52 protein-coding genes (1 of these 52 only partly in view) are annotated in these 57,436 nt (G+C 67.6%); 18 read left to right on the top strand and 34 right to left on the bottom strand.

Annotated features, from left to right (window positions below; genetic code table 11):
• Positions 1–157, top strand: partial view of a glycosyltransferase gene (locus ACWICD_RS01940; RefSeq protein ID WP_454139120.1) — the end only. Its footprint begins 1,754 nt before the window's first position; the window shows 157 of its 1,911 coding nt (coding positions 1,755–1,911); its start codon lies beyond the left edge, outside the window; it ends in the stop codon at positions 155–157.
• Entirely contained in the window at positions 154–1,146 is a 993-nt protein-coding gene (locus ACWICD_RS01935) for a glycosyltransferase family 2 protein (RefSeq protein ID WP_454139119.1), read from the top strand. The genes ACWICD_RS01940 and ACWICD_RS01935 overlap by 4 nt, the downstream gene beginning before the upstream one ends.
• Positions 1,147–1,154: 8 nt before the next feature.
• Here ACWICD_RS01935 and galE read toward each other — a convergent pair whose 3' ends face one another.
• From galE to glf, 4 genes are read right to left on the bottom strand one after another with little or no spacing between them, the layout of a single operon-like run.
• Positions 1,155–2,138, bottom strand: a complete 984-nt coding sequence (gene galE, locus ACWICD_RS01930; RefSeq protein WP_454139118.1) for a UDP-glucose 4-epimerase GalE — start codon at positions 2,136–2,138, stop codon at positions 1,155–1,157.
• Between the two features lie 47 nt (positions 2,139–2,185).
• Positions 2,186–2,929, bottom strand: a complete 744-nt coding sequence (locus ACWICD_RS01925; protein ID WP_454139117.1) for an ABC transporter ATP-binding protein — start codon at positions 2,927–2,929, stop codon at positions 2,186–2,188.
• The gene (locus ACWICD_RS01920; protein WP_454139116.1) at positions 2,929–3,738 is read right to left on the bottom strand and encodes an ABC transporter permease; all 810 of its coding nucleotides are present in this window, start codon (positions 3,736–3,738) and stop codon (positions 2,929–2,931) included. The genes ACWICD_RS01925 and ACWICD_RS01920 overlap by 1 nt, the downstream gene beginning before the upstream one ends.
• 24 nt (positions 3,739–3,762) lie before the next feature.
• Positions 3,763–4,899 carry a UDP-galactopyranose mutase gene (gene glf, locus ACWICD_RS01915; protein ID WP_454139115.1) on the bottom strand — a complete coding sequence of 379 codons (1,137 nt, stop codon included), beginning with the start codon at positions 4,897–4,899 and terminating at the stop codon, positions 3,763–3,765.
• A 181-nt stretch (positions 4,900–5,080) separates the two neighbouring features.
• Here glf and ACWICD_RS01910 point away from each other — a divergent pair, with 181 nt between their 5' ends.
• Together ACWICD_RS01910 and ACWICD_RS01905 are read left to right on the top strand one after the other, a co-directional pair.
• Positions 5,081–5,470: a GtrA family protein gene (locus tag ACWICD_RS01910; protein WP_454139114.1), complete on the top strand. Its 390-nt coding sequence runs from the start codon at positions 5,081–5,083 to the stop codon at positions 5,468–5,470.
• Positions 5,463–6,446 (top strand): glycosyltransferase family 2 protein, encoded by a 984-nt coding sequence (locus ACWICD_RS01905; RefSeq protein WP_454139113.1) that lies wholly within the window; start codon positions 5,463–5,465, stop codon positions 6,444–6,446. Before ACWICD_RS01910 ends, ACWICD_RS01905 begins: the two co-directional genes overlap by 8 nt.
• Here ACWICD_RS01905 and ACWICD_RS01900 read toward each other — a convergent pair.
• Positions 6,421–8,355 carry a DUF6541 family protein gene (locus ACWICD_RS01900; RefSeq protein WP_454139112.1) on the bottom strand — a complete coding sequence of 645 codons (1,935 nt, stop codon included), beginning with the start codon at positions 8,353–8,355 and terminating at the stop codon, positions 6,421–6,423. The two genes, ACWICD_RS01905 and ACWICD_RS01900, sit on opposite strands and share 26 nt — an antisense overlap.
• A gap of 121 nt (positions 8,356–8,476) precedes the next feature.
• On the opposite strand from ACWICD_RS01900, the gene rfbA reads away from it, so the two are divergent.
• Genes rfbA through ACWICD_RS01885 form a run of 3 tightly spaced genes read left to right on the top strand, consistent with a single transcriptional unit; the run spans position 8,477 to position 11,765 of the window.
• Positions 8,477–9,346, top strand: coding sequence for a glucose-1-phosphate thymidylyltransferase RfbA (gene rfbA, locus ACWICD_RS01895; protein WP_454139111.1), 870 nt, complete (start codon positions 8,477–8,479; stop codon positions 9,344–9,346).
• The gene (gene rfbB, locus ACWICD_RS01890) at positions 9,346–10,344 is read left to right on the top strand and encodes a dTDP-glucose 4,6-dehydratase (RefSeq protein WP_454139110.1); all 999 of its coding nucleotides are present in this window, start codon (positions 9,346–9,348) and stop codon (positions 10,342–10,344) included. The genes rfbA and rfbB overlap by 1 nt, the downstream gene beginning before the upstream one ends.
• A complete protein-coding gene (locus ACWICD_RS01885) occupies positions 10,344–11,765 on the top strand; it encodes a sugar nucleotide-binding protein (protein WP_454139109.1) in 1,422 nt (473 codons plus the stop codon). The genes rfbB and ACWICD_RS01885 overlap by 1 nt, the downstream gene beginning before the upstream one ends.
• A gap of 6 nt (positions 11,766–11,771) precedes the next feature.
• Here ACWICD_RS01885 and ACWICD_RS01880 read toward each other — a convergent pair whose 3' ends face one another.
• Positions 11,772–13,064 carry a nucleotide sugar dehydrogenase gene (locus ACWICD_RS01880; RefSeq protein WP_454139107.1) on the bottom strand — a complete coding sequence of 431 codons (1,293 nt, stop codon included), beginning with the start codon at positions 13,062–13,064 and terminating at the stop codon, positions 11,772–11,774.
• 103 nt (positions 13,065–13,167) lie between these two features.
• Here ACWICD_RS01880 and ACWICD_RS01875 point away from each other — a divergent pair, with 103 nt between their 5' ends.
• Positions 13,168–14,115, top strand: a complete 948-nt coding sequence (locus ACWICD_RS01875; RefSeq protein ID WP_454139106.1) for a glycosyltransferase family 2 protein — start codon at positions 13,168–13,170, stop codon at positions 14,113–14,115.
• A 46-nt stretch (positions 14,116–14,161) separates the two neighbouring features.
• Here ACWICD_RS01875 and ACWICD_RS01870 read toward each other — a convergent pair whose 3' ends face one another.
• Together ACWICD_RS01870 and ACWICD_RS01865 are read right to left on the bottom strand one after the other, a co-directional pair.
• On the bottom strand, positions 14,162–14,869 hold the full coding sequence (locus ACWICD_RS01870) for a cytidylyltransferase domain-containing protein (RefSeq protein ID WP_454139105.1): 708 nt from the start codon (positions 14,867–14,869) through the stop codon (positions 14,162–14,164).
• Between the two features lie 55 nt (positions 14,870–14,924).
• Positions 14,925–15,845: a hypothetical protein gene (locus ACWICD_RS01865; RefSeq protein WP_454139104.1), complete on the bottom strand. Its 921-nt coding sequence runs from the start codon at positions 15,843–15,845 to the stop codon at positions 14,925–14,927.
• A gap of 208 nt (positions 15,846–16,053) precedes the next feature.
• Between ACWICD_RS01865 and pseB the strand changes: the two genes are divergently transcribed.
• Genes pseB through pseI form a run of 3 tightly spaced genes read left to right on the top strand, consistent with a single transcriptional unit; the run spans position 16,054 to position 19,202 of the window.
• Positions 16,054–17,034 (top strand): UDP-N-acetylglucosamine 4,6-dehydratase (inverting), encoded by a 981-nt coding sequence (pseB, locus tag ACWICD_RS01860; RefSeq protein WP_454139103.1) that lies wholly within the window; start codon positions 16,054–16,056, stop codon positions 17,032–17,034.
• Positions 17,035–18,159, top strand: coding sequence for a UDP-4-amino-4,6-dideoxy-N-acetyl-beta-L-altrosamine transaminase (pseC, locus tag ACWICD_RS01855; protein WP_454139102.1), 1,125 nt, complete (start codon positions 17,035–17,037; stop codon positions 18,157–18,159). It abuts the gene before it with no gap.
• Complete coding sequence (gene pseI, locus ACWICD_RS01850) at positions 18,156–19,202, top strand: pseudaminic acid synthase (protein ID WP_454139101.1); 1,047 nt, start codon at positions 18,156–18,158, stop codon at positions 19,200–19,202. The genes pseC and pseI overlap by 4 nt, the downstream gene beginning before the upstream one ends.
• Here the strand turns inward: pseI and ACWICD_RS01845 are convergent.
• Positions 19,176–19,715 (bottom strand): GNAT family N-acetyltransferase, encoded by a 540-nt coding sequence (locus ACWICD_RS01845; protein ID WP_454139100.1) that lies wholly within the window; start codon positions 19,713–19,715, stop codon positions 19,176–19,178. The genes pseI and ACWICD_RS01845 overlap by 27 nt on opposite strands.
• A 64-nt stretch (positions 19,716–19,779) precedes the next feature.
• On the opposite strand from ACWICD_RS01845, the gene ACWICD_RS01840 reads away from it, so the two are divergent.
• Positions 19,780–21,195 (top strand): hypothetical protein, encoded by a 1,416-nt coding sequence (locus tag ACWICD_RS01840; RefSeq protein WP_454139099.1) that lies wholly within the window; start codon positions 19,780–19,782, stop codon positions 21,193–21,195.
• 6 nt (positions 21,196–21,201) lie between these two features.
• On the opposite strand, the gene ACWICD_RS01835 is transcribed toward ACWICD_RS01840, so the two are convergent.
• The 10 genes from ACWICD_RS01835 to ACWICD_RS01790 form a co-directional block, all read right to left on the bottom strand.
• The gene (locus tag ACWICD_RS01835) at positions 21,202–22,278 is read right to left on the bottom strand and encodes a glycosyltransferase (protein ID WP_454139098.1); all 1,077 of its coding nucleotides are present in this window, start codon (positions 22,276–22,278) and stop codon (positions 21,202–21,204) included.
• Between the two features lie 21 nt (positions 22,279–22,299).
• On the bottom strand, positions 22,300–23,265 hold the full coding sequence (locus ACWICD_RS01830; protein ID WP_454139097.1) for a glycosyltransferase: 966 nt from the start codon (positions 23,263–23,265) through the stop codon (positions 22,300–22,302).
• Positions 23,266–23,508: 243 nt separating this feature from the next.
• Positions 23,509–24,636 carry a glycosyltransferase family 1 protein gene (locus ACWICD_RS01825; RefSeq protein ID WP_454139096.1) on the bottom strand — a complete coding sequence of 376 codons (1,128 nt, stop codon included), beginning with the start codon at positions 24,634–24,636 and terminating at the stop codon, positions 23,509–23,511.
• Positions 24,633–25,784 carry a glycosyltransferase family 1 protein gene (locus ACWICD_RS01820; protein ID WP_454139095.1) on the bottom strand — a complete coding sequence of 384 codons (1,152 nt, stop codon included), beginning with the start codon at positions 25,782–25,784 and terminating at the stop codon, positions 24,633–24,635. Before ACWICD_RS01820 ends, ACWICD_RS01825 begins: the two co-directional genes overlap by 4 nt.
• The gene (locus tag ACWICD_RS01815) at positions 25,781–26,854 is read right to left on the bottom strand and encodes a glycosyltransferase (protein ID WP_454139094.1); all 1,074 of its coding nucleotides are present in this window, start codon (positions 26,852–26,854) and stop codon (positions 25,781–25,783) included. Before ACWICD_RS01815 ends, ACWICD_RS01820 begins: the two co-directional genes overlap by 4 nt.
• A complete protein-coding gene (locus ACWICD_RS01810) occupies positions 26,851–28,566 on the bottom strand; it encodes an ABC transporter ATP-binding protein (protein WP_454139093.1) in 1,716 nt (571 codons plus the stop codon). Before ACWICD_RS01810 ends, ACWICD_RS01815 begins: the two co-directional genes overlap by 4 nt.
• Before the next feature lie 112 nt (positions 28,567–28,678).
• A complete protein-coding gene (locus tag ACWICD_RS01805; RefSeq protein ID WP_454139092.1) occupies positions 28,679–29,665 on the bottom strand; it encodes a Gfo/Idh/MocA family oxidoreductase in 987 nt (328 codons plus the stop codon).
• Positions 29,665–30,762 carry a DegT/DnrJ/EryC1/StrS family aminotransferase gene (locus tag ACWICD_RS01800; protein WP_454139091.1) on the bottom strand — a complete coding sequence of 366 codons (1,098 nt, stop codon included), beginning with the start codon at positions 30,760–30,762 and terminating at the stop codon, positions 29,665–29,667. Before ACWICD_RS01800 ends, ACWICD_RS01805 begins: the two co-directional genes overlap by 1 nt.
• A complete protein-coding gene (locus ACWICD_RS01795; protein WP_454139090.1) occupies positions 30,759–31,373 on the bottom strand; it encodes an acyltransferase in 615 nt (204 codons plus the stop codon). The genes ACWICD_RS01800 and ACWICD_RS01795 overlap by 4 nt, the downstream gene beginning before the upstream one ends.
• A gap of 46 nt (positions 31,374–31,419) precedes the next feature.
• Positions 31,420–32,598: a glycosyltransferase family 4 protein gene (locus tag ACWICD_RS01790; RefSeq protein ID WP_454139089.1), complete on the bottom strand. Its 1,179-nt coding sequence runs from the start codon at positions 32,596–32,598 to the stop codon at positions 31,420–31,422.
• Positions 32,599–32,669: 71 nt separating this feature from the next.
• Between ACWICD_RS01790 and ACWICD_RS01785 the strand changes: the two genes are divergently transcribed.
• Entirely contained in the window at positions 32,670–33,374 is a 705-nt protein-coding gene (locus ACWICD_RS01785; RefSeq protein ID WP_454139088.1) for a glycosyltransferase family 2 protein, read from the top strand.
• Between the two features lie 7 nt (positions 33,375–33,381).
• Entirely contained in the window at positions 33,382–33,741 is a 360-nt protein-coding gene (locus ACWICD_RS01780; protein ID WP_454139087.1) for a DUF2304 family protein, read from the top strand.
• Here the strand turns inward: ACWICD_RS01780 and ACWICD_RS01775 are convergent.
• The 11 genes from ACWICD_RS01775 to ACWICD_RS01725 form a co-directional block, all read right to left on the bottom strand.
• On the bottom strand, positions 33,738–35,675 hold the full coding sequence (locus ACWICD_RS01775; protein WP_454139086.1) for a DUF6541 family protein: 1,938 nt from the start codon (positions 35,673–35,675) through the stop codon (positions 33,738–33,740). The genes ACWICD_RS01780 and ACWICD_RS01775 overlap by 4 nt on opposite strands.
• Positions 35,672–36,415 (bottom strand): ABC transporter ATP-binding protein, encoded by a 744-nt coding sequence (locus tag ACWICD_RS01770; protein WP_454139085.1) that lies wholly within the window; start codon positions 36,413–36,415, stop codon positions 35,672–35,674. The genes ACWICD_RS01775 and ACWICD_RS01770 overlap by 4 nt, the downstream gene beginning before the upstream one ends.
• Positions 36,412–37,320 carry an ABC transporter permease gene (locus tag ACWICD_RS01765; protein ID WP_454139084.1) on the bottom strand — a complete coding sequence of 303 codons (909 nt, stop codon included), beginning with the start codon at positions 37,318–37,320 and terminating at the stop codon, positions 36,412–36,414. The genes ACWICD_RS01770 and ACWICD_RS01765 overlap by 4 nt, the downstream gene beginning before the upstream one ends.
• 98 nt (positions 37,321–37,418) lie before the next feature.
• Positions 37,419–39,755 (bottom strand): FG-GAP repeat domain-containing protein, encoded by a 2,337-nt coding sequence (locus ACWICD_RS01760; protein ID WP_454139083.1) that lies wholly within the window; start codon positions 39,753–39,755, stop codon positions 37,419–37,421.
• A gap of 214 nt (positions 39,756–39,969) precedes the next feature.
• Positions 39,970–41,091, bottom strand: coding sequence for a glycosyltransferase (locus tag ACWICD_RS01755; protein ID WP_454139081.1), 1,122 nt, complete (start codon positions 41,089–41,091; stop codon positions 39,970–39,972).
• Between the two features lie 62 nt (positions 41,092–41,153).
• Positions 41,154–42,596, bottom strand: coding sequence for an LCP family protein (locus ACWICD_RS01750; RefSeq protein ID WP_454139080.1), 1,443 nt, complete (start codon positions 42,594–42,596; stop codon positions 41,154–41,156).
• Positions 42,593–43,060 carry a 5-(carboxyamino)imidazole ribonucleotide mutase gene (purE, locus tag ACWICD_RS01745; RefSeq protein WP_454139233.1) on the bottom strand — a complete coding sequence of 156 codons (468 nt, stop codon included), beginning with the start codon at positions 43,058–43,060 and terminating at the stop codon, positions 42,593–42,595. The genes ACWICD_RS01750 and purE overlap by 4 nt, the downstream gene beginning before the upstream one ends.
• A gap of 239 nt (positions 43,061–43,299) precedes the next feature.
• On the bottom strand, positions 43,300–44,436 hold the full coding sequence (locus ACWICD_RS01740; RefSeq protein WP_454139079.1) for a 5-(carboxyamino)imidazole ribonucleotide synthase: 1,137 nt from the start codon (positions 44,434–44,436) through the stop codon (positions 43,300–43,302).
• Positions 44,437–44,898: 462 nt separating this feature from the next.
• Positions 44,899–45,465 (bottom strand): PH domain-containing protein, encoded by a 567-nt coding sequence (locus tag ACWICD_RS01735; RefSeq protein ID WP_376126656.1) that lies wholly within the window; start codon positions 45,463–45,465, stop codon positions 44,899–44,901.
• A gap of 155 nt (positions 45,466–45,620) precedes the next feature.
• Positions 45,621–46,418 carry a biotin--[acetyl-CoA-carboxylase] ligase gene (locus tag ACWICD_RS01730; protein WP_376126654.1) on the bottom strand — a complete coding sequence of 266 codons (798 nt, stop codon included), beginning with the start codon at positions 46,416–46,418 and terminating at the stop codon, positions 45,621–45,623.
• 76 nt (positions 46,419–46,494) lie between these two features.
• Positions 46,495–47,619: a DUF1963 domain-containing protein gene (locus ACWICD_RS01725; protein WP_454139078.1), complete on the bottom strand. Its 1,125-nt coding sequence runs from the start codon at positions 47,617–47,619 to the stop codon at positions 46,495–46,497.
• 222 nt (positions 47,620–47,841) lie between these two features.
• On the opposite strand from ACWICD_RS01725, the gene ACWICD_RS01720 reads away from it, so the two are divergent.
• The gene (locus ACWICD_RS01720; protein ID WP_454139077.1) at positions 47,842–49,449 is read left to right on the top strand and encodes an acyl-CoA carboxylase subunit beta; all 1,608 of its coding nucleotides are present in this window, start codon (positions 47,842–47,844) and stop codon (positions 49,447–49,449) included.
• Positions 49,446–49,670 carry an acyl-CoA carboxylase subunit epsilon gene (locus ACWICD_RS01715; protein ID WP_454139076.1) on the top strand — a complete coding sequence of 75 codons (225 nt, stop codon included), beginning with the start codon at positions 49,446–49,448 and terminating at the stop codon, positions 49,668–49,670. Before ACWICD_RS01720 ends, ACWICD_RS01715 begins: the two co-directional genes overlap by 4 nt.
• A 566-nt stretch (positions 49,671–50,236) precedes the next feature.
• On the opposite strand, the gene ACWICD_RS01710 is transcribed toward ACWICD_RS01715, so the two are convergent.
• The 4 genes from ACWICD_RS01710 to ACWICD_RS01695 form a co-directional block, all read right to left on the bottom strand.
• A complete protein-coding gene (locus ACWICD_RS01710) occupies positions 50,237–51,271 on the bottom strand; it encodes a hypothetical protein (protein ID WP_376126642.1) in 1,035 nt (344 codons plus the stop codon).
• On the bottom strand, positions 51,268–52,557 hold the full coding sequence (locus ACWICD_RS01705) for a sensor histidine kinase (RefSeq protein ID WP_454139075.1): 1,290 nt from the start codon (positions 52,555–52,557) through the stop codon (positions 51,268–51,270). Before ACWICD_RS01705 ends, ACWICD_RS01710 begins: the two co-directional genes overlap by 4 nt.
• A complete protein-coding gene (locus tag ACWICD_RS01700) occupies positions 52,554–53,240 on the bottom strand; it encodes a response regulator transcription factor (protein ID WP_376126637.1) in 687 nt (228 codons plus the stop codon). The genes ACWICD_RS01705 and ACWICD_RS01700 overlap by 4 nt, the downstream gene beginning before the upstream one ends.
• 63 nt (positions 53,241–53,303) lie before the next feature.
• Complete coding sequence (locus ACWICD_RS01695; RefSeq protein WP_454139074.1) at positions 53,304–54,614, bottom strand: class I SAM-dependent RNA methyltransferase; 1,311 nt, start codon at positions 54,612–54,614, stop codon at positions 53,304–53,306.
• A 75-nt stretch (positions 54,615–54,689) separates the two neighbouring features.
• Between ACWICD_RS01695 and ACWICD_RS01690 the strand changes: the two genes are divergently transcribed.
• The gene (locus ACWICD_RS01690) at positions 54,690–55,358 is read left to right on the top strand and encodes a Maf family protein (protein ID WP_454139073.1); all 669 of its coding nucleotides are present in this window, start codon (positions 54,690–54,692) and stop codon (positions 55,356–55,358) included.
• A 75-nt stretch (positions 55,359–55,433) separates the two neighbouring features.
• Positions 55,434–57,212, top strand: a complete 1,779-nt coding sequence (locus tag ACWICD_RS01685) for an ATP-binding protein (protein WP_376126629.1) — start codon at positions 55,434–55,436, stop codon at positions 57,210–57,212.
• Positions 57,213–57,436: the final 224 nt, after the last annotated feature.

The following is a 57,436-nucleotide window of genomic DNA, read 5'->3' as shown; positions in this document are numbered from 1 at the left end:
CGATCGGGCCAAGTTCCGCCGGATGCTGCTGGACAGCATCCGTCTGCACCGCCGACTGCGTCGCGAATGGCCGCGGCTCGCGAAGCAGTACCGCGCCGCCGCACCGGAGCTCACCTCGCGCGACGCGTGGGCCCGCACGTTCGGAGTCGACTCATGACGACTCCCCTCCCTGACAGCGCGCGCGCGGCCGCGACCTCGTTCGACCCCGCGTCGGCGACGATCGCCGTCGTCACCTTCAACCGCTCGGGACTGCTCACGCGACTGCTCGAGAGCATCGAGCGCATGGAGCCGAAGCCCGGTCACGTCGTGATCGTCGACAATGCGTCCTCCGATGACACGACCGAGGTCGTCGAGTCGTTCCGCGCGCGGATCGGCACCGACCTCGTCTACCGCAGGCTCGACACGAACACGGGCGGATCAGGCGGCTTCAGCGAGGGCATGCGCGTCGCGTTCGAGCTGGGGTCCGAGTGGATCTGGCTCATGGACGACGACGTCGAGGTCCTCCCCGACGGCCTCGCCAAGATGGGCAGGTGGGCGCCGCGGTTCAAGAGCATCCAGGGCCGCCGCTACGACTACGACGGCAGCGAGTTCTACTGGCAGTACCGCATCGCCGAGCGCTTGGGCATCCCGATCCCCTTCGCGCCGTCGAAGTTCGACGCCTCGGGGTTCAAAGAGATGAACTCCGGATGCTTCGAGGGCATGTTCATCCACCGCGACATCGTCGAGCAGATCGGTCTTCCCGACCCGCGCTTCTTCATCTACTGGGATGACCAGACCTACGGCTGGCTCGCATCGCGCAAGACGACGTCGGTCATCGTCGACGAGTTCGTGCTGCGCCGCACGCGCGAGATCAAGCAGTGGGACATGGGCATCCGCCACATGAACGCCTCGAGCGACAACTACCGCTACTACATCATGCGCAACCGCGCGATCATCAAGCAGTACTACCGGGCGCACGGCGTCTACAACCCCGTGCTGTTCGGATTGGGCACCGCACTGACGTTCGCGAAGGAGCTCATCCGCCTCATCGCCGTCGAGCGCAAGGTGCGCGGCACGTCGAACCTCTTCCGAGGGCTGAAGGACGGTCGCGCGATCGCACGCGACACGGCGTGGCGTCCGATGGAGCCGCTCACCGCAGCGAGCTGACGCCCGGCTCAGGCCGCGCGCTGCGTCTCCCAGGCCACGGCGTCGCGGATCGCATCTTCGACCGTGCGCTCGGCGCGCCACTGCAATGCGTCATGGGCGCGGTCGACAATCGCATAGCCTCCGGCGATGTCGCCCGGACGCCGTGCTCCTTCGCGTACGTCCAACCCGCCTCCGACGACGGATTCGAAGGCGCGTACGAGTTCGCGCACCGTCGTGCCGTCACCCGTACCGACGTTGAGGATCCTCGACGGAGTCTCGGCCGAGGTGACATCGTCGAACCGGCGCACGGCTTCGACATGTGCGCGGGCGAGGTCCCACACGTGCACGAAGTCACGCAGTCCGGACCCGTCGCGGGTAGGCCAATCGGTTCCGGTCACGGTGAAGGGCTCACCCGTGCGCCACGCGCCCAGCAGCAGCCCCAGCGCGTGCGTCGGCCGCTCGGCGGTGGGGCCGGTCCGCAATCGCGGGTCGCATCCGATCGGGTTGAAGTACCGCAGCGACAGCGCTCGGATCGCGCCCCCCGCGGCAGCGTCGGACAGCACCTGTTCGACCTGCAGCTTGGTTCTGGCGTACGGGCTGGCCGGTGCGACCGGTGCTGACTCATCGAGTCCGGTCCCGAACTCACCGGCGTACACCGAAGCTGATGAGCTGAACACGATCCGTCGGATCCCGTGCCGGTGCAGGTGCTGGAAGTGGCGGACGGACCGCGCGACGTTGACGTCGTAGTACCCCAGCGGGTCTGCGACCGAGTCGGGGACGACGGTGCGCGCGGCGCAGTGGATGACGGCGTGGATGTCCGGGTGCTCATCGACGATCTGCTCGATCAGCGCGGCATCGGCGATGTCACCCCGATAGAACGTGCGGCCCTCGACGTAGGCGGCCCGGCCCGTCGAGAGGTCGTCCAGGATCACCGGCACCATCGCGGCGTCCAGGCATGCCGAGGCGATGGTGCTGCCGATGTAGCCGGCACCTCCGGTGATGAGGATCTTCACGTCACGCTCCCGTTCTTGTTCGAAGGAAAATTGTCGGGGATCAGGATCTACGCCGGATGATCCGAGTTGTATCGGTCGAGCACTTCGGCGATGGGTGCATCCATCGCCAAGCCGTGCTTGTCGAGGTACAGGCCGCGGGTGCAGAACCGCCGCAGGTCGCGTTCGTTGTGCGACACGAAGAACAGCGTGCGGCCTTCGGCGAGCAGCTCGTCGATGCGCCGGTAGCACTTCTCGCGGAACGCCTTGTCCCCCACCGCCAGCACCTCGTCGACGAGGAGGATCGGCTCTTCCAACTGCGACACGACCGAGAAGGCGAGGCGCACCTTCATTCCGTTGCTGAGGTGCTTGTACGGAGTGTCGACGAAGTCGGCGAGCTCGGCGAAATCGATGATCCCGTCGAACCGGCGCGAGACTTCGGCTTTCGGCATCCCGTGCAGACCCGCCGTCAGGCGCACGTTCTCGCGCACCGTGAGGTCGCCGACGAATCCGCCCGTGATCTCGATGAGCGGCGCGACACCGCCGTGCACGGTCACACTGCCCTCATCGGGAAGCAGCACCCCCGCGACGAGCTTCAGCAGGGTGGATTTGCCCTGTCCGTTTCGTCCGACGACGCCGATCGATTCCCCCGGATGCACATCGAAGCTGACGTCGCGCAGCGCCCAGAACTCGCCCGGACGGCTACGGCGGGATGAATCGGCGAACAGGTCTTTGAAGCTTCGGCGCCCCCGACGGTTGCGTCGGAACCGCACACCGAGGTCGCGCACCTCGATCGCCAGACCGGAGGCAGCCATCACAGCTCCTTCAGCAGGGGACGCTCGAGCCGCCGAAAGACGAGCAGACCCACGACCAGGAGGATGACGCACACGGCGACGCTGAGAAGGACGCTCAGGGTGTCCCAGAGGTCGGGGAAGAACCCGACGCGGTAGAGCGTGAAAATCCCCGAGAGGGGGTTGAACGCCGCGAGTTGGGGAAAGATCCCGGGCAGGTCCGACACCGAGTAGATGATCGGCGACGCGTAGAAGAGCATCCGCAGGACCAGCTTCGTCGTGCGCTCCAAATCGGAGTACAGCACGCACAGCGGGGCGATGAGAAGACCGAGCCCGACCAGCAGCATCGTCTGCAGCAGGATGGCGACGGGAAAGAGCAGGAGTCCCCAATTGAGTTCGACGGGGTTCGCGCTCGTGAACGCCGCCACAACGACGAACGCGACGAGGACGGGGAGTGCGCAGAGGAACTCAACGCCCTTGCTGAGGACGATGCGGATGACCCAGATCGAACGGGGAATCGCCGTCGAGCGCACCAGCCGGGCGTCTTTGTTGAAGGCGCGTGTGAAGTCCGAGACCGACGCGTTGAACCACACCCACGGCAAGAGCGCGGTGATGAGGAACACGATGTACGGATCCTGGCCGACGGTGCGCTGGAAGACCTGCGTGAAGACGAACCAGTAGATGAGGCTCATCACGAGCGGGTCGAGCACGGACCACAGATAGCCCAGAGCGCTCGTCGCGTAGCGGACGCGCAGGTCTCGAGCAGACAACAGCCACAGCGAGTGCAGGTAGCGCCGCGGGGATCCCGGAGCGCCGACGGTGGCGGACGTCACGTGGTCGAGTCTAGGGGCGTGTGCTCAGGCGAGCTGGTTGTTCCACATCGACAGCGCCGAGCCGATGGCCATGTGCATGTCGAGGTACTGATACGTACCCAGCCTTCCGCCGAAGAGCACGTCCTTCTCGCCCTTCGCCAGCTCGCGGTAGGCGAGCAGGCCCTCACGGTCCTCCGAGGTGTTGACCGGGTAGTACGGCTCGTCATCGCGCGACGCGAAGCGTGAGAACTCCCGCACGATCACGGTCTTGTCGGTCGGGTATCGGTCGGCGCGCTCGGGGTGGAAGTGCTTGAACTCGTGGATGCGGGTGTACGGCACTTCGGCGTCGGCGTAGTTCATGACCGATGTGCCCTGGAAGTCACCGATCGAGAGCACTTCCTGCTCGAAGTCGAGCGTGCGCCACGACAGGGAGCCCTCGGCGTAGTCGAAGTAGCGGTCGACAGGCCCCGTGTAGACGACGGGCACCTGGCCGACGGTGTCGCGCTTGTTGAGCGGCTGGGTCTCGTCGAAGTAATCGGTCGAGAGCTTCACGTCGATGTTCGGGTGGTCGGCCATCCGCTCGAGCCAGGCGGTGTAGCCGTCGAGCGGCAGTCCCTCCCAGGTGTCGCTGAAATAGCGGTTGTCGTAGGTGTAGCGAACAGGGAGTCTGCTGATGACCTCGGCGGGCAGCTCCGTCGGATCGGTCTGCCACTGCTTCTTCGTGTAATCGCGGATGAACGCTTCGTAGAGGGGGCGGCCGATGAGGGCGATGCCCTTCTCTTCGAGGTTGGTCGCGCTCTTCACATCGAACTCGCCGGACTGCTCCTGAACGAGCGCGCGGGCTTCGTCGGGCGTGTAGGCGGCTTGGAAGAACTGGTTGATCGTGCCGAGGTTGATCGGCAGCGGAAAGACGATGTCCTTGTGGGTCGTGTAGACCCGGTGGACGTAGTTCGTGAATTGCGTGAAGCGATTGACGTACTCCCACACCGTCGGGTTCGACGTGTGGAAGAGGTGCGCTCCATAGCGGTGCACCTCGATGCCCGTCTCGGGCTCGTTTTCGCTGTATGCGTTGCCGCCGATGTGGTGACGGCGGTCGATGACGGTGACCTTGCGGCCGGCGGCCGCAGCTCGCTCGGCGATCGTGAGGCCGAAGAAGCCTGAGCCGACGATGAGGAGATCCATGCGGGGTGGCCTTTCGGCTGACAACGGAGGACACGGCCAGTGACAGCCGCACCGCACAAGTCTAGGTGAGTCATGGTGTGCGTCCGGGCCCGGCACAGGCTCGCTCTGGCAAGATTGGCGGGTGCCATCCACCAAGCCCGCGCGTTCGAACCTGCTCGTCCGTCTGTGGGCGAACAGCGCCGTGCGCTACCTGGTCGTCGGCGGGTTCTGCTTCCTCGTCGATATCGGTCTGCTGTGGTTGCTGCACGATGCGTTCCATGTGCCGCTCGCCATCGCCACGCCGATCGCCTTCCTTGCGAGCTTCATCGTCACCTATTCACTCCAGCGGATCGTCGCGTTCAGCTCTGACGCGAAGGTCGCGCCGAGCGTGGGTCGTTACACCCTGCTCGTCGTGTTCAATACGGTGGCGACCACCGGTATCGTTGCGGGGTTCGCCGCGCTGGGCGTTCCGTGGGTGATCGGCAAGGTCGTCGCGGTCGCGGCGACGACGGTGTGGAACTATTTCGCGTACCGTTTCTGGGTCTTCGCCCGGCCAAACACCACGAATCCGAAGGACGATCACGATGTATAAGGGCGCCACGATCGCGGCAGTCGTACCGGCCTACCGGGAAGAGAAGATGATCGCGCAGGTCATCGAGACGATGCCCGACTTCGTCGACCACATCGTCATCGTCGATGACTGCAGCCCCGATGACACTAGCGGCGCCGTCCGACGCGTCGGCGACCCGCGGGTCGCCCTGATCCGCCACGAAGTCAATCAGGGCGTGGGCGGTGCGATCATCACCGGCCACACCGAAGCGATGAGACTGGGCGCCGACATCGACGTCATCATGGCCGGCGACGCCCAGATGGATCCGAACCATCTCCCCTCACTCCTGGACAGGGTCACCGACGACGGCTACGGCTTCGCGAAAGCGAATCGCTTCTACGCGCCGGAGTCATTTGCCGGGATGCCGCGGCACCGTGTGCTCGGCAACATCATGTTGTCGTTCATGACCAAGTTCGCATCCGGCTACTGGAATCTCTTCGACCCCCAGAACGGCTACACGGCCGTACGCACCGAAGTGCTTCGCAGAGTGCCCCTGGAGCGCGTGGCGAAGCGCTACAGCTTCGAGAACGACCTTCTCATCCATCTCAACATCCTGCAGGTCTCCGCGACCGACGTTCCCATCCCCGCCGTCTACGGCGACGAGGTGTCGAGCATCCGGCTGAGCAAGGTCGTGCCAGAACTCATGCACCGACTGACCGTCGGCTTCTGGACCCGGATCTGGTATCGCTACGTGCTCTGGTCGTTCTCGCCGATCGCTCTCCTGCTCTTCGGCGGGCTCTTCCTGATGACGTTCGGCATCGGATTCAGCATCTGGGTCATGTTCCAGATCGCGGCGTCGGTCGTGGCGACGGCGGCAACGGTCATGTTGGCAGCGCTTCCGCTCGTGATCGGCACGCAGATGCTCTTGACAGCGCTGCAGCTGGATATCCAATCGACGCCGTCACGGCCCGATCTGCCGCCCTACCGCGATCTCAGCGTGGAGCCTGACAAGCGGTGATTCGATAGAGTCGCGCCGCGTCGCCTTCACCGTCGACGAGTTCGACCACCCCGGCTGACTCGAGGTCCTCCAGTCCCGGGAAGGGATGCTCGGCGTTGTGGATTTCTCGATCGCCGAAATCAAGCACCCAGCGCGTGTCCGTCCTCTCCAGAGCCGCGCACACCTCGGGATCGTCCTCCGCACGGTTGAGCCCGAGGACGATCGTCGTCATGTCGGCGTCGAGCTCTTGATAGATGTGCGGGATCAGCACGCGGCGATCAGAGATCGCGTACGCAAGCGATGTGCCGGTCCACGGGCTGCCGACGATCACTTCGTCCTCGGGAACGTGGTCGGCGACCCGTTCCAGCAAGGCGAGTTCGTCGAGTGTCAGCAACGGTGAGTCGTCCGAGATCGTGTGCATCCATCGGGCGGCCTCGGTCGAACGCGTCATCGGTGTGCTCAGTTGCGTGGCGACGATCACTCCCACGACGAGGATGCCGGTGACAGCGAGTTCGCTCCGGAGTCGTGCCCCCTCGGTGCGCGAACGCGTATAGCGGCTGATCACTGTGACCAATGCGCCGAAGCCCACCGCCGCGAGGGGGATCACAACGACGGGAAAGAGCGCCATGACGCGGTACATGTCGCTGTACCAGGTTCCGGTGAGTCCGTACCGCAGAAGACTGTCGGGAGCCGCGGCGCCGACGACGTAGATGACGCCGAGCGTCGCCCACCCCGTGACGAGCCACCATTTCGAGCGCATCGCGACGAGCACGACGATGATCCCCACGATCATCAGCAGGGTCGGCACCCACTCGACGGGCAACCCCTTGTGCGAATTCGTGAGCACCTCGACCACCGCGCCGCCGAAGGACGTGAAGGGTCCCCAGAACGCCTGCTCCGACGTGGGGCGAGCAACGATCAGGACCGCAGCGACGACGGCGAGCCCGGCCACCCACAGCAGCCCTGCGGCCCACACGCGAACGCGGGGACGATCGCGTGCACCACGGAAGTAGCGCAGACCGGCGGCAGCGGCCGGCCAGAATCCGATCGCGAAGAACGCCATGAGCGTGCTGGGGTGCGCAAGAGCGAGGGTGGGGATCCAGGCCAGCAGGAGCACCCATGCCACCACGCGACTGCCGCCCAAGTCAGCGCCGACCCGAGCCACGGCGATCAGCGCTGCGAGCACGGAAGGCAGGAGAGCGATCGACAGGACGTTCGGGTACAGCACGCCGAAGTCGAGCATGAGCAGAGGGAAACCGGCCATCCCCGCAGCGAGGACGCCGGCGACGAGCAGTGGCGCGGGCTGTCGTCCCGAGATCTGGCGCACGAGATAGACGCACCCGAGGGGCCACACCAGTCCGGCGACGAGCAGTGCCGTGAGGTTCGTGGCGGCCGCCACCGAGGTGCCCGCAAGCCCCGCGACGAGCGACGTCACCGCGTGCCAGAGGCTCGGGTAGAAGCCCGGAATCAGTTGCTCGGTCGGGGCCGCGGCACCCGTATCGAGCATGTGTCGCACGGCGTTCAGATGATAGATGTTGTCGAACGTCTGCGAGATCGACTCCGGGTCACCGAATACCGTGAGCAGCCGTGGGATCAGCAGTGCTGCACCGAGCGCGACGGCGATCCATGGCGCCCAACGCCGCGACCAGTGAACGGCGGGAGACGTTGCGGGCGACGGCACGAATCGACGCGCGATCGCCCAAGCCACAGCGGCGACGACGACGGTCGTCACCACGACCGGGAGGAGCGACCAGCGGAAGGGGACGACGACCGCCACCATCGTGGTCAGACCGACCACAGCGAGGCTGAGTGGGGGCGCTGCGGCGACGAGCGCGAAGCCGCGCAGTCGCAGGAGCGCTCCGATCAGGAGACCCGGCGCGAGCAGGACGCCGAGCACGACGAGCAGGGACCCCAACTGAGCTACCCACATGTCAGCAGTGAGCCCCTCGATCGACTGGGCAGGTCTCGATCATCTTCACGGGGACTCCTCGGGCCTCTCGGCTCGGCGGGCAAGGCGACGGGCAAGTCTACCGCTGTGTCACGATGGGCAGATGAAAGGCATCATCCTCGCTGGTGGCTCCGGTACTCGACTGCATCCGATCACGCTGGGCGTCTCGAAGCAGCTCGTGCCGGTGTACGACAAGCCGATGATCTACTACCCGTTGTCGACGCTCATGCTCGCCGGCATCCGCGACATCCTCGTCATCACGACGCCGCACGACGCGGCCCACTTCGAGCGGCTGCTCGGCGACGGATCCCAGTTCGGCATCTCGATCACTTTCGCGCAGCAAGCCTCACCTGACGGCCTCGCACAGGCGTTCACCATCGGGGCCGACTTCATCGGCGACGACACCGTCGCTCTCGTTCTCGGCGACAATCTGCTCTACGGTCCCGGACTGGGCACGAGACTGTCCCGGTTCGCCGACATCCAGGGTGGTGCGGTCTTCGCCTACTGGGTCTCGGACCCGCAGGCCTACGGCGTTGTCGAGTTCGACGACGCCGGCGCCGCGGTTTCGCTCGAGGAGAAGCCCGCGGACCCCAAGAGCAACTACGCCGTTCCCGGTCTGTACTTCTACGACAACGACGTCGTCGAGATCGCTCGCTCGTTGACCCCGAGCGCCCGCGGCGAGTATGAGATCACCGATGTCAACCGCGCATACCTCGAACGCGGCACTCTTTCGGTCGAGGTGCTCCCCCGCGGGACGGCGTGGCTGGACACCGGCACATTCGACCAGATGACGGATGCCGCAGACTACGTTCGCACCATGGAGCGGCGCACCGGCATGAAGATCGGAGCACCCGAAGAGGTCGCCTGGCGACAGGGATTCCTCTCGGACGACGAGCTCCGCGAGCGCGCACAGAAGCTCGTCAAGTCGGGGTACGGCAGCTATCTGCTCGAGACGCTGGAAAGAGGGCGCTGATGGCGAGATTGCTCGTGACCGGCGGAGCCGGGTTCATCGGTTCGAACTTCGTGCACCACGTCGTCGCGCACACCGATCACCACGTCACCGTTCTGGACAAGCTGACGTATGCCGGCAACCGCGCATCGCTTGCCGCTCTGCCCGAGGACCGAGTGCGGTTCGTGCTCGGCGACATCACGGACGCCCCCTTGGTGGACGAACTCTTCAGCGGGGTCGACGACGTCGTGCACTACGCCGCAGAGTCGCACAACGACAACTCCCTGCACGACCCTCGACCCTTTCTCGACACGAACATCGTCGGCACATACACACTGCTCGAAGCTGCACGCAAGCATGACCGTCGGCTGCACCACATCTCGACTGACGAGGTCTACGGCGACCTCGAACTGGACGACCCGGAGCGCTTCACCGAGCAGACGCCGTACAACCCGTCGAGCCCGTACTCGTCGACCAAGGCGGGCAGCGACCTGCTCGTCCGCGCCTGGGTGCGCTCCTTCGGCGTGCGGGCGACGATCTCGAACTGCTCGAACAACTACGGGCCGTACCAGCACGTCGAGAAGTTCATCCCGCGCCAGATCACCAACGTCATCCGCGGAATCCGCCCCAAGCTGTACGGCGCGGGCGAGAACGTGCGTGACTGGATCCACGCCGACGACCACTCGTCTGCGGTGCTGACGATCCTCGACAAGGGAGTGATCGGCGAGACCTACCTGATCGGCGCAGACGGCGAGAAGAACAACAAGGACGTCGTCGAGCTCATCCTTCAGCTCATGGGGCAGCCGCAGGACGCATACGACCACGTCACGGACCGCGCCGGGCATGACCTGCGCTACGCGATCGACTACACCAAGCTGCGCACCGAACTCGGGTGGACGCCGGCGTACGGCGATTTCGAGGCGGGTCTCGCCGCGACGATCCAGTGGTACCGCGACAACGAATCGTGGTGGGCGCCGGCGAAGGACGGCGTCGAAGCCTTCTACGCCTCGAAGGGACAGTGATGACGTCGAACGACCTGGAGTTCGGGAAGACACTGCAGGTCACTCAGACCTCGATCCCCGGGCTTGTCGTCTTCGACCTGCCGGTCCACGGCGATGCGCGCGGTTGGTTCAAAGAGAACTGGCAGCGCGAGAAGATGACGGCGCTCGGCCTCGCCGACTTCGGCCCCGTGCAGAACAACATCTCGTTCAACGATGCGGTCGGCACGACGCGCGGAATCCACGCGGAGCCGTGGGACAAATGGGTGTCCGTCGCGACGGGGCGAATCTTCGGCGCCTGGGTCGATCTTCGTGAAGGACCGACGTTCGGCGCGGTCTTCACGACGGAGCTCGACCCTTCGCGCGCCATCTTCGTGCCGCGGGGCGTCGCCAACTCGTACCAGACGCTCGAGCCGGACACCGCGTACACATATCTCGTGAACGACCACTGGTCGCCCGCTGCCGCGTACTCGTTCCTCAATCTCGCGGACGAGACCGCCGCCATCTCGTGGCCGATCCCGCTCGAGCACGCCCAGATCTCGGCGAAGGATGCCGCGCACCCGCGTCTCGACGAGGTGACGCCGATCCCGCCGCGCAAGATCCTCGTGCTCGGCGCCGCGGGACAGCTGGGCCGTGCGCTGCGCGAAGAGTTGGGCGACAGCAGCAACGTCGAGTACGCGAACCGTGACGACCTGAACCTGGCCTCCCCCGGGCTCGACACCGCCCGTCACTGGCGCGAGTACGGCACGATCATCAATGCTGCTGCCTACACCGCCGTCGACCTCGCCGAGACCGCCGAGGGGCGTCGCGCAGCGTGGGCGGCGAACGTGGCCGGCATCGCGGAACTGGCGCGAGTGGCATCCACGCACGGGATCCTGCTCGTGCACATCTCCAGCGACTACGTCTTCGACGGAAGTTCGCCTCGCGCGTACGTCGAGACGGATGCCGTGTGCCCGCTCGGCGTCTACGGGCAGACCAAGGCCGCGGGAGACCTCGTCGTCGCGACGGTGCCGCGCCATTTCATCGTGCGCACATCGTGGGTCATCGGCAACGGCGGCAACTTCGTGCGCACGATGGCACGACTCGCCGCCGACGGTGTGGACCCCCGTGTCGTCGAGGACCAGATCGGGCGTCTTACCTTCACGTCCGATCTCGCTCGCGGCATCCATCACCTGATCGTGGCCGAGGCTCCCTTCGGGACCTACAACCTGACCGGTGGGGGCCCACCGATGTCGTGGGCCGACGTCGCCCGCCTGGTCTTCGAGTTGACGGGGCACGACAAGGCACGGGTGACGGGATGTTCGACCGACGAGTACTTCGCCGCGGCGACGACACCTGTCGCTCCCCGCCCGAAGAACAGCGTGCTCGACCTCGCGAAGATCGAGCAGACGGGTTTCACGCCTGCCGATGCACGGGAGACGCTCGTCGGCTATCTGCGGGGCTGATCTGCCTCAGGCAGCACCGACGACGATGCGCGGTGTACCGGCCCACAGCGCGGAGTCGGTCGCGTTTCGTCCGTCGACGATCAGACGGATGCCCGGAAGCTGCTGCGGCGCAAGCGTGCGGTAGTCGGAATGGTCGGTCTGCAGGACGGCGAGATCGACAGACTCGCCCAGCGTGTACGGCTCGAAGCCGAGCCCGCGCAGCTCATCATCGGAGTAGAGCGGGTCGTGCACCGTCACCGTGGCGCCGCGAGAGCGCAGCGCCTCGACGGTCGGAAAAACGCCCGAAAACGCCGTCTCCTTGACCCCGCCGCGATACGTCGCGCCGAGGACCACCGCTGTGAGCCCCTCCAGAGAACCGAGCACGCCTTCTGCCTGAGCGACGAGACGCTCGGGCATCGAGGCGTTCAGCAAGCGCGCAGTGCGGACGATGTCGGCATCCGGGTCGGTCGACAGGTACAGGCGCGGGTAGACGGGGATGCAGTGACCTCCGACGGCGATACCCGGACGGTGGATGTGGCTGTACGGCTGCGAATTGCAGGCTTCGATCACCTGGTAGACGTCGATGCCGTGAGCTGCGGCGAACAGTCCGAACTGGTTCGCCAGGCCGATGTTGACGTCACGGTATGTCGTCTCGGCGAGTTTGGCCATCTCGGATGCCTCGGCGCTGCCGAGATCCCACACGCCGTTCGGACGCGGAAGATCGTCGCGCTCGTCGAACTGCAGCACGGCGTCGTAGAACTCACGGGCGCGCTGCGCCCCCGCTTCCGAAAGCCCGCCGATGAGCTTCGGGTACTTGCGCAGGTCGGCGAACACGCGGCCGGTCAGCACCCGCTCGGGCGAGAAGACGACGTGGAAGTCCGTGCCCTCGACGAGGCCCGATCCCTCTTCGATCATGGGCTTCCAGCGGCCGCGCGTCGTTCCGACCGGAAGCGTGGTCTCGTACGACACGAGCGTGCCCGGGCTCAAGTGCTCCGCGAACGACCGGGTCGCGGCATCCATCCACGCGAAGTCCGGCTCCCACGTCGCGTCATCGACGAAGAGCGGCACCACGATCACGACAGCGTCGGCCTCGGGAATCGCCTCGGCGTAGTCCGTCGTCGCGCGAAGGCGCCCCGCGGGCACGAGCTCGCTCAGCTTCTCCTGCAGGTGGGCTTCACCGGGGAAGGGCTCGATGCCCGCGTTCACGCTCTCGACGGTCTTCGGATTGACGTCGACTCCGATGACCTCGTGGCCCGAGTCGGCGAACTGTACGGCGAGAGGAAGGCCGATCTTTCCGAGGGCCACGACGGCGATGCGCATGGGTTCCAGTCTATTGCGGCGCGGAATCCTCTCGGGCTGTCCGAATCTGGGCGAGATGTCCGCCGTCTCCAGGGGGTGACTTTCCCTGCTATAGGATTCGGCGATGCTCCTAACGATCGCGGTTCCGACATATAACCGCGCACAGAATGTTGCACGCCTGCTGCATCAGTTCCTGGCTGCACCCGCTTCTGAGCTCGTGGAAATCCTGGTCATAGACGACGGCGGCACCGACGGCACATACGCCGCGCTCTCGAAGGATCCCACCATCGCCGAGCGCGTTCGGGTCCTGAAGAACGATGTGAACCTCGGCTACCCCCGCACCTTCGCCCGGATCTTCGCGGAGTGCACGACTGAGTACGTGATGGTCATCGCCGACGATGACGAGGTCGTCGTCGAGAGCGTGGGGCCGCTGCTGGAGTACCTGGGTCGGGAGCGACCGGCGTTCGTGTCTTCTCAGTTCTTGAAGGGATCGACCGTGTACCGGGGAAGGGACGTCACGGGCCCGATCTCCCCGAAAGAGTTCCTGAGATCATCGGCCCACGCTCCGGGTCTGATCTATCGAGTCGAAGATTGCCATGCTGCTCTCGCTGAGCTCGCGGAGCGCACAGAATCCAAGCAACCCGATGCCCTTCTCTACCCGCAGGTCATCCTTGTGATGCGTCTGCTGGTGGCGGCCGCCAAATGTGAATGGCTGGCGTTGCCGACCGTCAGGGAGGGTTCGGCCGAACCCTCCGGGATTGTCGACGCGGGCGGACGCTCCTACTGGTCGGTGGAGTCGCGTTGGCAGCAGCTCAAGTCCTTCGACGAGCTGCTGACTCAGTACGTCGAGCAAGACACGACGGGAGTCGCGCAGGAGATGCGCGACACGCAACGTGCACGCGTGTTCCGCACGATGGAGCGCGCGATCAGAGAGGAAAGTCCTGCTCTGGGAGCTGCGTTCGACAGCGAGGCTCGAAGGAGCTACAGCACACCGACGATCCGATCCAGGATCATGAGCCTGACGATCGTCAGGTGGCTGGCGCGCGGCACGAGGTGGCTTCGAAAGCGCTGACTGCGAGGGCCGACTTCACTGCCCCCGAGCGTCGAGCCTGGTCTCATCAGGGCTGTTGAGGCTCACGATGGCTGAGTTCAGGTCGACGAGCCAGCAATTCATGGACATCCGCCGAGGTGAACTCCCCGCGGCGGGGACGCAACTGCTCGTACACCTCACGGACGAACGCGAGATCTGCGGGTGTGTCCACGGTCCACCGCAGGTCGGAGCGACTCTCAGGTTGAACGACGGAAGTCAACGTGAACAGCTCCGGGCGGCGGTAGATACCGAGCGTGACGTGCTCGCGCTCCTGATCCGTCGCAACCTCGGCGACACGGCGCAGCGCCGCTGTGGTCACCGACTCGACGTCGAGCCCGCGGGGGTAGGTGCGGACCAGGACATTCGATGCGTAGTCGGTGTCGCTCGCACCGTGAGCGCGTACAACCTCGTCGATGACGTCCGGATCCGTGAGCGGGCAGTCCGCCGTCAGCCGCAGGAGGTGTTCCGCACCGAGCGACTCGGCGGCGGCGAGGTAGCGTCCGAGAACATCGGCAAGCGCGCCCCGGAAGACCTCGACCCCGCGCGAGGAGAGCGCTTCGACGAGCACGTCATCGCTCGGGTCGACCGACGTGACGACGACGACGCGCTCCACGGTTTCGGCCTGATTGATCCGTTCAAGTTGGCGGATGATCATAGGCTCCCCGTCGAGATCCGCGAGAACCTTGCCGGGTAAACGCGACGAGCTCATGCGCGCTTGGACGAGTGCGAGAACCATCAGATTGCTGATCCTGTCACGTGCGCGCGGGGTATGAAATCCACGGACAAGGAGTCTACGCGTCCGCCCCGCGCCGTCCCTGGCGACGACGCTGCTCCAAAGCAGCGACGACGCGCTCTCCGCCGCGGCCGTCGAACAGGCGACGGCACGTCGACACAAGCTGACGACGTAGCACGTCATCGTCGATGAGCGCGGCAACCGCGACCCCGATCTCGTCGGCGCGCAACGCATCGCTCACCGCGTCGAACCCGAGCGCGATGCGCATGGATGCGGCTGCCGCGACAGAGGCCTGTTGATTCGGCACGACTGCGAGCAAGACACTCGGCGTGCCGATTGTCGCGACGTCCCACGCGCTCGTCCCACCCGCTGAGACGGTCACGTCGGCCTGCGCGAGCAGGGCCGGCAGCTCGTGCGTAGGCGGAAGGACCCGCCACTGTCGAGACTCGCCCCCGATCTTCGCGAGAGCTCGATGCTGACGAACGGGAGCGACGAACGTGAATGCGACGCGATCGGCAAGTGATCGACAACCACGTGCGACGTCGACCGTCCGATCGTCGGGGTCCGTCCCTCCGAGAACGACGACCACTTCGGGCGGGTCGTGCCTGACGATCGCAGATTCAGGAGCCGCCGCCTCACGGATGGAGCGTCGCACGAGTGCGTACTCCACACCGAGAAGCTGTGCGTCCCGTGTCACTCCGGGAAGCGGCTGCGCACTGAGGTTCTGGTCGAGATAGAGCGTCGCTCGAGCGCCGCGACTATCCCCGTCTGCCAGAAGGAGCACGGGGATCGCTTCACTCAACATCGTCACGGATTCCGCGGGCACGAGATAGCTGTCGATGACGACCCAATCTGGATCGATCGATTCGAGACCCGCGACGTCGATCGTGTCTCGTTGGTGGCTGACGACGTCGATACCCGACGCGGCGACGGCAGCGGCGAGCCACGGAATATCGATCTCTGCTGTCGCCAAAGTCACGCGGTGGCCTCTCGCCAGTAGCGCCTCCGCCAGTGTCAGAAGCCGCATGACGTGGCCGGTTCCCTGCGTGCGGCCCGCATCCGCGCGTAGCACGACGTGAAGAGGCGCACCGACGCCTTCGTTTCCTTCCTCGTGCGCCGGTGACCGCGGGTACTCTTGGTTAGTCGCGGCCGGAAGTGGTGTCGCGTCAGGAGCGAGAGGTTTCACGATGTCCATCCTCAATGGTTCGTCGATCCTGATCACAGGGGGGACCGGCTCGTTCGGAAAGGCGTTCGTCCGTCGCATCCTCGCAGACTTCGATCCGCGCCGAATCGTCATCTATTCGCGCGATGAACTCAAACAGTACGAGACACGTCTTCAGCTCGGAGACGACTCACGACTGCGGTGGTTCATCGGAGACATCCGCGATGAGCAGCGGCTGCGCCGGGCCATGCACGGTGTCGATCATGTCGTGCATGCGGCAGCGCTCAAGCAGGTCGACACCGCCGAGTACAACCCGTTCGAGTTCGTGCGCACGAACATCATCGGCTCGCAGAACGTCATCGAAGCCTCGATCGACGCGGGGGTCAAAAAGGTCGTCGCGCTCTCGACGGACAAGGCATCGAGCCCCCTGAATCTCTACGGCGCCACCAAGCTCGCCGCCGACAAGCTCTTCCAGTCCGGAAACCACTATGCGGCGGGATATGAGTCGCGCTTCTCCGTCGTCCGCTACGGGAACGTCATGGGTTCGCGGGGCTCAGTCGTTCCGTTCTTCCGCGGGCTCGCCGAACGCGGCGAATCTCTGCCCATCACGGACGAGCGCATGACCCGCTTCTGGATCACGCTTCCTCAAGCGGTGCAGTTCGTGATCGACTCCTTCGACCAGATGAACGGCGGTGAGCTCTACGTGCCGCGCATCCCCAGCACGCGGATCCTCGACATCGCCGAAGCCGTCGCACCGGGCGCACCGCGTCACGATGTCGGAATCCGTCCGGGAGAAAAGCTCCACGAGGAGATGATCTCGGGAGACGACAGCCGTCGCACGATCCTGGCGGGAGATCGTTACATCGTCCTCCCGACGATCGCCGACTGGGGTTTCGTACAGCCGGCCGGTGAGCCCGTGGCCGATGGTTTCGCCTATCGTTCGGACAGCAACGATCAGTGGCTGTCCGTGGAGGAGATCCGCGAACTCGTGGACGGGATGCGCTGAATGGCGGTTCCGTACGGGCGGCAGTGGATCGACGATTCCGACGTCGAAGCCGTCACTGCGGCACTGCGAAGCGACTGGCTCACGACCGGGCCTGCGGTGGCCAGGTTCGAGCAGAGCATTGCGCAGACCGCCGGCGCTCCGTATGCCGTCGCGGTGTCGTCGGGAACGGCCGCATTGCACGCCGCCTACGCGGCTGCCGGAGTGAAGCACGGCGACGTCGTCCTGACGACGCCGCTGACGTTCGTCGCGACGGCCGCTACCGCGGTGCAACGGGGTGCCCGGATCGAATTCGCCGACGTCGAACCGGATACAGGGAACATCGACCCCGCGGCCGTGTCTGCCGCGATCACCCCGGCGACCCGAGTCGTCGCGGGTGTCGACTACGCCGGCCATCCGATCGATGTCGACGCGCTCCGGCGCGTCACCCACGAGGCCGGCGCACTCCTCCTCGAGGACGCCGCGCATTCAATCGGGTCCACGTTCGACGGCCGGCCCGTCGGCTCGTTCGCCGACCTCACGACGTTCTCCTTCTTCCCCACCAAGAATCTGACCACAGCCGAAGGCGGTGCCGTCGTCACGGCCGATCCCGAACTCGCGGATCGTGCTCGACGGTTCCGTACGCACGGACTCGTCCGCGATCGCGAGGCGCAGCGCCACCCGGATGAAGGACCGTGGCATCAGGAGGTTCACGAGTTCGGCCTGAACTACCGGCTGCCCGACGTCCTCGCCGCGCTCGGCACGAGCCAGTTGACCCGCTTGGCCATGTTCAAGGCGCGCCGCTCCGCGATCTTCGACCGCTACTCGACCGAGCTCGCCGACCTCGGGCTGACGCTTCCGACACGACGGACGGGTGCCGATCCGATGTGGCACCTCTATCCGATACGGGTACCCGCCGCTGATCGTCGCCGCATCTTCGACGAGCTGCACGCCCGCGGGATCCTGGTGCAGGTGAACTACATTCCCGCCTATTGGCATCCCGTCTTCGAGGATCTCGGCTATCGACGCGGTCTGTGCCCAGTCGCCGAGCAGTACTACCGCGAGGAGATCTCGCTTCCCATGTACGCAGCGCTGTCGGACGACGATCAGAGCCGCGTGATCGACGCGGTTCGTGAGGTGCTCGCATGACCCCCCTCATCCCCGACAGCGGTGACACGCTTCCACTGATCGTCGCGGAGATCTCCGGGAACCACAACGGTTCCCTCGATCGGGCACTGGATATCGTCCGCGCCGTGGCGACAACAGGCGCGCAGGCCGTAAAGATCCAGACCTATACGGCGGACACGATCACCCTCAACGTCGATAGCCCTGCCTTCCGGGTGTCGGAGGATCACGCATTGTGGGGATCTCGGACGCTGTACGACCTCTACACCGAAGCGCACACGCCGTACGCGTGGCATGAACCGATCTTCACCCTTGCCCGCGAGCTGGGGCTCGTGCCGTTCAGCACGCCCTTCGACGAGTCTGCGGTCGACTTCCTCGAGGAGCTCGACGCGCCTCTCTACAAGGTCGCCTCGCTCGAAATCGTCGATCTACCGCTCATCGCGCGGATCGCGACGACGGGCAAACCCGTCATCATGTCGGTCGGCACGGCGACGATCGAAGAGGTAGCCGCTGCCGTGGATGCTGCGCGGTCCGCCGGTGGCGAAGACCTCACTCTCCTCGCGTGCACGAGTTCGTATCCCGCGCGCGCCGAGGATGCTCATCTGCGGCGCATGGCCGCCATGCGAGACATGTTCGGGGTGAAGGTCGGGCTCTCGGACCACACGCTCGGCATCGGCGTCTCCGTCGCCGCGGCGACCCTCGGCGCGGCTGTGATCGAGAAGCACGTGACGCTCTCACGCGCAGCGGGAGGCGTCGACAGCGCCTTCTCGCTCGAGCCGAGCGAACTCGGTCTCCTGGTAGCGGAGTCCCGGTCCGCCGTGGCCGCGCTCGGCTCGGCCAGCGCCTGGTCGACGGCGGCGGAGGGGGAGTCACTGCGTCTGCGACCCTCGCTCTGGGTGAGCGCCGCAGTGCGAGCGGGTGACATCGTGACGGAGGCCAACGTCCGTTCGGTGCGCCCCGCGGGCGGCCTCGCTCCTGTTCATCTGCCGGCGGTTCTCGGACGCCGATTCAGAGTGGATGCAGCACCCGGCACCCCGCTGTCATGGGATCTGCTCTCCGGCGCCTGACGACCGCGAATACGTAGCCGCCTCGATGCATTCACCTGCCCGAATGAATCCGGCCGCTTCGAAGAGCTGAATCGACGCGGTGTTCTCGGGGCGGATGACCGCCGTGAGGGTTTCGATGTCGGGATGAACGCCGGAAAACTCATCGATCGCGGCTCGCAGAAGCGCTCCCGCATATCCGCGGCCCCGCGCGTCCGGGGCCACCGTGATGCTGACCTCCGCGGTGCCGGGCGCGCTCGCGTCGATATCGAACCGACAGGTCCCGACCAGCTTCCCGGTCACGGCATCCTCGCCGAGGACGATCTCCCGCAGCGGTGACAGCAGACTCGCTTCGAGCCATGCGACGTGCTGGGCAGAGGACACCGACTCGGTCTGCAGCGACATTCGGCGTGTCAGTGGATCGTTGCGCCACTCGAGCAGGATCCCCGCATCGGCGAGCACGGCAGCACGAATGCGGACCCGGGGTGCGGATCGACTCATCAGGCAAGCGTAGCGAACCGATTCGAACGCCTGCACGGCTAGACTGGGCCGCTGTCCTCTCCCTTGCCTGAAGGAGTCCGTCGTGTCCGAGACCGCCGGGATGCGCGCGCTCCTGGACCTCGAGGATGCCGCCCCGGACGCGCTGTTCGAGCGGATCTCGGGCATCGATGTGCCTCTGTGGCCACTCGCGCGCTGGCCTGTCTCGCGTGCCCTCGCCGAGACCGACATCGGCACTCGACTGCCCCCTCCTCGACAGACATCGCTGCGCCAGCGACTCATGACAACAGCGCGGCGGACAGTCCCCAACCCCTCGTCCGCTCACCGAGCACCGCGCGCAGAGCACCTTTTCATCGTGTCAGGCTGGACAAGGAATCCGGGGCCGGGCGGGTTCTGCAACTGGCTCAGTGACGACTTCGCCGGCGCCCTCGGCGCGAACGCAATCGTCGTGCAGGACGCTTACGTCGACCGGCTCAGTCGGGAGGACGCCCGCCCGCGGAATCCTCGCACGTACACCTACGCGCGCGCCAGCGAACGCGCGACCCGTGCAACACACTCCCGGCCTCTGCCCGCGCAAGAGCGCAGACGGCTTGAGGCCGCCTTACGCGCGACCTTCGCAGTGCTCGATCACCCCGTGACCGACGCCGGGCGCGAGCGCGCCATCGCCGACGCGCTCGGCCGGGCGGACCGCGCCCCTCACGCGCAACGGGAGTTCGGCAGATTGCTCGACCGCGTCCAGCCGCGACGAATCTACATGCAGACTGCCGCGTATGGCACCCGCGCCAGCGAGATCATGCTCTCGCGTGAACGAGGCATCGAGGTCGCTGAACTGCAACACGGCTGGGTCGGCAGCAGTCATGCCGCCTACAACGTCGGTGCTGCGATGCGCACACCGGACCTCGAGAAATGCCTGCCTGACACGATCCTCGGCTACGGCGAGATCTGGGGACGCGAGCTCCGCTTCCCCGCGCGTTTCGTCCCCCTCGGCAAGCCCTCACTCGACCCCGCGACCCTCGCCTCAACACCGTGGAACGGGCGACCGAAGCGCGCCCTCTTCGTGTCGAGCAATTTCGAGCATGACCTCGTCGACCGCACCCTCATCGCACTCCACGAGTCGTTGCCTGACGATTGGACCGTGGCACTGCGGCCGCACCCTGTGGAACGTGCAACGGCCGCGCAACGACACGCCGCAGCGCTGCGACTCCCCCGAGTCGAGCTCGATGTGACCGCCGATGCGGGTGCAGCGCTCGCGTCCAGCCGCGCGATCGTCGGCTTCTCCAGCACAATGCTGTTCGAAGCTCTTGCCTACGGCTGTCACGTCGCGGTCGTAGATTCCGTATTGGCGGAGCACTACGCGAATGAAAGCGTGTTTCCGTTGCGCATCGCGTCCGACCTGTCGAACGTCGCGGATGCCGCGGTTCGAATCCAGACGGAGCCGGATGCAGTGGAGGCTGCGATCACGGAGTCCGTCTGGAAATCGGGCGCAGTCGAGTCCTTCCGCGAGTTCGCCGCGAGCTGAACGGCGTCAGGCCCCCCGAGCAAGCACTCGCGAAGCAACACCGAAGCGGGCCGGCGCTTCGCGCGCGAGGACGAACCGAAGATCACGCGTCGCGAGATTGCGTGGCCTGATCGCCGTGCGATGCGGCAGCAGCGAGAGCCCGTGCGCGAGACGGGGCGGCGCGCTCGTGAAGGCATCGAGGATCTCGCGATCCGTGCGAGACAGCGGGCGGAGTGCTCGCGGAGCGACCGCCGCGCAACGCTGCACGGTCTCGCCGATGACGCGTACATCGTCGTCGCTCCACAGATCTGGCTCGGGGCGAATCAGAATCCACTGGATCACGTTGTTGCGCAAGATCTTCGTCATCAGAGCGTCGCGCTGCGGAGCTGACAACGCCGCGAACGCGTCGCTCGAGAGCAGTCCCTCCAGAAACGACGCGTCGGCGGAGACGGGCTTGCTCACTGTCGTCACGCGTGTGGGCGCGTCTTCGTGGACCAGATAGGCGGGGCCTCGTCGGTCGAAGGAGATGCGCGCGCTCGAGAACCACAGGCGCGTGCTGTACTCGACGTCCTCGCCTGATGCGAGAGCGGGCGGAAAACGCAGATCGCCGAAACGTCGACGCGAGACCAGACCGAGCGGCGCCGACCGATACGCAAGCCGGTCTGCCACGCCTTGCAACGCACGTCGGCGACCGATTCGGACAGGTGGCGTCACTACCGGTCCGCGCCCCACGACCGACAGGCGAGGGATGACGACATCGGCCGATGTTCGATCGGCGCAGGCGAGCCAGGAGTCGATAGCGCCCGGTTCGAGCTCGTCGTCGGATCCCATGATCGACGTGTACCGCGCTGTCGACTGCTCAAGGCCCAGATTGAACGGACCGGACGGACTCGGGATGTCATCGGCGAGGGCGAGAAGTCGCAGCCGTTCGTCGTCGGCGTGCCGCCCGAGCGCGACCGAGACATCTTCTGCCGGCACATTGTGGCAGACGACGGTCACGCGCACGGCGCTGCGTGTTCCGCCGAGCACGGACGACACGGCTCGTGCGATGGGACGACGCAGATCGTGGACCGCAATGATGTGGTCGACATCCGGTTCCGGCACTCGATGAGCCTACCAATCGGCCTATCGCGGCGAGGTCGCCGAATCCGAGCCGAGGAACTCCGAGAGCACCTCCGCGGACATCCGGCCGTCGTGAACAGCCGAGACGAAGTCGACACCCGCGACCGCGGCCGCTCGAAACGGCTCGGGACTGGCGGCGATCGCACGCAAGACGTCCTCGAGGGTGTGCGGATCCGCCTGCACGACCGGCAGCTCGCGCCCCGTAGCCCCTCTGACGTGCGCGCGCACTTGGTCATCGATGTTTCCCAAGACGATGCGACCCGCGGCCATCGCTTCGCATGCCGCAACACCGTAGTCCCCGATCCGCACCTGATCGAGGACGATGTCGGCGCGATGGATGCGCGCAGGCATCTCAGCGCTGGGAATTCCTTCGATGCGCTCGTAGCGGATGACGCCCTCGGCTGCGAGCATGCGCAGGACCGGTTCCACCATCGCCGTGCCCTTGATCCACGGGTTGCTCGGAGCATGGACCACCAGGGGCACCTCCGAATGCGACACCCGCCCGGAGTTCCAGCGCGACGGTTCGATGACGACGGGTAGCCAGCGGCCCTCCGGGACATCGATGAGCATTCCCGGGGTCGATGCGAACGCCGGGATCTTCACATCGTTCAGGAGTGCGCGGTTGCGAGCGGTCTCTTCGATCAGGCGCGGGGTCATCGCCCACTCCCCCGTCACGAACGGTGAGAACTCATGCGTCCGCGCGTGCACCTCAGGCGCGCGCATGTCGCTGCCGTGCGTGAGCATCGCGACACGGACTCCGCGTGCCTGAAGCCAGCGAATTTCGGCGGCCACGGACTCGTGATAGACATCACCGAACAGATGACGCCCGGCTTCGACGATGACGTGGGTGAACCGCTCCGCGACGTCGGCACGCTGGCGTTCCTGCCAGCGGCGAGACATCAGATAGGTGGAGGCCGGCACCGTCTGATCCACCGGGAACCGGAACCCCGTGCCCGCTGCGTAGGCCATCGAGACCGCGGATACGTCGTTCAGGTGCCGTTCCGCCGCGCGTGCCCACTGCCAACCTTGTCCGGCGAAATTGACCGGCGCGATGTACAGCCTTCGCGCCGCGGAATCGGGTATCGGCCGCGGCAGAGCGGAAGCGGGTTGGAACGCGAGACGCCGGGGAAGAGCGCGTTGCAGCACCGACTCCGGCAGACGACGAGCAGTCCGCACCGCCAAGCCGCTGAGGCCCGCCGGGAGTGCCATTGTTCATCGCCTCCCGTCGACGAGGTCCGAGACTGCGCGCGCCCAACCGGTGACCTGCTGCTCGGCGGACAACTCTCCCGCCAGTCCATGCGCCGTGCGCTTCCATGTCGTCACTTCGTCGACGCTCAGCGACTCGATCGCCTCGGTGAGCGCGGCACTGGAGAAATCCGGCGTCACGACGCCGACGTGGTGGGTGGTGACGAAGCCCGCCATCTCGGGCGACGGGCCGACGATCATCCCGAGACGTGCCTGAACGTAGTCGAAGAGCTTGTTCGGCAGCGCCCAACGATAGTTGAACGTTGAAGGCGGCAGCAGGAACACACCGACGTCATACGCGTTGAGCGTCGAGACGAGATCACGGTACGGCACCGGGTCGGACACACGCGTACGCGGGGATCTTGACGCGAGTGCACGCAGCTCCTCCAGATACGACGGATCGTTCGGTGTCAGGTACAAATCCAGTGTGGGCGCCGTCCGGGCCGCTTGCACTGCCTGGATCATCAGGTGAAGGCTTCGCCCTCGCATACATGCCCCCGAATGGACCAGACGGAGAGGCTCCGCCACCGGACCGGGCGTGAGATCGGCAGCGGGGGCGGCGTTGACGACGATCTCCGGAGTGAAGCCGAATCGACGGCCGTACTCGCGCGCGACACCGCCGCTCACCGTCGTCCACGAGTCCGCCCGTGCAACGAAATGGCGGCACATCCACTCGATGAACGGACGCACGAACAAACGGATGCGCAGCAGGTCTTCCCGCTGACGCGGCGAGTACTCGTGCAGATCCGCGTGCACACCGTAGCGCGGGGCGAGTTCGAGTGCGATCCCGACGGGATCGACATCGTTGGCGAGGACGACATCGAACGACCGCCCGACCAGCGCCTCACGCACGTAGGTGATCACCGGATTTCGCGCGTAAGCTCTCCTGAACTGGCGGAGCATGACCGACAGTCGAGGATAGCGCCAGACAGCGAGATCGTCCGGGATCGTGATGTGCTCGACGACACCGTCGGGTGCCGGGCCGTACCCGACAGTGACGACCTCCCATTCCTCCGAGAACAGGGCGACCTGCTTCAGTACGCGCGCGTCCGCGGCGATCGGAGAGAACGACAGAATCAGCATCGTCGGCTTCATACGTGGTCCTCTTCGTGGATAAGACCGGCGACGAGCTGAGCCCAGATCTGCACTTGCACCTCTGCGCCGAGATTTTCTGCAGAGTCGTTCGCCGCCTGTTTGAAGTCCGCGACCGCCGCCGCAGTCAACCCGTCGAGCGTACGGCTGATATCGGCGACTTCGAACCCATCCGTGACGAGCCCCAGCCTGTACCGCCGCACATAGTCCGCCATCTCAGGGGAGGGGCCGACGACCACGCCGAGCCGCGCCTGAACGAAGTCGAACAACTTGTTCGGTAGCGCCCATTCATGGCTGAAGGAGTTCGGAGGCAGGACGAAGATGCCCACATCGTAGTCCTGCAGCACGGTGACGAGTTCGTTGTACGGAACGGGCTCCATGATGCGGACACGGCCGGGAACCTCTTCCGCCGCCGCTCGCAGTTCTTCCAGGTGGACCGGGTCATTCGGCATCAGATAGAGATCGAGTGTGCAGTTCGCAGCGGACCCCTGAACACCTCGGATCGTCTCCAGCAGATCCCGGTTGCGCAGGCAGACACCCGAGTGCACGAGGCGAATCGGCGAATGGACAGGGCTCGGGGCAACATCGCGATACGGTGTGGCGTTGGTCACGACTTCGGGAGCGAAGCCGAAATCGATCTCGTACTGGCGAGCGAGGCCGCCGCTGACGGTGCTCCATGATGAAGCCCGGCTGACGTAACGGCGACACACCCAATCCCAAAACGGCTTGATCAGCCGCATCCACGCTTCGTTCTGTTCGTGCAGACGAGGAGTGTACTCGTGCAGGTCTGCGTGGACGCCGAACGTCGGACGGAGCCGGACCGCCACCGGAACGGCTTCGACGTCGTTGGCGAGGATGATGTCGAAGCGTCGGCCGCGCAGCGCTTTCGCTGCCCAGCGCACGGCCGGTATGCGCCAGTACGCGGCGCGGTATTGACGAAGGGTGATCAGTTTCCCTTCCAACTCACGCGCGGCCAGGCCGTCAGGAATGCGAATGTGGTCGACGCCTTCACGATCGAATTCGCCGATGCCGCAGGTTGTGACGGCGTATCGATCACGGAAGAGCTCGATCTGCTTCAATACCCGTGCGTCCGACGCCAGCGGCGAGAACGAGAGGATCAACAGCGTCGGCTTTGCGGATTCCGTGGTCACCGTGAGCTCCTAGCGATCGCGTAGCGTGCGTACCTGCGCAACACGCTCTCCCTCCCGAACACCCGCGTGATCTTTCGGGGCACCAGCCGCTCGACGCGTCCCGCGGCGCGGTGGCGCGCGATCGCCTCCTCCAGATCCATCGCCGTCGACGAGGACGCAGCTGCGAAATCCAACAGTGCTCGATCGCCTCGCGGAAGATCCTCGAATCCTCGCGTGGAGTATGCCTCGAGCGATCCGATCGTGGCCGCCAGTGACGCGCGTGCATCCGTCGGCCAAGAATCCGCGGCGGGCCGCGCGTGCAGAGCACCGAGGATGTTGACTCGCAAGAGCTTCGCCACGAGCGACGCTCTCACGCGCGCGGGTTGCTGCACAGCCCACGGGCTCTGCAGCAGACGGTCGACGGGGGCGAGAACCGTTCGCATATCGCGCGGGCTCGTCGTCACGCGTTCGTCGGCATCCGCCCCGATGATGTACGCGGGGTGCGTACGGTCGAACGAGATGATCCGGCCCGAGGTCCACAGGGCGCTGCTCCACGCGAGGTCTCCCCCGACGGGCATGCCCTCCGAGAGCGGTCCGTCAGCGGTCACGAGGTCGCGGCGGATGAGCCCGAGTGGTGCCGTGCGGTGGAAGAGTCGATCCCGCACCGCGTCGAGTCCGAACCGCCGCCAGGGACGTGAGAGCGGGTTGGCGAGAAGCGCGCCGTTCTGGAAGCGCAAAGGAGCGAGAAGGATGTCAGCGCCTGTCGCCTGTACTGCGTCGATCCACGCGTCGAGAGCACCGGGTTCGGTGAAGTCGTCCGACCCCATGATCATGACGTACGGTGCCGTCGCCAGACGGAGCCCGTGGTTGAAGGGCCCGGACGGCGAGGGGATCCCGTCAGCGAACTCGACCAGTCGAACGTTGTCAGCGGCGGGCAGACTCGGTGCCACGGAATCTGCGGGGATGCCGTGACACACCACCGTCACTCGCACACGCCGACCTGCGTCGATGAGGGACTCGACAGCGCGATCAACGCGCCGACGCGGGTCGTGCACCGCGATGACGACATCGACGACGAGCGCTGTGTTCACTCGGTGACCCCGAGCCCGGCGAGCATCGCCTGCTCGGCGAAGTCCGGGTCCGCACGAACCACATCGTCGAATTTCCCGTGGGCCACGACCGTGCCGTCCCGCATGAAGCAGACCTGATCGCTGTCCCGGATCGTGGAGAGTCTGTGGGCGATCGCGATCACCGTCACTTCACCGTGCAGCTGCCGTATCGCGTGCGCCACTGCGGACTCGGTCTTGGTATCGAGCGCACTCGTCGCTTCGTCCATGACCAGCACGAGAGGCTCGCCGTACAGCGCACGCGCAATGCCCAGCCGTTGTCGCTGACCGCCCGACAGCGACATTCCCCGATCACCGATCTGTGCATGGATGCCACCCTTGCGGGCTTCGATTACGTCAAGCAGCTGAGCTCGCTCGAGCGCCCGACGCACTTTGGCCTCGTCGTAGTCTTCTCCCCATGTCAGAGCGACGTTCTGCGCGACGGTACCGGTGAAGAGCGAGACCTCTTGAGGCACGTATCCGACTCTCGACCGCCAAGCGGCCAGCACGTCGGGCAGCGGCTGACCATCGATGGTCACCGTGCCCTCCGTCGGCACGAGCAGACCCAGGATGACATCGACGAGTGTCGACTTTCCGGCGCCCGATGAGCCGACCAGGCCGACGCTCGAGCCCATGGGAATCGTCATGTCGACATCCCGGACGGCAGGAGCACTACCCGACGGGTAGGTGAACCCGACTCCCTGCAGCTGGAGCGTGACGGGCTCCGCGACGAGTGGGCGGGTTCCCGCAGTGTCATCTCTCGTCGCCTCAGCGGCCACGATGTCCTTCAGTACTGCGCTGACCACCGGAATGCTCGACTGAGACTGAGTCAGGATCGCTTGGAAGCCGGTCAACGACGGCACGATGCGGAACCCTGCAACGCCGAAGAGCGCCACCGATGAGAATGCCTGGCCCGGGCCGCCGATAGCCCACGCGACCGCCCCGATGAGCAGGAATCCGCCCACCAAGGCTGCGTCGTAGACGTAGCGCGGAACGGCCCCCAGGAAGCTGAGATTCGCGCGCGCACGTACGGCACGGGCTCGGTTCTCATGGACGACAGAGGCGACGGATGCCGCAGAACCGCGAAGAGTGATCTCCTTCAAGGCCCCGACCATGTCGGACATCAGGCCTGCGACGCGGAATGAGAAGTCGCGGTTGACCCGCCCAGCGATCGTCGCGCGCCTGGTCACCAGGAAGAACAGCACCACCGCGATGATTCCGAGATACGCAAGAGTCACGAGAGCGATGAACGGTTGGCTGATGAGCAGGGCCACGAGCACGGCGACGAAGGTCGTTACCAACGCGGGGATCATGCTGAGCGGTACCAAGAATCCGCCGACCACCGACGCGATGCCGACATCCGCCATGCGCACGAGCTGCGCCGTGTTGCGACGGAGTCGCTCCGTCCACGGTGCGCGAATGTAGACGTTGAACAGCGTCGCGCCGATCTCCAGTTCGTACTTGGCGAAGCGGCGAGTGGCCACCCACTGCAACCACGTCGCGAGGGCGGATTTCAAGACGATCAGCACGCACACGATGACGAGCAGCCAGATGGCGCCGTCCTGCTCGATCCTGCCGATGACCGGGAGGGTGATTGCGCCGCCCTGCACCATCGAGCTGAACGCGATCGCCAACAGCATGAGTGCAGCGATATCGAGCACAGCGAGAGCGGAGGTCGCGATGATGTACACGACCATGAACCGCCGCGCGCCCGCTGGAAGGTGCGGTAGCAGCGCGCGGAGGGTTTCGACGACGCGTCTCACGACGGATTCCGCCCGAACCACGACAGAGGAACAGGTGAGACGAGCATCAGAGCACCGCCGCGGTGTTCATCCTCGCTGATTCCAGAGCGGCCTCCACGACGACAAGAGTCCGTTGACCCTGAGCCATCGTGACGACGTCGCTCGGCTTGCCCAGCACAGCGTCGCGGAAAGCTTCGTGCTCCACCCGGAGCGGCTCACGCTTGGCGAATGCGAAGCGCGTGACGTCCCCTTCGGACACACCACGGAAGGCGGCCATCGACTCCCATTCCAACGGGACCGTGCCGTTGGCGAAGAAGGTGAGGTCCCCCGTCGACGTGTCTGCGGCGAACGCGCCCTTCTCCCCTGTCACGACCGTGAGCCGCTCCTTCATGGGGCTCAGCCAGTTCACGAGGTGGTTGACGATGACGCCGGACTCGAGACGCCCCGTGATCGCGATCATGTCTTCGTACTCGCGGCCGCTCTTGAACGTCGTCTGCGCGAAGACTGTCGCGTAGTCGCTCTGGGCGACCCACGCTGTGAGGTCCACGTCGTGCGAGGCGAGATCCTTTGCGACTCCGACATCGGCGATGCGTGCGGGGAATGGTCCTTGGCGACGAGTCTGGATCTGGTAGACCGCGCCCAGGTCACCCGCTTCTATCCGCCGACGCATCTCCTGCAATGCGGGGTTGAAGCGCTCGATGTGGCCGACGGCACCGACCAGGCCCGCGTCCGCGAACGCGTCGACCATGCGCTGCCCTGCATCGATGGAATCCGCTATCGGCTTCTCGACGAGGGTGTGCACGCCGGCTGCGGCCAGCTTGAGCGCCGCATCTTCATGGAACCGCGTCGGTACCGCGACGACGGCGATGTCGATCCCCGCCGCGATCAACGACTCGATATCGGGCAGCACTTCGAGCGCGCCCGCCACGCCGTGGGGATCACCGCCGGGGTCGGCGATCGCAGCGAGTTCGACACCGTCGAGCTCGCGCAGTACCCGCGCGTGATGGCGTCCCATCATCCCGACGCCGAGGAGACCTGCCCGCAGTACGGCCATCAGGCGCCCGCTCCTGCGACGGCGTTGACCGCCGCGACGATGCGGTCGAGGTCGTCCCGCGAAAGCGAAGGGTGCACGGGCAGCGACACGACTTCGCGTGCAGCTCGCTCGGTCTCGGGGAGGTCGAGACCCGGCGCATAGGGCGCGAGCGAAGGAAGCCGGTGGTTCGGGATGGGGTAGTACACACCGCTGCCGACGTTGTGCTCCTCGCGCAGCGCGCGCACGAAGCCATCGCGGTCCTCGGGAACACGAACCGTGTACTGGTGATAGACGTGCACGGCGCCAGCGGCGACGGGTGGAATGACCACGCCGTGCAGGTTGGCATCGAGGAACGCCGCATTGCTGCGGCGCGTAGCCGTCCAGCCGTCGACCTTGGTGAGTTGCACACGACCGATCGCAGCGTGGATATCGGTCATCCGCGCGTTGAAGCCGACGACCTCGTTCTCATACTGCTTCTCCATGCCCTGGTTGCGCAGGAGTTTGAGCATCCGAGCGATTTCAGGTGTCGCGGCGGAAACCATTCCGCCCTCGCCACTCGTCATGTTCTTGGTCGGATAGAGCGAGAACATCCCGAACTCACCGAACGTCCCTACCTGACGGCCATCGAGCGATGCGCCGTGAGCCTGCGCTGCGTCTTCGTACAGCGCGATACCGCGGCGCGCCGTGAGCTCCTCGAGCTCACGCATCCGAGCCGGGTGACCGTACAGGTGCACCGGCAGCACCCCACGGGTCTTGTCCGTGATGGCAGCTTCAACGGCAGCGGGGTCGAGCGAGAAGGTGTCCGGTTCGATGTCGACGAAGACCGGGGTCGCCCCAGTCAAAGCGACGGAGTTGCCGGTCGCCGCGAAGGTGAACGACGGCACGATGACCTCGTCACCCGCTCCGACCCCGGCGGCGAGCAGACCCAGGTGGAGGCCAGACGTTCCGGAGTTCACCGCGACGGCGGGGCGGCCCGCAACGAAGTGCTGCGAGAACTCCTCTTCGAACGCCGCGACTTCGGGCCCCTGCGCGACCATCCCCGAGCGAAGGACACGGTCGACAGCCTCTCGTTCGTCGTCTCCGATGATGGGTTTGGCGGGCGGGATGAACTCGCTCATACGACCTCCTCGTGAAGTGTTCCGTCAGTCTCTTGGTATCGATCACCCGATGACGGGCAGACCCAGGTGCCCTCGCCGCTCTCGACGAGAGGCATTCCGGACCGGCCGACCCAGCCGATCCGGCGGGCGGGAACACCCGCCACGAGAGCGAAGGCGGGGACGTCTTTCACCACCACGGCGCCGGCGGCGATCGTCGACCACGCACCGATCGTGACCGGAGCAACGCAGGTCGCGCGTGCACCGATCGACGCGCCGCGCTCGATCGTGACACCGACCGGCTCCCAGTCATTCGCGCTCTTGAGTGCCCCGTCCGGGGTGATCGCCCGGGGGTACGTGTCGTTGGTCAGCACGACGGCAGGTCCGATGAAGACGCCGTCCGCCAGCCGCGCGGGCTCATAGACGAGCGCGTAGTTCTGCACCTTGCAGTTGTCGCCCATCGTCACACCCGCACCGATGTATGCGCCGCGACCGATGACGCAGTTGCGACCGAGCTGCGCCTGCTCACGCACCTGCGCGAGGTGCCAGATCGACGTTCCCGCACCGATCCGCGCATCAGTCGAGACATCGGCCGAATCGACGATACGCACGGCGTCTTGTTCGGTCACAGTCAAAGCTCCTACCCGCGGCGAACTCGGGGCCGCCGGTACTCGATGAAGTCTACTCGCCGAGCCGGTTCTCCCCTGTGCGTCGACGCCCACCTGCCGCAGCCTCGTCGATCGCATCGATCACGCGGCCGGCGACGGCCGTCGCAGAGACGTTCGCGACCGCCCACTCGGCGATGGCAGCCCGCCGGTCCGGCGACGGCTCGGATGCCACGGCATCTTCGATGGCATCCGCGACAGCCGTCGGTGACTCATCGCACGCCCACCCGAGGTCGGCGTTCTCGACGACCGCTCCCAGGCTCGCTGGCGCGGACAGGACGACAGGCGTTCCCACAGCAAGGGCGGAGTACATCTTGGTGGGCACGGCGAAGTCATAGCCGATGTGGGGCCGAAGTGAAGCGAGCGCGACGCGCGCCCCCCTCAGTCGACGGGCAGCCGACTCCGCATCGACGGGAGGGCCGAAAGTGACGTGCGGAAGATCCGCGAGCTCTGCGGCGAGCTCTTCCCAGTCGCTCCCCTGGCCGACGAATGCCACCCGCGGACGCACACCACGCGCGTCGAGCGTCTTCAGCGCCGCCGCGAACACCCCCGCCCCGTGCCATTCGCTCGCGGTACCGACATACGCGGCGTCGACCTCCGGCACCTGTGGGGCGACGTCCCCCCGGAACGACTGCGGGTCCACCCCGTGACCGACGACCGATACTCGCGCGGTCGGCGCGAGCTCGCGCACTGCGTGCGCCACACCGTCGGACACCGCGACCACGTGCGCCGCTCCGCGCAGCGCACGTGTCTCGAGCCAGCGCACGACTCGGAGGACGAACGTGGGCGCGCCCGTCGAGGCCGCCGCGAGCGAGAGGACGTCAGCGGCGTAGTAGACGTACGGCGTCCGGCGCAGCGCACACGCGATCCGCACAGCCATGCCCGTGGTGGGCGGAGGTTCGACGACGACGACGTCTGTTCGTTGCGAGAAGAGGACGCGAAACAGCGCGGGGATATCGAAGCTGAGATACGGGATGTATCCGCGGACGTACCCGGAGCGGTCGCGCAACACGGGCCAGCGCCGGATGCGGTAGCCGCCGGGCACCGATTCACGCTTTCGAGAGCGTGGCGGCCTGCTTGTGAGCACGGTGACGGTGTCTCCGCGGTCGGCGAGCGAACCGGCGAGGGCGGCGAGGCGCTGACTGGCCGCGGACGGCTCCGGCAGGAAGATCCGGGTGACGAGGGTGATCCGCATGACGTGACGATCCTAGGCGAGGGCGGCGGATCGACAGGGTCGCGGCAACCGGCTCTGACAGAATGGAGGCCATGACTTCCTCCGCCGAGCCGGGCGCTCCCGTGTCGCCCGACCCGCATACGTGGGTCGTCATCCCGCTCTACAACGAGGCATCCGTCATCGCGGACGTCATCGCGGGACTGCGTCCTCACTTCGCCAACATCGTGTGCGTCGACGACGGCTCCACGGACGATTCGGCGCGCAACGCCGAGCGAGCGGGTGCAGCCGTCGTGCGGCATCCGATCAATCTCGGTCAGGGCGCGGCGCTGCAGACGGGTATCGAGTACGCACTGTCGCACGCGTCGTGCGAGTACATCGTGACGTTCGACGCCGACGGACAGCATCGAGTCGCGGATGCCCTCGACATGGTCGCCGATGCACGAGCCCACGGTGCGGCGATCATCTTCGGATCCCGTTTCCTGGACGATCGCACCAACCCCGGCTGGATCAAGAAGGTGATCCTGAAGACCGCCGTGTGGGTGACGAACATGTCGACCGGCCTGCGCCTCTCGGATGCACACAACGGCCTGCGAGTGCTGCGCAGCGACGCCGCCGCACAGATCCACCTGCAGCAGGATCGTATGGCGCACGCGACCGAGATCGTGCTTCAGATCGGCCGGACGGGGCTTCCCTGGCGTGAGCACCCGGTGGAGCTGCTCTACACCGACTACTCGAAGGCCAAGGGGCAGAGTGTTCTCAACTCCGTCAACATCCTGGTCGACCTGATCATCAAGTAGGTCTCGCATGTGGATTCAACTGCTGCTCATCGCGGGCGTCATCGTGCTCGGCGGACTGCTGATGCGCCGCACGGGTGCCGACAGTCATCTGGCCATCCGACGGATGCTCATGGGTCTGTTCGTCGTCGCGGCGATCCTGTCGATCCTGTTCCCGCAGTGGCTCTCGTGGGTCGCCAACCTCGTCGGCGTCGGTCGTGGCACTGACCTGCTGCTCTACGCCCTCGTGATCGCATTCTTCGCTCTCGTATACACGCAGCACCGCCGCAATCTCGCGTCTCAGCGTCAGGTGACGCTCCTTGCGCGTCGGCTCGCCCTGCTCGAAGCCGAGCGGAGCGAACGCGATTCCGAGTCGTCGGACTCGCGTTAGTCGCAGGCCGTGAGGCGCCACAGCGACGCATCACCCTGCTGATCGACGAGCTCGAACCCGGGCTGGCCTGCGAAGTCGGTCATGCCCGGCAGGATGAATCTGCCCGGCGTGGCCTCACCGACGCCGAAGTCGAGAACGAACTCGGGGTCACCGAGCACCTCGAGAGCGTCGCAGACGGCGGGGTCGGTGCCGGCGTCTCGCAGTTCGTTCTGGATCGTGGTCCACGTTGTGTTGCGCGGGTGCGACCAGGTGCGCGGATAGACGTCGACGCCACTCATGACGTAACCGAATCCGGTGCCGGTCGAAGGGTTTCCGATGACCCGGGACCCTGCCGGCACGTGCTCGGGCAGGCGTTCCAGCAGCGCCCGCTCATCGCTGGACAGCCACGTATCACTGCCGATCTCGTACCTGGACTCGTCGTCCCATTCGTTCTCGATGACCTTCGGCATGAGCACGACGGGTGCCGTCACGAGTCCGACGAGAACGATCACGGCGGCGATGCCGGCCGAGACCCCGCCGGCGATCTGCGGACGCCGCAGGCGGTCGAGGATCCACGTGACGACGCTCACGATCCCGATAGCTGCGAGCGGGATGACGACGACGGGCGCGAGAGATGCGATCCGGTATGGATCCGCATACCAAGCACCCAAGAGCCATTGACGCAGCCACGGCTGCCCGATCGAGGCCACGACGATGTACAGCCCGGCGAAGACGAGCCAGGATGCCGCGAGCCACCGCAGGCGCGGGCGACGCACCGCGACGACCAGGCCCGCGATCGCGAACAGGCTCACGGCGAACGCGAATGGCAGCATCACTTGACCGTTGAACACGACGTCGACGACGGCGGCCAGCTTGCCGCGGAACGGCGGCCAATGCGAGCCCGTCGTCGATCGCGTCAGCATGAACCACACGAAGGCGGCGAGAACCCAGATCCCCGCGAGTGCTGTCCAGAACAGCACTCGCTGACGACCGCGTGCGCGAAGGGCGTGGGCCATCCCCCACGCGGTGGCGAACGCAAGCGCGAGGATGATCCACGCGAGCAACGTCGCCGGCTGTGAGATGGCGACGGCCCCCAGGGTCCCGAGCAGGGCGGCGATGGTCAACGCGGCGCCACGTCCCCCCGCCGCAACAGGACCCCGCCCCGCGATCCAGCCGGGCGCGGCGACGACGACGGCCACGGCCGCGGGGAGCAGCGCGACGCTGAGCAGGTTCGGGTAGAGGACCCCCCACTGCGTCATGAGCATCGGGAAGGTGAGCAGCGCGGGCGACAATACGGCCGCGACGGCGGCCGTGGACTGAGACCCCGTGGCCTGACGCACGAGCCAGGTGATGCCGAGCGGCCAAACGAGCGTCGCGGTGATGAGCGTGACGACGTTCACCGCGATCGGGATGGTCGCCCCAGACAGCAGCGCGACGGTCGAGGTGACGGCGTGCCACGCGCCCGGGTAGAACCCACGCGCCCCCACGACGCCGGTGAGGTCGAACGAAGACGCGGTGCCCGTCTCGAGGATCCAGCGGATCGCGCTCAGATGGAACACGGCGTCATTGGACTGCGAGATCGCCACCGGGTCCTGGATATACAGCCCTATCCGCACGGCACCGAACACGATGCCCGCAGCGAGTCCTGCCCAGAGAAGCGTGCGCGAACCGGATCGAGCAACGCGCCGGCGGGGACCGAGCAGGATCGCGGCGGCCCACACCACGACGAGGGTCACCAGGACGCCGAGAGCGATGGTCGCGGGAGTCCAGGCGATCCCGGCGAAGCCGAACAGGATGGCCAGGACGCTCAGCAGAACGGTGCTCGCCGCCGGGGCGAGCGCGAAGAGAGCGAGTCCCCGCAGCCGCAGCGCCGCGACGAGCGCAAGACCTGGGACGAACAGGACGGCGATCGCCAGGAGGACGGCTGGCGTCTGGACGGCCCAGTCCGCGATCATGAGTCGACGAGAGCGATCGCACCCTCGACGGGGCCGTCATAGAGGACGGTGCCCTTGTTGATCACGACGCCGCGTGTGCAGAGTTCGCGGACCATTTCCATGTCGTGGCTGACCACGACGAGGGTCTTTCGTGCCTCGATCAGCTCCTGGAAGCGCAGGCGGCACTTCTCACGGAACGGCGCATCGCCGACCGAGAGGATCTCATCCACCAGCAGAACGTCGAGTTCGACGTGGATGGCGACCGAGAACGCGAGTCGCATGAACATGCCCGACGAATAGTGCTTCACCTCTTGATCGATGAACTCCTCGATCTCGCTGAACGCGACGATGTCGTCGTAGCGCGCCTCGATCTCCTTGCGACTCATGCCGAGGATCGCTGCGTTGAGGAAGACATTCTCGCGTCCGGACAGTTCCGGATGGAATCCGGCGCCTACTTCGATCAGACCGGCCACGCGTCCGCGCGTGAGCAGTTCACCGCCGTCGGGCTGCATGACTCCGGAGATGAGCTTCAGCAGCGTGGACTTCCCTGAGCCGTTCAACCCCAGGATCGCGACGGACTCCCCCTCATCGATCACGAGGTCGACGCCCTTGAGCGCTTCGAAGACGCTCGTCGTCTTGCGACGGCGTATCCACGCGACGACGGTGTCCTTGAGCGAGAACGCATGGTTGAGGAGGAATGTCTTGCGGACGCCGCGGGCGATGATGCTCGGCCGGCGTGCGGGTGCAGCTGCCGTGCTCATAGGTCTTGTGCGAACCTTCCCTCGAGACGGCGGAAGACCGCTTGCCCGATCCACAGTGTGACGATCGCGATGAGGAACGTCCAGAGAGTATCCAACGCGAGATCCGGCGGGATGGGGAGCGCCGACATCGCGTCGGGGTGAGTGTTCTCGGTGATCGGACGCCAGAACGCGAAGTGATAGAGCTCGACCGACTGCGTGATGGGGTTCAACAGATACACCCGCAAGAGCCAGTCAGGGAGCACATCGCGCACCATCGTCCAGAAGTACAGCACCGGCGATGCCCACGTCGCGAGCAGCAACATGAGTTCGACGATGTTCTCGGCATCGCGGAAGCGCACGTTGACCGCACCGAAGAAGAGACCGAGCCCGAGCGCGAACAGCATGATGAGCAGCGTCCCGGCGATGATCGCGAGAATGCTCAGGATCGAGATGTGCGTGATCCAGCCGAAGAGCAGGCACACGATGAGCAGGAGTGCGACCTGGGGGAGAAAATGCACGAACGCCACGAAGATCGATGACACGGCGAACAGCTGCCGTGGGAGGAAGACCTTCCGCACGAGGGGCGCGTTGTTCACAATCGAGGTCGTCGCATTCTTGAACCCCTCGCTGAAGAGGTTGATGACGACGATGCCGCTGAAGAGGTAGATCGCGTAGTTCGGGATGCCCTTGTCGAGGTTGAGGAAGATCCCGAGCACGACGAAGAAGATGAGGAACTGCGCGGCCGGCCTCACATACGACCAGGTCCACCCGAGCACGCTGTTGCGATACCGAGTGGTCACACCGGTGCGCACCAGGAGCCGCAGCAGATAATGCCACCGGAAGATGTCCGTCAGACCACGGCTGCGTCCGGGGACAGCGAATTCGGACCGCGGCACGGCGGAGAACAAATCGGGACTATCACTCACAGGTCGGACCTTCAGCCGGAGAGAGGCGGGTCCCCACTCCAAACCTGTTCAGTGTACGTGTTCTCGTCGATGATCCCCTGATCGCACGCGACCGTCGATCATCCGATGCCCGCCATCCCCTGCCAGCGCGCGCCGAGCTGCGTCCGCGACCCGAGCCAGCCGCCCTTGCCGTCGCCACCGTAGAGATACAGCTTTCCGTCCGAGCCGTACGCGATGATGTCCGGGCCTCCGCGACCGTCGAACTGCCCGGGGCTGGTCACGCCCTGCATGACCGACCATCCATTGCCGATGCTTCGCGGCTCGAGGAATGTCGAGCGGCCACTCAGTGGGTAGTGCCACAGTGCTCCCCCAGCCGCACGCCGAGCGAGAAGATCCGGTGCACCGTCTCCGTCCCAGTCACCAGGGGTGATCACCAGGTCGTTGATCTGCCAGCCGTTGCCGACGACCGGCCTGCTTTCGTCCTTCCACCCGCCACGGCCGTCACCGCGATAGAGACTCATCCGCCCGGAAGCGTCCACGGCGAGCACGTCCACCGCGCCGTCCCCGTCGAAGTCGAGGCCGCCGACGACGTGCATCATCGTCGCCCACCCGTTCCCGATCAGGACCGGCTCTCCCCTCTTTCCAGAACCCGTGCTCGGGAGCAACGTGAAGGCACCTCGTGAATCGATCCGTCCGATATCGGGTTCGCCGTCGCCGGTGAAATCACCCAGGGTCACGAGACGGTCCGAGGCGGACCACCCGGTGGCAACCGTGGAGGTGCCTGCCCAACCCCCCGCGCCGTTGCCCTGGTACGACCGCAGATCGCCCGTCGAAGTCAGCGCGAGCACATCACGGGCGCCGTCACCGTTCAGGTCGCCCGCCCCGCCCTGGTGGGTACGCAGGATGCTCGACGCCGCTGCGTTCCCCAGCACGGCGCCCATCCCGCCCCAGCCGTTTCCGACAGTTCCGGCCGCACGGATCGTCCCGTTGCCGGCGCCCGTGTAGGCGAGCAGGGCGCCCGTGGCACTCACCGCGAGGATGTCCGGGTGGGACGTGCCGGCGAAGTTGCCTGGAACGAAGATCGACTTCATCGACGACCAGCCGCTGCCGATCTGCGACTTGGTCGAGAAAGCGCCGGCTCCGTTTCCGCGGTACAGCCACAGCTTTCCGGCGGTGTCCCGCGCGATGAGGTCCGGCTTCCCGTCGCCGGACAAGTCAGCTCCGCCGGAAAGCAGGTTCATCCCGCTCCACCCGTTGCCGACCTGGATCGGCTGCCTGAATGTGCCGGTGCCCGTTCCTCGCCACAGCATGAGCTCGCCCCTCGGCGTCGTCGTGAAGACATCCGGGATCCCGTCACCGTCGAAGTCCCCTGCGTCGGTGATGTGGACGGCGTCCTTCCAGTCCACGAGCATCGAGCCCGGCGGCCGGTAGGCCGATCCCCCGTCGCCCCGCCACAGGTACGCCTTGCCTGCGTCGTCCACACCGATCAGATCGCGTCGTCCATCGCCGTCGAAATCGCCCGGCGAAAGCAGAGTCGCGATGCCGTTGGCGTTCTGCGCAACGGCCTTCCGCGGTCCCCACTTTCCCGCACCCGTGAACGGGTACGCCCAGATGGTGCCGTCAGAGGCGAGAGCCGTCACGTGGGCGGAGCTCTCCAAAGACACGAAGGCGGCACCGGGCACGCCGTGCGTCGACCCGAACCAGTCGGTGAAGTAGTTGTAGAAGTTGCGGTTGCCGTATGACGAGCACGGATCGTTCGCTGCCGCATAGCCGGCGCGGATCGCCGCGGCGTTCGGCTGGTAGGGCGTGTAGTAGTAGAGGTTCGCCGTGGCCTGGTTCTGGATGTAGACCGGCGTCGAGCCGCACGACGCGTTGGGGTGGAAGCGAACGTTCCACGTTTTGCCCGGGGCATACCAGTTGAAGTAGTTGCTGGTGCCGGGAGGGTTGCCGTAACGCTTGAGCTGCCACGCGGCACCGTAGACCTGGTTGAAGAACCCGTAGTAGCGAGTGTCACAGGCTGCGGTGTCGGGGCAGCCCTGACCCATAGCGATCGTGTAGCGCCAATCGCTGGGATCGCGGTGCGTGACGAGCCCCTGTTCCTTCTGCAGCGTGACGAGGATCACCTGCGGGTTGATCCCACACGCCTGCGCGACCTTGTAGATGATGCGCGAAGCCCGCTCACGCACGCCCCCCGAGTAGGCGCCGCACATGGCGTCCGCCGTCGTCGTGCGAGACGTGTCGTACTTGTCCTTGAGGCAGGTGTAGCCGGCCACGCACGAGGACACCTTCGACTGGAGGAACGACTGGATCTGCGCCTCGGTCATCGTGTTCTTGTTGAAGAAGACGGCGTCGCTGATGATGTTGCCCGGCTGGAACTTGGACAGATCAGCTGCCGGACGAATGGCGGCGGGCACGCTCTGCGACACCGCACTGGCGGACACATCGGCTTTGCTCATCTGGGCTGCTGCCGGAGTCACCGCCAGCAGGCTCACGACGAGTGCGAAGGCTGCGGACAGCGCGACTGCGATGGTTCTCCGGGACGTTGGCGCGCCCGCTCCCCGCTCAAAACTCATGGGGACAGTGTGACGGATGTGGCGGATGACTACAACATGACGCTCATTTGGCTGCGCGACACGCCGGTAATCGGTGCGTTTCCCGGGTCGGGCAGCCTCAGAGGTCGGCGTGCAACGCCCATACCTTGTCGGCCGCCTCACTCCACGAGAAGACCTTCCCCCGGTCCCCCGCGAGCACGGCGAGCCGGTCGGCCGCGGCGGTCGAGGCGAGACCGTCGGTGAGGGCCGCGCCGAGGGCGTCGCCGAGCTCGCCGGCATCCGCCCCTGCGACAAGCACGCCGCCGTCGACGATGACTTCGCGGTGCACGGCCGAGTTCGCCCCGATGACGGGCACGCCGAGCGTGAGCGCGTCGACGACCCGCCACGGGAACGCCGCGCGACGCGATGGGGCGACGAAGGCGACGGATGCGCCGTAGACCGCGGCACGATCGCCCGGATCGAGCGTGCCGCGCACGTGCAGCCGTCGCTCGGGCAGACCCGCGGCGGACGCGAGTTCGGCGACGGCGGGCTCGTGCCCCTCGTCGACGTCGATCACGACGACCGGCAGGTCGACGCCCGATGCGGCGACGGCCGCGAAACCGGCGGAGAGAGCATCGGAGGGCAGGGGGCCACCCGCGAGCAGCACGAACCCTTCGGGCAGGTCGAGCGCGCGACGGCGGCCCACTTCGTCGGTCGGCACCGCGAACCCGCGCGGCGACGCGCCCGCGATCACCCGGATCCGGTCACCGAGCTTGGGCGCGATCTGCCGGATGCCGTCGGCGAGCGAATGCGTGGGCACGACGACGGCATCGGCGTGCTTGACGGCACGCTTGAGCATCGCCTTCTGCCATCCCGCAGACCCGCGGCCCACCTCGTCGGGCGTCTCCCACGCGGCGAGGCTCCACACCGTCACGACGGTCTGGTCGCTGTCGTGCATCCGGTCGTGCCGCACGAGCGGAGCCAGCAGCGTCGGGGAATGGATCATGCCCCCGCCGATCCCGAAACCGATCCCCCGCTGCAGCGCCGTCGCGAGCTCACGGCGCGCGAGGGCGAGTCGGCGCACGTCGGCGAGGCCGGGCACAGCGTCGAACTCCGGCCCTGCCGGCACGATCGCCGCCACCTCGCATCGGTCGGGCGCCCCGGCGATGAGGGCCCGCGTCAGTTCGCGCGATGCTTCGGCGAGATCGCGGTCGGTGGGCGCGACCAACTGGTCGAGCATCACCCGCAGCGTCGCCACCATGCGATGAGCCTACTGGCGGGCGTGGCCGTTGCCGGGGAGCGGCGCGGGTGGTCTCGTGACGCCTATTCGGTCGGCGTCGGAGTCGGAGGATGCAACGCGGTGCGCACGAGTTGCTGGATGTGCGGATAGTCCGGGTTGTACTCGTCGATGCCGTGATCGGGGGTCAGCTCGATCGTCGTCACGGGGTGCTCCCTGGCCTTGATCGCGAGCTCGACGAGGAACGGGATGAGCGACTGCGGCAGATCCGTCTCGACGATGTCGGCGCCCGCGTTCGCGACGTCTTGGAATCGGGTGAGCACGGTCTGCGGAGTGAACTGCGCGAGCATCGCCTGCTGCAGGATGCGCTGACGCTCCATGCGGTCGAAGTCGCTCGTCGTGTAGCGCGATCGGGCGTACCACTGGGCGGTGTCGCCGTCCATGTGCTGCGTTCCCGCCTCGATCCAGCCGATCGCCCATTCCGCGGCGGGCTGTCCCGGATACGCCGGTCCGCCGCCCTTGGGCAGGCGTTCGGCGACCGTGATCTCGACACCGCCGAGCGCATCGATGAGCGACGCGAAACCGTGCATGTCGATGAAGACGTAGTACGGGATCGTGATGCCGAGGATTCCCTCTGCGGCATCCTTCGTCGCCTCGATCCCCGGCGCCGAGCCTTGGGCGGCAGCATCCGGATACAGGGCATTGCCGTCCTGACACACCTCGACCTCGGTGCGCAGCTGGTTGATTCCGCTCCCCCACCCGCAGTTCGGGTCGGTGTGACTGGCATGCCCGTTCGGGTATTTGTCCTGCATCGGGCCGGTCGCGAAGGGGAAGTTCGGCATGTCACGAGGGATGCCGGTGATCGTCGTCGCCCCCGTGTCGGCGTTGACCGACACGACCGAGATGCTGTCGAAGCGCATCGAATCGCGGCCCTCGCCGCTGTCGGCGCCGAGCAGGAGGATGTTGTAGTAGCCGTCATCGGGCGGAACCGACGGTCCGCTCTCGCCGAAGATGATGCCGATCGTGTCGCGCGTGACGCCCGCGATGTTGGCGGCATAGGCCGCCGATCCGCCCGAGACGACGAGCAGCACGACGGCGAGCAGCGCGATCCCGAAGCGGGCGAGACCGCCGGTCTTGACCAGGCGCACGAGCCGCAGCGTGTCGATCGTCAGAACGACCCAGAGCACGGCATAGCCGATCAGCACGACCTGCACGGCGAGCAACGCGAACCAGTTCGTCGCGACCGTGAGGAAGACGCTCTGCCACAGCAGGGCGCACAGGGCCGTGAGCACGACGGCCACCCACAGCACGATCGTCGCGGCGAGGCCGAACCGGCCGAGCCGGCGGTTGCCCGCGAGCACCTGCGCCGACCCCGGGATGACGAAGTTGCACAGCACGAGCCACCAGCCGCGCCGCGACATGAACGCCGGCGAGCGGGTGTCGGGGTTGCGCAGCGGGCGGTCCTCGACGAGCCTCGCGGTGCTGTAGGGCGCAGCGGCGCCGGGTCGCGGCGGGCTCGCCACGCTCACAGGGAGTCCTTCAGCCGCCGGTTCTTGTCTTCGACCTGCCCCTCGAGGTCGCGCGCATACGCTTCGACGGCGTCTGCGAGCGCAGCATCCGACCCTCCGAGCATGCGCACGGCGAGCAGTCCCGCGTTCTTCGCGCCGTTGATCGACACGGTCGCGACCGGGATGCCGGCGGGCATCTGCACGATGCTGAGGAGCGAGTCGAGGCCGTCGAGCGTCGCGAGCTGCACGGGAACGCCGATGACGGGCAGAGCGGTGACCGAGGCGAGCATGCCCGGCAGGTGTGCGGCGCCGCCCGCTCCGGCGATGATGACCCGGATGCCGCGGGCCCGAGCCTCGCGCCCGTAGCGGATGAGCTTGTCGGGGGTGCGGTGGGCCGAGACGACTTCGACCTCGTGCGCGACGCCGAAGTCGGTGAGCAGCTGGGACGCGTCGCTCATGACGCGCCAATCGGAGTCGGAGCCCATGACGACGCCGACCAGGGGCGCGTCGGAGGAATGCAGCGGCCGGGTCACTCGACCAGGCTAGGGCGCGTCGCTGGAAACTCCCCGCAACGGCACGCCTCCCGCTGCGCCTCGCGTGGCCTCATTTGACCGCGAGACTGCAACGGCGCGCCGAGACCGTGGGGTCTACCCGCTCTCTCGGCGCGCGGTTGCAGTCTCGCGGGTGTGGTCGGGCGTGGGGGGCGTGGGGTCGTCGGGCGGAGTCAGTCGAGGAAGTGGGCGGCGGCGGCGCGAGCCTGGTAGGCGACGTCATCGAGGTCGGCCCCGGCGACATTGACGTGGCCGACCTTGCGGCCGGGGCGCGGGGCCTTGCCGTAGGTGTGGATCTTGGCCTCAGGGTGCTCGGACATCGCCACGGCGAACCGCTCGTGGAGCCCGCCCTCGGCGGGGCCGCCGAGGATGTTGACCATGACAGTCCACGGCACGCGCGGCGACGGGTCGCCCAGCGGCAGGTCGGCGACGGCACGCAGGTGCTGCTCGAACTGACTCGTGACGGCGCCGTCCTGGCTCCAGTGGCCGCTGTTGTGCGGACGCATCGCCAGCTCGTTCACGAGCAGCCGCTCGTCGGTCGTCTCGAAGAGCTCGACCGCCAGCATCCCGGTCACGCCCAGTCCTTCGGCGATCGCGACGCCGATGTCGCGGGCGACGTCGCGCAGACGGGTTCCCGCCCCGGGAGCGGGCGCGAGCACCTCGGCGCAGACGCCGTCGCGCTGCACGGTCTCGACGACCGGGTACGCGCGCACTTCGCCCGACGGGCGCCGTGCGACCTGCTGTGCCAGCTCGCGTGAGAAGTCGACGAGCTCCTCGACCAGCAGCGCTCCCCCGCGCGCGTCCTCGGCGAGCGCGGCGAACCAGTCCTCGGCCTCGGTCGCCGCCCGCACGACACGCACTCCCTTGCCGTCGTAGCCGCCGCGCGGTGTCTTGACGACGGCGTGACCGCCGTGCGCGTCGATGAAGGCCTGCAGCTCGACGGCATCGGTCACACCGGCCCAGTCAGGCTGCGGCATCCCGAGCTCTTCGAGCTTCGCGCGCATGACGAGCTTGTCCTGCGCGACACCGAGCGGCGACGGGCCGGGATGCACCTGGACCCCCGCCTCGACGAGTTGCGCGAGCACGTCCTGAGGCACGTGCTCGTGGTCGAACGTCACGACGTCGACCTCGCGCGCGAACGCCAGCACCGTCTCGGCGTCGCGATAGTCACCGACGGCGGTCGCGGCGAGCGACGCCGACATCCCTTCGTCTTCGGCCAGCACGCGCAGCTCGATACCGAGCTCGACGGCGGGCGCGATCATCATTCGGGCGAGCTGTCCGCCACCGACGACTCCGACGCGCAATGTCATGGGACCCATCATCCCAGCCCGGGCCGGGGAGCGTGTCGCGGCATCCGTTGCTCTCCTCGGGTTTGGGGCGCGTTGTGTCGGCGACACGCCGTGGCGGGCGGCGTGTCGATGTGGAGATGCGCCCCAAACGCGGTGGGCGTTCCGGTTCGCGAGCCTCACCCGCAGTTCAGGGCGAAGGCGGTGGGCCTCCCCGGCTCGCGAGCCTCACCCGCAGTTCGGGGCGCGTTGTGTCGGCGACACGCCGTGGCCGGCGGGGTGTCGGTGTCGAGATGCGCCCCAAACCCCGCGCGGGCGTCCCCGGCTCGCGAGGCTCACCCGCAGCGCGGGGCGAACACGGTGGGCATCCCCGGTTCACGAGCCTCACCCGCAGTTCGGGGCGCGTTCTGTCGACGACACGCCGTGGCCGGCGGCGTGTCGCTGCCGAAATGCGCCCCAAACGCCGCGGCGCGCGGCGCGCCGGGGTCAGGGCAGCGGCGGCATGGGAGGCGTGCCGGGAGGAAGCGGCGGCTGCGCATCGCGATGCGCGAGGATCTGGTTCACCTCGACTTGATCCACGAGCGCCTCGTGCACGAGCGCCATACTCGGCACATTCACGAGCCGCAGCGGCTCGTCGACGCCGTTCGACAGCACGAGCGTGCCCGTGCCCCACATGCGCTGCAGGATGCCGCGCCTCGCCCGGATCGTGTAGCCGCGGACGTGCGCGAGTTCACGCCGGTGCGTCACGAGCACGCCGCGCCGCTCGATGACGCGACGCGTCGTGATCGTGTAGACGTGCGTCCACCAGACGAGGAACGGCAGCAGCACGAGCAGGAAGACGACGGCGGCGGCCGCGGTCAGCAGCATCCAGTTCTCGTATCCCGCCGGGAGGTTGTTGTAGAGGTAGCCGGTGGCACCGGCCACCGCGATCAGCACGAGCGCCGACCACGTCAGCCGCCGCGCGTGCGGGCGGAACCGCGCAACACGCAGCTCGGGCGTCGGTGCGCCCGGCGCCGGCGTCAGGGGGCGCCCGCCGTAGATCGGCTGCGTCATGTTTCTTATTGTGGGGGCGCGATCGCGCGGTGCCGCGACGCCACGACGGATGAGGGCACGAATTCGGTGCGGGCGGGCGACCCTTCGGCGGGCTCAGAGACCGCCGAGCTCAGGGCCCAGGGGTCGGAGACCGGGGCGAGGGCGGATGCCGCGGCTCAGCGCACGTGCAGCACGTCGCCGGCGGACACGGCGGTCTCGACGGCGAGGCCGCCCACGACGACGAGGCGTCCCTCGGCGTCCAGACGCGCGGCGCGACCGATGAGACGCGAGCTGTCCGGAAGCAGCACGACGACCTCGCGCCCGATCGTCGAGCACAGCACCTCGATCTCGGCCGCGAGCCCCGCCGTGACGGCGTTGCCCAGCGCGTCGGCGAGAGCCGTGAGCTGCTCATCGAGCGCCTTCAGGTAGTCGGCGATCAGCTGGTCGTCGTCGCATTCGAGCCCGAGCGCAGCGAACGAGGTCGCGGTGTCGACGGGAAGGTCGACGCGGGGCATACGCGTGTTCACGCCCGTGCCGATCACGATCGCGTCGGGGTGATCGGGCACGACCTCCGCGAGGATGCCGCAGATCTTGCCGCCGTCGACGAGCACGTCGTTGGGCCATTTCAGCGACGCGGAGTGCGGACTCCCTGCCAGCTGCGCCGCGATCGCCCGGGTCATCGCGGCGCCGGCGATGAGCGGGACCCACCCGCGCGCGGCCATCGGCACCCTCGTCGCGTCGATCAGCGTCGACACCGCCAGCGCCGTGTCGGGTGGTGTCGTCCACGTGCGGTCGAGGCGGCCCCGTCCCGCGCGCTGGTCGGTCGTGAGCAGCACCGACAGGTGCGGCCACTCGCCCGGCGCCTCGGTCACGTGCGTGACGACGTCGGCGTTGGTGGAGTCGGTCGCCTCGACGACCTGCACGCGGGGACTGATCGCGGCGGTGAGGGGATAGCCCTCGTCAGGGATAGGCATGAACGCCACGCTACTCGGGGGTCGGCCTCGCCACCCCGGGTTGACACGCGGCGGCACCGGACCGCGAGACCCGACGTCAGGCGCTGCGGATGAAGGTGGCCAGCGGAGAGAAGCGGTGCGCGTCGAGGTCGCTGCGGCGGATCCAGATCTCGAGATGCCCGCTGTCGCCGAAGACGCCGCCGAACGAGGGGTCTCCGGGGATGTCGAACAGCAGCACGTGCTCGTCAGACGGATGCTGGAGCGGTAGCTGCACGCTCAGCACGTGCACGTCGTCGAGCGACATGCCGAAGTCCGGCGCCGCGAGACCGCCCAGATGCACGACCGCACCCGCCCGCGCCTCGAAGGGGCTGCGCTCGGCCGCGGCCTCGAAACCGTCCGGGTAGGAGCCGTTGCGGGCGACCTGATCCGCTTCGAGCTGAAGCCAGCCGGCGCGCTCGACCGCATCGGCCGACGCGTCCGGCGACGGCTGGAACGTCGGCAGTGCGATGATCTCGACGGCGTGTGCCGGCGTCTGGCCCGGCTCGATGAGGCCGCGGGCGCGAACATCGTCCTCCGCGATATGGCGCACGACCGCGCCGCCGTTCGGCACGTCGGGTGCGGTGCGCGAGTCACCGAGGGTCGTGTGGAAGACCTGCACGAGCCCATCGGCCGGCCACGCGTGAGCCCGCAGCACCGCCGCGATCGTCTCGTCGTCTTCGGCGAGCCGCGTGAGCGCCGCACCGTCGAGCTGCAGGAGGAACACGGTCCCGTCCGGCATCGACGATCCGGGAGTCGCCGTCGGCACCCCGCCGATACGCGAAAGGTCGCGCCAGTCGTCGTCGAGCTCTTCCGCCGCATACGGGTCGTCTTCGGAACCGACCTCCGCCACATACAGCGCGGGGCGGATATCGAGATCGCCGGACACATCCGCGACGCGCGCGTCGGCCCGCAGCGCGCCGAGGTCGGCACGGTGCTCCCACACGGCCCCGGCTAAGACCTCGTGGAGCACCGCCGCCTCGTCGGGCGCGCTGGTGGTCACGAGCCCCCGCAGCTCTCGCATCAGGTTGCCGTCGGACCGCACATCGCGCGCGGCGGCGACCTGCTCGTCGGCGAGCGCGTTCCACCTCTGTGCCGGAATCTCGTGGATACGCGGTGTCAGCTCGGCGATCTGCGCGTGGAGCTCGACAAGCCTGCGCCAGGCCGGGTGGTCGATGTGAGGCACGTCGTGATTCTTTCGGTCGAGCCCGCAGCGAGTGCGACATCGGCGAGTAGAGACTCGGCGATATGTCTACTGCATCCGAAGATCGCGGCGCCACAGGAATTTCCGGTCGCGCCGCCGGACGGGCCTCGTGCCGCGGCATCCGACGATCACGACAGCGGATGCCGCGGGCACTTGTGCGAACCCTCCAACGGTCTGCGAACACCCGCCACTAGGGTGGAATCCGTGACCGAGCAGCCCGACCTCTCGACGACCGCCGGCAAGATCGCCGACCTCCGCGCCCGCTATCAGGAGGCCGTCCTCGATGCCGAGGCGGTCGCGAAGCAGAAGCAGCACGCGAAGGGCAAGGGCACGGCGCGTGAGCGCATCGAGATGCTCGTCGACCCGGGCAGCTTCGTCGAGCTCGACGAATACGTGCGGCACCGCACGTCGGCGTTCGGCATGGACCGTTCACGCCCGTACGGCGACTCGGTCGTCACCGGCACCGGCACGATCCACGGGCGCACGGTCGCCGTCTACGCGCAGGACTTCTCGACCTTCGGCGGCTCGCTCGGCGAGGTCGCCGGCGACAAGATCATCAAGGTCATGGAATTCGCGCTGCGCAGCGGCATCCCCGTCGTCGGGATCCTCGACTCGGGCGGAGCGCGCATCCAGGAAGGCGTCGTCGCCCTCGGCAAGTACGGCGAGATCTTCCGCCTGAACACGCAGGCCTCCGGTGTCATCCCGCAGATCTCGATCATCATGGGCCCCGCCGCCGGCGGTGCGGTGTACTCCCCCGCGCTGACCGACTTCGTCGTCATGGTCGACAAGACGAGCCAGATGTTCGTCACCGGCCCGGACGTCATCAAGACGGTCACGGGGGAAGACGTCGGCATGGAAGAGCTCGGCGGCGCCTACACGCACAACACCCGTTCCGGGGTCGCGCACTACCTGGCCGAAGACGAAGACGACGCGATCGACTACGTGCGGACCATGCTCGGGTTCCTCCCCGACAACAACCTCGCCGAGCTGCCCGACTACGAGTCCGGGTTCGACTTCGAGACGACGGATTCCGACCTCAAGCTGAACACCGTCATCCCGGACTCCCCCAACCAGCCGTACGACATCCACGAGGTCATCCGCCGGATCGTCGACCCCGCCGCGGGCTCGGAGACCGGCGAGTTCCTCGAGGTGCAGCCGCTGTTCGCGCCGAACATCGTGATCGGCTTCGGTCGCATCGAGGGGCGCAGCGTCGGCATCATCGCCAACCAGCCGTCGCAGATGGCCGGCACGCTCAACATCGAGGCCGGCGAGAAGGCGAGCCGCTTCGTGCGGTTCTGCGACGCGTTCTCGATCCCGATCGTCACGCTCGTCGACGTGCCCGGCTACCTGCCCGGCACCGACCAGGAGTGGACGGGCGTCATCCGCCGCGGCGCGAAGCTGCTCTACGCGTACGCCGAGGCGACCGTGCCGCTGGTCACCGTGATCCTGCGCAAGGCCTACGGCGGCGCGTACATCGTCATGGGGTCCAAGCAGCTCGGCGCCGACATCAACCTCGCCTGGCCCACGGCCGAGATCGCCGTCATGGGCGGTCAAGGTGCGGTCAACATCCTGTATCGGGGCGAGATCAAGAAGGCCGAGGAGGCCGGCGAAGACGTCGCCGCCGTGCGCACGCGGCTCGCGAACGAGTACACCTACAACGTCGCCTCGCCGTTCCTCGCCGCCGAGCGTGGCGAGCTGGACGGCATCATCGAGCCCGCGCAGACCCGCGTATCGATCGCGAAGGCGCTGCGTGCCCTGCGCGGCAAGCGCGCGTCGCTTCCGCCCAAGAAGCACGGGAACATCCCGCTGTGACGAACGACGAGCAGGCTCCGCCGGTCACGATCGACGTGCGCCGCGGCAACCCCACCCCCGAAGAGCTCGCGGCGCTCATCGCCGTCGTCACCGAGGCGTACGCGCAAGAGAGCGCGGGCGCCGTCGCCGACGACGCCCCGCGCCGTTCGGCGTGGTCGGTCACGCAGCGGGGACTGCGCCGGCCGCTCGTGCGAGAGCTCGGCTGGCGCGCGACGTTCTGAGTCGTTGTCCCCCGAAATACCTACAGACAGCCGCATCCCCGCCCTCAGATACTTGAGGTGCTGGAACGCATTACGCGTTCGGTCGGCCTGCACCCTCATGGGTCGCCCAGGTTCGGCCTTGCGGGCGGTTTTCGGGTAACTGCTCGCACTTGGCGAGGGGCGGGCGGCTTCGCCGCCCCTCGCCTTCTCCGCTTCGTCGCTCCTCGTCTCGGTTCGCCCTCCCCCACCGAGGCGAGGAGCGAGACTCTGTCCGGCCTGGCTGGGTTCACGTGCCCCACTCTGCTCGGGCCCCGGTTCTTCGCGCGCGTTTCGAGGCAAACGAACGGATGCCGCGGAGAGGAGCGAGACTCTGTCCGGCCGGGGCTGGGTTAACTTGCCCCACTCTGCTCGGGCCCCGGTTCTTCGCGCGCGTTCCGAGGCAAACGAACGGATGCCGAGGCGAGGAGCGAGACTCTGTCCGGCCGCGGCTGGGTTCACGTGCCCCACTCTGCTCGGGCCCCGGTTCTTCGCGGGCGTTTCGAGGCAAACGAACGGATGCCGCGGAGACGGCGACGCACGCGAGTCGGTCAGGAGTGCGGGATCTCACTCCACAGGTCGACGCCGTCTTCGTCGCTGAGGCCGTGCTCCGAGGTCGAGCGTCCCACGACCGTCACGGCGATGCTCTCGTGCGGCGACGTGCGGATATAGAGGCGATCGGATGCCGCGCTGCGCAATGTCTCGGCGAGCTGAGCGCGGATGACCCCCAGCGCCTCTTCGTCGAGCCCGTCGAGGCCTCCCTCGTCGAGCACCGTGACGACGGCGCCCCGGCGACGGGCGCGCTCGAGCTCGGCGCGCACGTCGTCGTCGAGCAGGCGAGGTCCGCGAAGTTCGTCCCGCAGACGCCCCTCGGCCAGCCGGGCCTCGAGCCGATCGTCTTCGTCGAGCCGGCCGCGCGTCGAGACGACGCGGGTCAGCACGGGACCGGCGACGGCGAGCGCCCGCTGCACCTGCACGCGTCGTTCACGCTGACGCACGACCTGCGATGCCTGCCACGCCGAGGCGGCACGCTGCAACTGGGCGAGCTGCGTCGTGTCATGGGCGGCGCGGTCGAGCGAGAACCGGACGAGGTGGGCCACGATGACCCACACGACCGAGCCGACCAGGCCGAGCGCGAGGGCAGGGCCCGCGCCCATCCAAGCGACCGACCCGATCCCGAGGATCGCGATGCCCGACCAGGCCACCCAGGGTCGGCGGCGCACCATCACGATGACCATGAGCGCGCCGAGACCGCCGAGATACCACGTCGCGAACGTCGCGGTGCGATTGCCGTCGCCGACGCCGATCGCGATCGCCGTCGGCACGATCGCCGTCGTCGCCAGGGCCAGGACAGCGGCCCAGACGGGCAGGCGCGCCGTGCCGCCGCGACCCGCGGCATCCGTCGTCGCGGTGCGCGATCGGACGGGGTACCAGTAGATGCACAGCCAGGTCGTGACCAGATAGAGCGCGACGACCGTGACGAGCACGAGCGGAAAGGGCACGGGTTCGGTGAGGGCCAGCGCTCGCGCCGCGATGTAGGCCGTGAACGCCACCGCGAGCGCGGACAGGATGTTGCGGACTCTCATCCGTCGACCTCCCCCGCGGCGAGGTCCGCCTCGGTCACGCCCTGCGGCAGAGGTGCGGGCCAATCGAGCACGACCACCGTGCCGGCCCGACTGGATTCCAGCTGCGCCGTACCGCCCACCGCGGCCACGCGCGCGATGATCGACCCGCGGATGCCGAGCCGGTCGTCGGGGACGCCGGCCATGTCGAAGCCCTCGCCCGCATCGCGCACGACGATGCGGATCCGCTCGGGCGTGCCGTCGACCGTCACGGTCAGGCCCACGCCGCCGGCGTGCTGCACGGCGTTGGCGATCGCCTGCGTCGTGGCGAGCACGAGCGCGCGCGCGACGCGTCCCGGCACGGAGGGCGCGTCGGCGACGACGCTGCGCTGGACCGCGAACTGCACACCGACCTCGCGCGCGGCGACCTCGATGTCGTCGGCCAGCGACGCCGAGTCCTGCGGTGCGTCGCTGCCCTCACGGGCGTCCTGCTCGGCGTTGGCGAGCCGGGTCAGCGCTTCGCGCGCCATCGCCGCGGCGAGCGTGCGCGCGCGGGGACCGTCAGCGCGCTCGGCCGCGATCAGGGCGGCCAGCACGCTGTCGTGCATGAGGGCGGCGACGGCGACGCGCTCCTGCTCCGCGGCATTGGCCGCCGCCGCGCGCGCGTACGACTCGACCGCCTTGCCGCGCGCGTCGTCGACTCCGACGGCGATCGAGCGCAGCACCCACCCGAGGCTCAGCAGCACTCCCCCGAGGATGAGGGCGAACGACACGTCGATCGCGACGGCGGCCCACACGTCGGGACGGAACTCCCCCTGCACGAGGCGCACGAATCCGAACAGCAGCGGCGCGAGAGCCGTCCACACCAGCTGCAGCGGAAGCGAGAACGCCAGGACGGCGGCGAGCGTCGCGATGTTGACGAGGTACCAGATCCACGGCGCTTCGGTGGGGGCGAGGGTCGAGTCCGTCGTTGCGAGCGGCCACATCGCCAGCATGGCGACGTACACGATCGCGAAGACGCCGGCCGAGACGCGCACGCCGCGACCGACGAGGCACGCGACGATCATGAACAGCAGCGGAGCGAACACGACGACCAGCAGCGGCACCTGCCAGCTGCCGAGCTCGGTGCGCTGGCCGAGCGCCGTCACCGCCGCCTGAGCTCCGAGGATGAGCGAGCCGACACCCGACGACACCGAGATGATGCGCTCGACGCGCTGGCGCGTGAAAGCGCCGATCCCCGCCGTCGCCTCACGCGAACGCGGGATGTGGCCCCAGGCGTCATCGAGCGACGAGGGGCCCTCTTGAGTCACCGTGCGCGCCCCGGTGGAGCGGCGGGCGGCGCCGCGCCCGCGGAGTCGGCCAGGATGCCGTCTTCCATCGCGCGACGCAGCAGGTCGACCTTCGTGGGAGCCGGACGCCCCACCTCGACGTACTTGACGCGCACGCGCGTGATGTTCTCTTTCGCGGTCGAGTACGCCACGCCCAGCCGGTCGGCGACGACCTTGAGCGGCAGCCCCGCCGCATACAACCGCAGCACGTCGCGTTCGCGGGCCGACAGCTGCGCGTCGGCGAACTCACGATCGCCCTCGACGGCGCTGGCCCACTCGACGTTGTTGAGGGGTTCTCCGCGGGCGACGGTGTGGATCGCGGCGAGCACGTCGTCGATGCGCGACGACTTGCTGATGACGCCCGCGGCCCCCGCGGCGAGCGCTTCGCGCACGGCCGCCGGACGGTCGGCGACGGAGTGGATGATGACGCTCGAACCGTCGCGGATCAGCGTCGTGACGTTCTCGGTCACGGTCGTGCCGTCGCCGAGCGTGAGGTCGAGCACGACGACATCGGCCGGGGCGGACTGGCTGAACGTTCGCCAGTTGATGTACTCGGTGACCGTCGACCCCGAGAAGACGACGTCCTTCGTCTGAGCGCGCACGCAAGCCGCCTCGAGTCCCAGGCGGACGGACTCGTGGTCGTCGATAAGGGCGACGCGCGTCATTCCCCTTACTTTAGGGCAGACCCGCGACCACCAGGCGGCCTTGCGCTTTACGGCTCGAGGGCTCTAAGGGCTTTCGACGCGAGTGAGCGTGGCGACCGCTTCGACGTGGTGCGAGTTCGGGAACAGGTCGAGCGCCTCGACGCTGCGCGTCTCGTACCCCACCGCCCGGAACGTGCCGAGATCCCGCGCGAGAGCGACGGGGTCGCACGCGACGTAGACGACGGTCGCGGGCGCCAGAGCGGCGATCCCCTCCACGACGGCGCGTCCGGCTCCCGCGCGGGGCGGATCGAGCAGCACGACGCCCCGCGCGAGCCGCTCGCGCTCGACGGCGGATGCTGCGCCCCCGAGCTGCGTGATCCAGCGGTCGACCCGGGCGGTCTCGGCCCGGGCGCCGATCCACTCCGCGAGGTTCTCGCCCGCGTGGTCGGTCGCGCGCGTGTCGGACTCGACCGAGGTGACGCGGGTCGACGGGCCGCCCAGGCTCGCGAGGGTCGCCGCGAACAGGCCGACCCCGCCGTACAGGTCGAGGTGCCACGCGTCAGGGTCGACGGCGTCCTCGAGAGTGCGCGCGACGATGTCCGTGAGCGACGCGGCGGCGAGCCGGTGCACCTGCCAGAACCCACCCGCATCCACGTGGAAATCGCGACCCGCGACGGTCTCGACGACGACTTCGCGCGCAGGATCGTTGCGGACCGGGGCGCCCGGTGCCGGTGTGCGGCCCCGCCGGCGGGATCCGGCGCGCACCGTCTCGGGACGCGGGATGACCCGCACGCGACCGTCGGCGGGCTGCACGAGGTCAATGCGTCCGGCCGTGCCCTGCGCGAGCTGCCGTGCCGCCTGCGCGACGGCGGCGGTCGCGAGCGGCAACTCGTCGACGGGGATGACGCGGTGGCTGCGGGCGGCGTACGGGCCGACCCTGCCGTCGTCGTCGACGTGCAGGCTGACCCGGGTGCGCCAGCCCGTGCCGTCGTCGGTCTCGGGGTCGGCGCCGTCGGCCCCGGCCGCGCGGATCGCCACCGGCAGCTCGAGGTCGGCGAACCGGCGCAGGGCGTCGGAGAGCACGTCGAGCTTGAGCTCGCGCTGGTGGGCGAGGTCGATGTGGCCGAAGTCGGCGCCGCCGGGACGCAGCTCGGGTGGAGTGTCCACGTCGGCCTGAGGCCACACGTGCGCACGACGGTGCGGTGAGGCATCCCGCACCTCGATCGTCTCGGCGCGCCAGAACGAGCTCTTCGACGTGTCCGTCAGCCGGGCGCGCACGCGTTCGCCGGGGATGGCGTCGGGCACGAAGACGACGCGGCCCTCGTGTCGGGCGACGAAGACGCCGCCGTGGGCGACGCCCGTGATGTCGAGGTCGAGCAGATCACCGGAGTCCATCCCCCGATTCTCCCCCACGCGCGGTTCGGGTCGCGGCGCGGGGGACCGCGCGCTGACGGCCCCTACCCTGGGGGAATGCGCGTATGCCTCGCCTCGACGTCGCCGGCCCGTCTCATGCTGCTGCGGCAAGCCGGCATCACCCCCCACACGCTCCCGCCCGACGTCGACGAGGAAGCCGTCGTCGCCGCCGTCGAGACGGCCGAGGAGCGCACGCTCGATCCCGACGAGCACGTGCTGCTGCTCGCACGACGCAAAGCCGCCGACGTCGCGGCCCGGCTGGTCGACGACATCCCCGACTTCGACGGCATCGTCATCGGCGGCGATTCGATGTTCGAACTCGACGGCGACGTGCTCGGAAAACCGCACACGCCCGAGAACGCCGTCGCGCGGTGGCGTGCGATGCGCGGCCGCACGGGCGTGCTGCACTCGGGCCACGCCGTCGTGCGCGTCGAACCCGGACGCTCGCCGCGCGAGGTGCACGCTGTGGCCGCGGCATCCGTCACGTTCGCCGAAGACGTCACGGATGCCGAGATCGCGGCCTACGTCGCGACGGGAGAGCCGCTGCACGTCGCCGGCGCCTTCACGGTCGACTCGCTGGGGGGCGCCTTCATCGAGCGCGTCGAGGGCGACCCGTCGACCGTCGTGGGCATGTCGCTCTCGACGATCCGCCGCCTCGTGCGCGAGCTCGGAGTCGAGTGGACCTCGCTGTGGAATACGGTCGCCGACGGTCCGACGTTGTCGTAGGACTCCCACGTTTTTCGTCGGTTCTTGTAGGGAGTGCTCAAAAGGGCGCGCACAACCCTCGCTAGGCTGGCATCCATGCCTCAGACCGCCCCGGCGAAGATCAGCAAGGTCCTCATTGCCAATCGCGGCGAGATCGCCGTCCGCATCATTCGTGCCGCACGTGACGCCGGTATCTCGTCGGTCGCGGTGTACGCCGATCAGGATCGCGATGCCCTGCACGTGCGACTCGCCGACGAGGCGTACGCGCTCGACGGGTCCACGAGCGCCGAGACCTACCTCTCGATCGACAAGATCCTCTCCGTCGCGCGCCGCTCCGGCGCCGACGCCGTGCACCCCGGCTACGGCTTCCTCGCCGAGAACGCCGACTTCGCGCGCGCCGTCGCCGGCGCGGGGCTCATCTGGATCGGCCCCTCGCCCGAGGCGATCGAAGCCCTCGGCGACAAGGTCACCGCGCGTCACGTCGCCGAGAAGGTGGGCGCACCGCTCGCACCCGGCACTCCCGGCCCCGTCGCGGGCGCCGACGAGGTCATCGCCTTCGCCGACGAGTTCGGTCTGCCCATCGCCATCAAGGCCGCGTACGGCGGCGGCGGACGCGGCCTGAAGGTCGCCCGCACGACCGACGAGATCGCCGAGCAGTTCGAATCGGCCACCCGCGAGGCCGTCACCGCGTTCGGTCGCGGCGAGTGCTTCGTCGAGAAGTACCTCGACAAGCCCCGGCACGTCGAGACGCAGTGCCTCGCGGATGCCGCCGGCAACGTCGTCGTCATCTCGACGCGGGACTGCTCGCTGCAGCGCCGCCACCAGAAGCTCGTCGAAGAGGCACCGGCACCGTTCCTGACCGACGAGCAGAACCGGATCCTCTACGAATCGTCGAAGGCGATCCTGCGCGAGGTCGGCTACGTCGGCGCGGGCACGTGCGAGTTCCTCATCGGCGCCGACGGCACGATCTCGTTCCTCGAGGTCAACACGCGCCTGCAGGTCGAGCACCCGGTGTCCGAAGAAGTCACCGGCATCGACCTCGTGCGCGAGCAGTTCCGCCTCGCCGAGGGCCAGGAGATCGGCTACGACGACCCCGTCGCCGAGGGCCACTCGATCGAGTTCCGCATCAACGGCGAAGACCCCGGGCGCGGTTTTCTGCCCCAGCCCGGACCCATTCACGTCTTCAAGACGTTCGGGGGCCCCGGCATCCGTCTCGATTCGGGTGTGACGGCGGGCGACAGCGTCTCGGGCGCGTTCGACTCGCTGCTGGCGAAGATCATCGTGACCGGGCGCGACCGCGCCGAGGCGTTGCAGCGCGCACGCCGCGCGCTCGACGAGTTCGAGATCACCGGGCTGCCGACCGTGCTGCCGTTCCACCGCGAGGTCGTGCGCGATCCGGCCTTCACCGCCGAGGACGGCCGCTTCGGCGTCTTCACGCGCTGGATCGAGACCGAGTTCGCGGGCGAGATCGCCCCGTGGGACGGCGAGCTCGAGGCCCCCGCCGCCCCCGAGCCGCGGCATACCGTCGTCGTCGAGGTGAGCGGCAAGCGCCTCGAGGTGCGCCTGCCCGACCGCATCACCGCGACGCCCGGCACCGGACGCCCCGCCGCCGCTCCCCCGTCGCGCCGTTCGCACGCGACGACCGTCACGGCCGGCGCGTCCGGCGACGCCGTCAAGGCTCCGATGCAGGCCACGATCGTCAAGGTCGCAGTCGAAGACGGGCAGCACGTCGTCAAGGGCGACCTCGTCATCGTGCTCGAGGCGATGAAGATGGAGCAGCCGATCCAGGCGCACAAGGACGGCGTCATCGGCTCGATCAGCGCCGCCGCCGGCACGACCGTCTCCGCCGGCCACCAGCTCCTGACGATCAGCTGACGGCCCGGCCGTCGCCCGGCGTGGTGCCGGGCGTGCCGCCGCGCGCTGCGCGTCGCGCGCGGCGCGGCGTGCCCGTGCGTTGCGCCGTTCCTTTCGTTGACTTGCGCCCAATGCCGGCGACACGCCGCGCGCGAGCGACAAAGGCCGCAAGTCAACGAACAGGGTCGACCCCCGGCATCCGCCTCGCGCGTGACCGCCACCCCGCGTGCTGCGCGTCCATCGGC

The organism is Microbacterium sp. NPDC055357, from assembly GCF_053644835.1.
Note: the sequence above shows the minus strand (reverse complement) of the source record. Positions and strands in the feature narration are given on the sequence as shown.

Excerpts from the sequence above, each read along its gene's own strand:
- ACWICD_RS01800 (WP_454139091.1), bottom strand. The coding sequence starts at position 30,762 with ATGAGCGAGTTCATCCCGCCCGCCAAACCCATCATCGGAGACGACGAA.
- ACWICD_RS01690 (WP_454139073.1), top strand. The coding sequence starts at position 54,690 with ATGCGCGTATGCCTCGCCTCGACGTCGCCGGCCCGTCTCATGCTGCTG.
- ACWICD_RS01730 (WP_376126654.1), bottom strand. The coding sequence starts at position 46,418 with ATGCCTATCCCTGACGAGGGCTATCCCCTCACCGCCGCGATCAGTCCC.
- ACWICD_RS01880 (WP_454139107.1), bottom strand. The coding sequence starts at position 13,064 with ATGCGCATCGCCGTCGTGGCCCTCGGAAAGATCGGCCTTCCTCTCGCC.
- ACWICD_RS01685 (WP_376126629.1), top strand. The coding sequence starts at position 55,434 with ATGCCTCAGACCGCCCCGGCGAAGATCAGCAAGGTCCTCATTGCCAAT.
- ACWICD_RS01710 (WP_376126642.1), bottom strand. The coding sequence starts at position 51,271 with ATGAGAGTCCGCAACATCCTGTCCGCGCTCGCGGTGGCGTTCACGGCC.
- ACWICD_RS01810 (WP_454139093.1), bottom strand. The coding sequence starts at position 28,566 with ATGGTCGTGTACATCATCGCGACCTCCGCTCTCGCTGTGCTCGATATC.
- ACWICD_RS01755 (WP_454139081.1), bottom strand. The coding sequence starts at position 41,091 with ATGGTGGCGACGCTGCGGGTGATGCTCGACCAGTTGGTCGCGCCCACC.
- ACWICD_RS01905 (WP_454139113.1), top strand. The coding sequence starts at position 5,463 with ATGTATAAGGGCGCCACGATCGCGGCAGTCGTACCGGCCTACCGGGAA.
- ACWICD_RS01900 (WP_454139112.1), bottom strand. The coding sequence starts at position 8,355 with ATGTGGGTAGCTCAGTTGGGGTCCCTGCTCGTCGTGCTCGGCGTCCTG.
- ACWICD_RS01825 (WP_454139096.1), bottom strand. The coding sequence starts at position 24,636 with ATGAAGCCGACGATGCTGATTCTGTCGTTCTCTCCGATCGCCGCGGAC.
- ACWICD_RS01885 (WP_454139109.1), top strand. The coding sequence starts at position 10,344 with ATGACGTCGAACGACCTGGAGTTCGGGAAGACACTGCAGGTCACTCAG.
- ACWICD_RS01840 (WP_454139099.1), top strand. The coding sequence starts at position 19,780 with ATGCGCGCGCTCCTGGACCTCGAGGATGCCGCCCCGGACGCGCTGTTC.
- ACWICD_RS01925 (WP_454139117.1), bottom strand. The coding sequence starts at position 2,929 with ATGGCTGCCTCCGGTCTGGCGATCGAGGTGCGCGACCTCGGTGTGCGG.
- ACWICD_RS01740 (WP_454139079.1), bottom strand. The coding sequence starts at position 44,436 with ATGACATTGCGCGTCGGAGTCGTCGGTGGCGGACAGCTCGCCCGAATG.
- ACWICD_RS01780 (WP_454139087.1), top strand. The coding sequence starts at position 33,382 with ATGTGGATTCAACTGCTGCTCATCGCGGGCGTCATCGTGCTCGGCGGA.
- ACWICD_RS01735 (WP_376126656.1), bottom strand. The coding sequence starts at position 45,465 with ATGACGCAGCCGATCTACGGCGGGCGCCCCCTGACGCCGGCGCCGGGC.
- ACWICD_RS01700 (WP_376126637.1), bottom strand. The coding sequence starts at position 53,240 with ATGACGCGCGTCGCCCTTATCGACGACCACGAGTCCGTCCGCCTGGGA.
- ACWICD_RS01785 (WP_454139088.1), top strand. The coding sequence starts at position 32,670 with ATGACTTCCTCCGCCGAGCCGGGCGCTCCCGTGTCGCCCGACCCGCAT.
- rfbB (WP_454139110.1), top strand. The coding sequence starts at position 9,346 with ATGGCGAGATTGCTCGTGACCGGCGGAGCCGGGTTCATCGGTTCGAAC.
- glf (WP_454139115.1), bottom strand. The coding sequence starts at position 4,899 with ATGGATCTCCTCATCGTCGGCTCAGGCTTCTTCGGCCTCACGATCGCC.
- ACWICD_RS01775 (WP_454139086.1), bottom strand. The coding sequence starts at position 35,675 with ATGATCGCGGACTGGGCCGTCCAGACGCCAGCCGTCCTCCTGGCGATC.
- ACWICD_RS01875 (WP_454139106.1), top strand. The coding sequence starts at position 13,168 with ATGCTCCTAACGATCGCGGTTCCGACATATAACCGCGCACAGAATGTT.
- pseC (WP_454139102.1), top strand. The coding sequence starts at position 17,035 with ATGGCGGTTCCGTACGGGCGGCAGTGGATCGACGATTCCGACGTCGAA.
- ACWICD_RS01695 (WP_454139074.1), bottom strand. The coding sequence starts at position 54,614 with ATGGACTCCGGTGATCTGCTCGACCTCGACATCACGGGCGTCGCCCAC.
- ACWICD_RS01805 (WP_454139092.1), bottom strand. The coding sequence starts at position 29,665 with ATGGCCGTACTGCGGGCAGGTCTCCTCGGCGTCGGGATGATGGGACGC.
- pseI (WP_454139101.1), top strand. The coding sequence starts at position 18,156 with ATGACCCCCCTCATCCCCGACAGCGGTGACACGCTTCCACTGATCGTC.
- ACWICD_RS01870 (WP_454139105.1), bottom strand. The coding sequence starts at position 14,869 with ATGGTTCTCGCACTCGTCCAAGCGCGCATGAGCTCGTCGCGTTTACCC.
- pseB (WP_454139103.1), top strand. The coding sequence starts at position 16,054 with ATGTCCATCCTCAATGGTTCGTCGATCCTGATCACAGGGGGGACCGGC.
- ACWICD_RS01790 (WP_454139089.1), bottom strand. The coding sequence starts at position 32,598 with ATGCGGATCACCCTCGTCACCCGGATCTTCCTGCCGGAGCCGTCCGCG.
- ACWICD_RS01760 (WP_454139083.1), bottom strand. The coding sequence starts at position 39,755 with ATGAGCAAAGCCGATGTGTCCGCCAGTGCGGTGTCGCAGAGCGTGCCC.
- ACWICD_RS01830 (WP_454139097.1), bottom strand. The coding sequence starts at position 23,265 with ATGGCCTACGCAGCGGGCACGGGGTTCCGGTTCCCGGTGGATCAGACG.
- rfbA (WP_454139111.1), top strand. The coding sequence starts at position 8,477 with ATGAAAGGCATCATCCTCGCTGGTGGCTCCGGTACTCGACTGCATCCG.
- ACWICD_RS01770 (WP_454139085.1), bottom strand. The coding sequence starts at position 36,415 with ATGAGCACGGCAGCTGCACCCGCACGCCGGCCGAGCATCATCGCCCGC.
- ACWICD_RS01935 (WP_454139119.1), top strand. The coding sequence starts at position 154 with ATGACGACTCCCCTCCCTGACAGCGCGCGCGCGGCCGCGACCTCGTTC.
- purE (WP_454139233.1), bottom strand. The coding sequence starts at position 43,060 with ATGGGCTCCGACTCCGATTGGCGCGTCATGAGCGACGCGTCCCAGCTG.